This window comes from Variovorax sp. Soil_C_17 (assembly GCF_057657265.1).
In genome coordinates this window covers 111,509-154,695 of the sequence record NZ_JBDGIT010000009.1, presented here as the reverse complement: position 1 = coordinate 154,695, position 43,187 = coordinate 111,509, and the positions used below count along the sequence as shown (strand labels likewise).

The 43,187-nt window shown below is 65.4% G+C and carries 41 protein-coding genes and 3 pseudogenes (1 of these 44 cut by a window edge); 14 read left to right on the top strand and 30 right to left on the bottom strand.

The window, feature by feature from the left end:
- The 3 genes and pseudogenes from AC3A6Y_RS29280 to AC3A6Y_RS29270 form a co-directional block, all read right to left on the bottom strand.
- Positions 1-575 (bottom strand): annotated as a pseudogene (locus tag AC3A6Y_RS29280) (hypothetical protein); the annotation flags it as partial.
- Between the two features lie 86 nt (positions 576-661).
- Positions 662-1,291 carry a plasmid pRiA4b ORF-3 family protein gene (locus AC3A6Y_RS29275; RefSeq protein ID WP_487871721.1) on the bottom strand — a complete coding sequence of 210 codons (630 nt, stop codon included), beginning with the start codon at positions 1,289-1,291 and terminating at the stop codon, positions 662-664.
- 149 nt (positions 1,292-1,440) lie between these two features.
- On the bottom strand, positions 1,441-1,593 hold the full coding sequence (locus AC3A6Y_RS29270; RefSeq protein ID WP_487871735.1) for a hypothetical protein: 153 nt from the start codon (positions 1,591-1,593) through the stop codon (positions 1,441-1,443).
- On the opposite strand from AC3A6Y_RS29270, the pseudogene AC3A6Y_RS29265 reads away from it, so the two are divergent.
- Positions 1,541-2,139: pseudogene (locus tag AC3A6Y_RS29265) on the top strand (helix-turn-helix domain-containing protein); the annotation flags it as partial. The gene AC3A6Y_RS29270 and the pseudogene AC3A6Y_RS29265 sit on opposite strands and share 53 nt — an antisense overlap.
- An 88-nt stretch (positions 2,140-2,227) precedes the next feature.
- On the top strand, positions 2,228-2,428 hold the full coding sequence (locus tag AC3A6Y_RS29260) for a helix-turn-helix domain-containing protein (RefSeq protein WP_487871720.1): 201 nt from the start codon (positions 2,228-2,230) through the stop codon (positions 2,426-2,428).
- Between the two features lie 59 nt (positions 2,429-2,487).
- On the opposite strand, the gene AC3A6Y_RS29255 is transcribed toward AC3A6Y_RS29260, so the two are convergent.
- Both AC3A6Y_RS29255 and AC3A6Y_RS29250 read right to left on the bottom strand, forming a co-directional pair.
- Entirely contained in the window at positions 2,488-3,267 is a 780-nt protein-coding gene (locus tag AC3A6Y_RS29255) for an SDR family oxidoreductase (RefSeq protein ID WP_487871719.1), read from the bottom strand.
- Entirely contained in the window at positions 3,264-4,460 is a 1,197-nt protein-coding gene (locus tag AC3A6Y_RS29250; protein WP_487871718.1) for a PrpF domain-containing protein, read from the bottom strand. Before AC3A6Y_RS29250 ends, AC3A6Y_RS29255 begins: the two co-directional genes overlap by 4 nt.
- Before the next feature lie 186 nt (positions 4,461-4,646).
- Here AC3A6Y_RS29250 and AC3A6Y_RS29245 point away from each other — a divergent pair, with 186 nt between their 5' ends.
- From AC3A6Y_RS29245 to AC3A6Y_RS29220, 6 genes are all read left to right on the top strand, one after another.
- On the top strand, positions 4,647-5,003 hold the full coding sequence (locus AC3A6Y_RS29245) for a Zn-ribbon domain-containing OB-fold protein (RefSeq protein ID WP_487871717.1): 357 nt from the start codon (positions 4,647-4,649) through the stop codon (positions 5,001-5,003).
- A 6-nt stretch (positions 5,004-5,009) separates the two neighbouring features.
- A complete protein-coding gene (locus AC3A6Y_RS29240; RefSeq protein ID WP_487871716.1) occupies positions 5,010-6,146 on the top strand; it encodes a thiolase family protein in 1,137 nt (378 codons plus the stop codon).
- Positions 6,147-6,157: 11 nt separating this feature from the next.
- Positions 6,158-6,937 (top strand): SDR family NAD(P)-dependent oxidoreductase, encoded by a 780-nt coding sequence (locus AC3A6Y_RS29235; protein ID WP_487871715.1) that lies wholly within the window; start codon positions 6,158-6,160, stop codon positions 6,935-6,937.
- Between the two features lie 70 nt (positions 6,938-7,007).
- Positions 7,008-8,174, top strand: coding sequence for a CaiB/BaiF CoA transferase family protein (locus AC3A6Y_RS29230; RefSeq protein WP_487871714.1), 1,167 nt, complete (start codon positions 7,008-7,010; stop codon positions 8,172-8,174).
- Positions 8,175-8,181: 7 nt separating this feature from the next.
- Complete coding sequence (locus AC3A6Y_RS29225) at positions 8,182-8,958, top strand: enoyl-CoA hydratase/isomerase family protein (RefSeq protein ID WP_487871732.1); 777 nt, start codon at positions 8,182-8,184, stop codon at positions 8,956-8,958.
- Positions 8,959-9,023: 65 nt separating this feature from the next.
- Positions 9,024-9,422: a tripartite tricarboxylate transporter substrate-binding protein gene (locus AC3A6Y_RS29220; protein WP_487871731.1), complete on the top strand. Its 399-nt coding sequence runs from the start codon at positions 9,024-9,026 to the stop codon at positions 9,420-9,422.
- A 78-nt stretch (positions 9,423-9,500) separates the two neighbouring features.
- Here AC3A6Y_RS29220 and AC3A6Y_RS29215 read toward each other — a convergent pair whose 3' ends face one another.
- The 13 genes from AC3A6Y_RS29215 to AC3A6Y_RS29155 all read right to left on the bottom strand — a co-directional run bounded on the left by AC3A6Y_RS29215 (position 9,501) and on the right by AC3A6Y_RS29155 (position 21,227).
- Positions 9,501-10,373 carry a LysR substrate-binding domain-containing protein gene (locus tag AC3A6Y_RS29215; RefSeq protein WP_487871713.1) on the bottom strand — a complete coding sequence of 291 codons (873 nt, stop codon included), beginning with the start codon at positions 10,371-10,373 and terminating at the stop codon, positions 9,501-9,503.
- A 96-nt stretch (positions 10,374-10,469) separates the two neighbouring features.
- Positions 10,470-11,192, bottom strand: coding sequence for an ABC transporter ATP-binding protein (locus AC3A6Y_RS29210; RefSeq protein WP_487871712.1), 723 nt, complete (start codon positions 11,190-11,192; stop codon positions 10,470-10,472).
- Entirely contained in the window at positions 11,185-11,937 is a 753-nt protein-coding gene (locus AC3A6Y_RS29205; protein ID WP_487871711.1) for an ABC transporter ATP-binding protein, read from the bottom strand. The genes AC3A6Y_RS29210 and AC3A6Y_RS29205 overlap by 8 nt, the downstream gene beginning before the upstream one ends.
- Positions 11,934-12,890: a branched-chain amino acid ABC transporter permease gene (locus tag AC3A6Y_RS29200; RefSeq protein ID WP_487871710.1), complete on the bottom strand. Its 957-nt coding sequence runs from the start codon at positions 12,888-12,890 to the stop codon at positions 11,934-11,936. The genes AC3A6Y_RS29205 and AC3A6Y_RS29200 overlap by 4 nt, the downstream gene beginning before the upstream one ends.
- A 53-nt stretch (positions 12,891-12,943) precedes the next feature.
- Positions 12,944-13,813, bottom strand: a complete 870-nt coding sequence (locus tag AC3A6Y_RS29195) for a branched-chain amino acid ABC transporter permease (protein WP_487871709.1) — start codon at positions 13,811-13,813, stop codon at positions 12,944-12,946.
- A gap of 15 nt (positions 13,814-13,828) precedes the next feature.
- Positions 13,829-15,007, bottom strand: coding sequence for an ABC transporter substrate-binding protein (locus AC3A6Y_RS29190; protein ID WP_487871708.1), 1,179 nt, complete (start codon positions 15,005-15,007; stop codon positions 13,829-13,831).
- Between the two features lie 86 nt (positions 15,008-15,093).
- Positions 15,094-15,735, bottom strand: coding sequence for an isochorismatase family protein (locus AC3A6Y_RS29185; protein WP_487871707.1), 642 nt, complete (start codon positions 15,733-15,735; stop codon positions 15,094-15,096).
- Positions 15,732-16,775 (bottom strand): 2,5-dihydroxypyridine 5,6-dioxygenase NicX family protein, encoded by a 1,044-nt coding sequence (locus tag AC3A6Y_RS29180; protein WP_487871706.1) that lies wholly within the window; start codon positions 16,773-16,775, stop codon positions 15,732-15,734. Before AC3A6Y_RS29180 ends, AC3A6Y_RS29185 begins: the two co-directional genes overlap by 4 nt.
- Positions 16,776-16,798: 23 nt before the next feature.
- Positions 16,799-17,794, bottom strand: a complete 996-nt coding sequence (locus AC3A6Y_RS29175; RefSeq protein WP_487871705.1) for an amidohydrolase family protein — start codon at positions 17,792-17,794, stop codon at positions 16,799-16,801.
- Positions 17,795-17,810: 16 nt separating this feature from the next.
- Positions 17,811-18,326: an aromatic-ring-hydroxylating dioxygenase subunit beta gene (locus AC3A6Y_RS29170; RefSeq protein ID WP_487871704.1), complete on the bottom strand. Its 516-nt coding sequence runs from the start codon at positions 18,324-18,326 to the stop codon at positions 17,811-17,813.
- Positions 18,323-19,633 (bottom strand): aromatic ring-hydroxylating oxygenase subunit alpha, encoded by a 1,311-nt coding sequence (locus AC3A6Y_RS29165; protein WP_487871730.1) that lies wholly within the window; start codon positions 19,631-19,633, stop codon positions 18,323-18,325. Before AC3A6Y_RS29165 ends, AC3A6Y_RS29170 begins: the two co-directional genes overlap by 4 nt.
- A gap of 26 nt (positions 19,634-19,659) precedes the next feature.
- Positions 19,660-20,913: an NAD(P)/FAD-dependent oxidoreductase gene (locus tag AC3A6Y_RS29160; RefSeq protein ID WP_487871703.1), complete on the bottom strand. Its 1,254-nt coding sequence runs from the start codon at positions 20,911-20,913 to the stop codon at positions 19,660-19,662.
- Entirely contained in the window at positions 20,910-21,227 is a 318-nt protein-coding gene (locus AC3A6Y_RS29155; RefSeq protein ID WP_487871702.1) for a non-heme iron oxygenase ferredoxin subunit, read from the bottom strand. Before AC3A6Y_RS29155 ends, AC3A6Y_RS29160 begins: the two co-directional genes overlap by 4 nt.
- A 360-nt stretch (positions 21,228-21,587) precedes the next feature.
- On the opposite strand from AC3A6Y_RS29155, the gene AC3A6Y_RS29150 reads away from it, so the two are divergent.
- From AC3A6Y_RS29150 to AC3A6Y_RS29130, 5 genes are all read left to right on the top strand, one after another.
- Entirely contained in the window at positions 21,588-23,969 is a 2,382-nt protein-coding gene (locus AC3A6Y_RS29150) for a xanthine dehydrogenase family protein molybdopterin-binding subunit (protein ID WP_487871701.1), read from the top strand.
- Positions 23,966-24,820: an FAD binding domain-containing protein gene (locus AC3A6Y_RS29145; protein WP_487871700.1), complete on the top strand. Its 855-nt coding sequence runs from the start codon at positions 23,966-23,968 to the stop codon at positions 24,818-24,820. The genes AC3A6Y_RS29150 and AC3A6Y_RS29145 overlap by 4 nt, the downstream gene beginning before the upstream one ends.
- Positions 24,817-26,040: a xanthine dehydrogenase family Fe-S subunit gene (locus tag AC3A6Y_RS29140; protein WP_487871729.1), complete on the top strand. Its 1,224-nt coding sequence runs from the start codon at positions 24,817-24,819 to the stop codon at positions 26,038-26,040. The genes AC3A6Y_RS29145 and AC3A6Y_RS29140 overlap by 4 nt, the downstream gene beginning before the upstream one ends.
- Before the next feature lie 123 nt (positions 26,041-26,163).
- Positions 26,164-26,970: an alpha/beta fold hydrolase gene (locus AC3A6Y_RS29135; RefSeq protein WP_487871728.1), complete on the top strand. Its 807-nt coding sequence runs from the start codon at positions 26,164-26,166 to the stop codon at positions 26,968-26,970.
- An 83-nt stretch (positions 26,971-27,053) separates the two neighbouring features.
- Entirely contained in the window at positions 27,054-27,584 is a 531-nt protein-coding gene (locus AC3A6Y_RS29130; protein WP_487871727.1) for a MarR family winged helix-turn-helix transcriptional regulator, read from the top strand.
- Between the two features lie 563 nt (positions 27,585-28,147).
- Here the strand turns inward: AC3A6Y_RS29130 and AC3A6Y_RS29125 are convergent.
- The 9 genes and pseudogenes from AC3A6Y_RS29125 to AC3A6Y_RS29085 form a co-directional block, all read right to left on the bottom strand.
- Entirely contained in the window at positions 28,148-29,785 is a 1,638-nt protein-coding gene (locus tag AC3A6Y_RS29125) for a 3-(methylthio)propionyl-CoA ligase (protein WP_487871699.1), read from the bottom strand.
- A 56-nt stretch (positions 29,786-29,841) separates the two neighbouring features.
- On the bottom strand, positions 29,842-30,837 hold the full coding sequence (locus tag AC3A6Y_RS29120; protein ID WP_487871698.1) for a Bug family tripartite tricarboxylate transporter substrate binding protein: 996 nt from the start codon (positions 30,835-30,837) through the stop codon (positions 29,842-29,844).
- Positions 30,838-30,846: 9 nt separating this feature from the next.
- A complete protein-coding gene (locus AC3A6Y_RS29115; protein WP_487871697.1) occupies positions 30,847-31,581 on the bottom strand; it encodes a Sua5/YciO/YrdC/YwlC family protein in 735 nt (244 codons plus the stop codon).
- Between the two features lie 43 nt (positions 31,582-31,624).
- Entirely contained in the window at positions 31,625-31,969 is a 345-nt protein-coding gene (locus tag AC3A6Y_RS29110; protein WP_487871726.1) for a TauD/TfdA family dioxygenase, read from the bottom strand.
- 169 nt (positions 31,970-32,138) lie between these two features.
- Positions 32,139-32,672, bottom strand: a pseudogene (locus tag AC3A6Y_RS29105) (TauD/TfdA family dioxygenase); the annotation flags it as partial.
- A 100-nt stretch (positions 32,673-32,772) separates the two neighbouring features.
- Entirely contained in the window at positions 32,773-33,804 is a 1,032-nt protein-coding gene (locus tag AC3A6Y_RS29100; protein WP_487871696.1) for a tripartite tricarboxylate transporter substrate binding protein, read from the bottom strand.
- A 90-nt stretch (positions 33,805-33,894) separates the two neighbouring features.
- Positions 33,895-34,524, bottom strand: a complete 630-nt coding sequence (gene leuD, locus AC3A6Y_RS29095) for a 3-isopropylmalate dehydratase small subunit (protein ID WP_487871695.1) — start codon at positions 34,522-34,524, stop codon at positions 33,895-33,897.
- Positions 34,521-35,924, bottom strand: a complete 1,404-nt coding sequence (gene leuC, locus AC3A6Y_RS29090) for a 3-isopropylmalate dehydratase large subunit (RefSeq protein WP_487871725.1) — start codon at positions 35,922-35,924, stop codon at positions 34,521-34,523. Before leuC ends, leuD begins: the two co-directional genes overlap by 4 nt.
- On the bottom strand, positions 35,924-36,796 hold the full coding sequence (locus AC3A6Y_RS29085) for an isocitrate lyase/PEP mutase family protein (protein ID WP_487871694.1): 873 nt from the start codon (positions 36,794-36,796) through the stop codon (positions 35,924-35,926). Before AC3A6Y_RS29085 ends, leuC begins: the two co-directional genes overlap by 1 nt.
- A gap of 101 nt (positions 36,797-36,897) precedes the next feature.
- On the opposite strand from AC3A6Y_RS29085, the gene AC3A6Y_RS29080 reads away from it, so the two are divergent.
- Positions 36,898-37,716 (top strand): GntR family transcriptional regulator, encoded by an 819-nt coding sequence (locus AC3A6Y_RS29080; RefSeq protein ID WP_487871693.1) that lies wholly within the window; start codon positions 36,898-36,900, stop codon positions 37,714-37,716.
- 124 nt (positions 37,717-37,840) lie between these two features.
- Here the strand turns inward: AC3A6Y_RS29080 and lhpI are convergent, their stop codons facing one another.
- From lhpI to AC3A6Y_RS29065, 3 genes are all read right to left on the bottom strand, one after another.
- The gene (lhpI, locus tag AC3A6Y_RS29075; protein WP_487871692.1) at positions 37,841-38,788 is read right to left on the bottom strand and encodes a bifunctional Delta(1)-pyrroline-2-carboxylate/Delta(1)-piperideine-2-carboxylate reductase; all 948 of its coding nucleotides are present in this window, start codon (positions 38,786-38,788) and stop codon (positions 37,841-37,843) included.
- 24 nt (positions 38,789-38,812) lie between these two features.
- Entirely contained in the window at positions 38,813-42,277 is a 3,465-nt protein-coding gene (locus AC3A6Y_RS29070) for a molybdopterin-dependent oxidoreductase (RefSeq protein WP_487871691.1), read from the bottom strand.
- A 69-nt stretch (positions 42,278-42,346) separates the two neighbouring features.
- Positions 42,347-43,187, bottom strand: the 3' portion of a protein-coding gene (locus tag AC3A6Y_RS29065) for a short-chain fatty acid transporter (protein WP_487871690.1). The gene runs 638 nt beyond the window's last position; only the last 841 of its 1,479 coding nucleotides appear in the window; its start codon lies beyond the right edge, outside the window; it ends in the stop codon at positions 42,347-42,349.

Below are 43,187 nucleotides of genomic sequence, written 5' to 3'. Positions count from 1 at the left end.
CATCCGTTGGCACCGGGCAGGCGCTCGCGACCCCGAATGTAGCCTCCGTCCAGCCCGACCGTGATCGGGGCGGCAGGTTCCGGCGAGGCCTCGATCTCGCGCTGGGAGCCGCCGTCGTAAGCGAACTGCTCCGGACCGAGCTGCGCCTCGAGTCGCTCGGCGGTGGCTTGGACGTGCTGACGGATGGTCTCCTGATGCAATCCATGTTCTATCGGCAGCACCTCCTGCAACAGCGCCCGGACCGCCGCGAAGGAGACTTGCGCCGCCCATTTGGCCTCCAGGTACGCCAGTTCCGGCGACGTGTGCACCGTCAGCAGTTCGCTCAGCGGGCAAAACGTGGCCTCCCGGGACTGCTCGCATTTACCGCGGTGCCAACGAGGGCTGCGCAGGGCGACATCCCCCAAGGCGGTACGGAAGCGCAGCGGGTGGTAGCCCTTGATCGCTCGAGGCTGTTGGCAATGCGGACACGCCCTCCGGTCGGACAAATAGTGATCCAACTGCTCTTGGACAAGCGCTTGCTGGAGCTGGCCGAGGATGGACTTGGCGTCCCCGAGGGCAAGTCCGACGTCCTGCACGTGGTCACATCGGCATTCGATGGTGTGAAGTGGCACGGTGACTGGGCGCGATCTGGCTGCCTCGAACCGAATCTGAACACTTACTCTCATGGGGCCCACCTTTCCGGAGATGGCGTAGCCAAAGCGGCGAGCCTTCGATTGACGGCGCGCCGATCGAAGCGGTCGGGGTGATAGTGGCGCAGGATGGCCCATTCCTCGGCGTCCACCCCCTCGTCGAGAAGATCGTCCAGCTCGTGCCGGGATCTGCTCTCGCCGATCAAGGTGTACTCGAACCGAGTGGCCATGAACGCATGTGGCCCGCCGCAATCCTCTGGCGGTGCCGCGCGCCGGCCTGCGATGCACACCGGGTACACCCCTTTGGGATCCAGGGGCAACGTGTCCTCGATGCGCAGGTCGTGCACCCACAAATCGCCGAAGTCATATTCGTAGGTGAATCGCTCAAGACGCCGCAGCTTCAGTTGACCGATCAGGGCTTTGTGTGCGTCGGTGTCGAAGACCACCCCGCCCTCCTGATGCACCCCGTACTCGCGCCCTCGAATCTCGAAGCGGTGAAGGTGCATGTCCTGCCAGCCAAATGCGGCCTGCAGGATCTTATGAAGCCGGGCAACGCTCGTGTCGCCACGCACCAGCAGGCGCCGCCAGATCAGCGGGCTGATGCCGCGCAGAACGGCGCGCAGTTGGAGGACCTCCTGCCCAGAAGATGCCCCGGCTTCCATCCTCGAAGCTTACTTTGCTGCGCTGCACACCCCCAAGAAATGGATGGACTCCATGGCGTAAAGCTCCAATGGAAAAGGCAGGGAAAGGGCGCCACCGCACTGCGACAAACTGACATAGCCTGGCAGCGTCGGCACCGCCGGCCCTCACTTCAGTTCTGAGGCATGGCCATGGCGACAGCTGCAGCGACGATCACGATCACGATCACGATCACGATCACGATCACGATCACGATCACGATGACGATGACGATGACGATGACGATGACGATGACGATGACGATGCGCGAGGCCGACCGACTCAAGACGGTCCAAGCGGTGGTCGACCGGATGCTTCGGGTTGGCCAGGCCGCGCAGCGGCTTGGCATAAGCCGACGGCAGGTCGAGCGCCCTATGGACCGCTACGTGGACGAAGGGCCTTCCGGCCTGGTCTCACGCAGGCGCGGGCGTCCCAGCAATAGCCAACTGGCTCCTGGCGTTGCCGGTCATGCCATCGCGATCATTCGCGAGCGCTATGCCGACTTTGGTCCGACCCTGGCAGCCGAGAAGCTACAGGAATGCCATGGGGGTCGTCCTCAGCAAGGAGACTGTGCGGGCGTTGATGGTGTCTGCGGGCCTGTGGATACCACGCGCCCAAGATTCATCAGCCGCGCAACCGTCGCGCCTGCCTGGGCGAGCTGATCCAGATCGGGGGCAGCGATCACGCCTGGCTCGAAGATCGAGCATCGGCGTGCGGGTTGCTTGTGTTCATCGACGCCGCCACCAGCCAAACACTGGACGGCGAACAATATCGACTCCTCTTCACAGCAGGTCTGTCAGTTCGCCGGGCCACAACTGCGCACTGTGAAGAATTCGCAGGGGCTGCGAAAGGTCTCGCGTGCAATGATCCGAGACCCTTCTGATCGTCAGACCCAAAAGGATTGAACCCACCGGTTTGGCATGCGCGAGCGGACGCTGAAGCGGCTGTGCACATTGTTGACCGGCCTGAGCTTCGGACGATGGCGACGCCAGCTGCACATGATGGTGGCGCTTCGAGAGCGATCCGGTCGCGCAACCGTCCAGCAGGTCGCGTACCACCTGGGCTATTGGGCTATGAGTCGCCGCCCGCCTTCACCGCTATGTTCAGGAAGACTCCGGTAAAGCCTCCCGCGACCTGTTATCAACGACCGGCTACTGGCGTAAGGCTTCGCCTCACGCCCTCACCGGTAGGCACGGGCGTGGGTCACACCGCCATCAACCACCAGGGTGGCACCCATCACGTAGTCACCTGCGCGCGAGGCCAGGAATATGGCTGCGCCCGCCATGTCTTCTGGCATGCCGATGCGCCTGGCGGGAATGTGCCCGGACAACGCTTCCCCATGGTCGCGGGCATTGCGGTTCATCTCGGACGGAAACGCCCCAGGTGCGATGGCACTGACTGCGATGTTGTCCTGCGCCAGACGAAGCGCCATCCGCCGCGTCAGGTGAATCAAGCCCGCCTTGCTCGCGACATAGGAATAGTTCTCTTGTGGATTGAGTCCGATGCCGTCGGTGGACGAGATGTTGATGATCTTTCCCACGCGCTCCCGGGCCGCAGCGCGCAGCGGTTCGGAAAACGCCTTCGTGAGGAAGAAAGGCGTCTTCAAATTCAGATCAACCACTTTGTCCCAGCCGCTTTCCGGAAAGGTATCGAAGTCCTCTCCCCAGGCCGCGCCGGCGTTGTTGACCAGAATATCCAACGCGGGCTCATGCTTGCCATAGGCGTCGGCCAAGGCCTGGCAGCCGGCGACCGTGGACACGTCGTGCGGCAGCGATACGCAGTGACCAGTGTCTGCGAGTTCCTGAGCCGCCAGATCGCACGCCGCGGCTTTGCGCGCGCTGATGTAAACGCGTGCACCATGGGCCAGAAACCCTTCGGCGATCATGCGGCCAATTCCTCGTGAGCCGCCGGTGATGAGCGCCGTGCGGCCCCGCAGCGAGAAAAGATCCGAAGCGTTCATGGCAATGCCGCCGCCGTGGTCGGGCGCGCGGAGATGATGTCTCCTCCACCGGTCACGTCAAGGCGCGAGCGCCGCACATAGGCCGTTCCATCGAACAAGCGCCGAGCCGTGCGCGTGAAATGCACTTCGCGAACCGTCCAGTCGTTTCCGCTCGCGTGCTCGACACTCGCAAAGATCTTGAGCACCCCGCTCGGATGACCGATGCGGATGCGCGTCGGTCCAGCGTGCGTGCCTCGCGCTTCGGCGGGAATCGTCCCGGCAATCTGCGCCGCCACGGAAAGGCAGACCGATCCGCCACCGGGAAACGCCTTGTGCATCGCCCCGCCGTTGAGCACCATCCGCGCAACGAAGTCGATCTCCGACGACTGGACCATCCGGTCGCCGGCGATGGTCCGATAGGCCTGCGCTTCGCTGACCAGGATCTGATAGGGCGTCAGGGTCCCTGACGATGGGAGATTGCAGCGTTCGACAGCCCAGCGCCTCACCTCCTCGGCCATCTCGTAGATGTGGGGGCTGAGCTGACCGGGCAGTTCCGTGCCAGCGATGCCCAGATCCACCGCGCGGATGAACACGCACGCCGTGCCGACATCCACCACGGAGACCGGTATTTCACGGCCGAGCTTCGAAACGTGAACCCAGTCGCGCGTCTGCCCGGTGGGCAACAGCTTGCCGGTTGTGGAGCCGCTGGTGTCCGAGTAATCCAATGCGACCTCCGCGCCCGTGCCAGGCACTCCATCCACTTCGCTGTCGCCTTCCACGCGCGGCTCGCCATCTGCGCATTGAACGGCCATCCGGAGGATCTTCCCGGTGTTGGTGTTGTGCACCCGAACGGTGGTGACGGGCTCCTGCACGGGGATCAGCTTCTCCTGCAACGCATAAACCCCGGTGGCCGATGAAATGTTGCCACAGACAATCTCGAAGCTCACGGTGGGCTGGTCGATGCCGATCTGCACGAAGGTGTAGTCGATGTCCGCATCCGGGCGCGACGGTGGTCCGATGATGGCGCACTTGCTCGTCAGGATGTCGGCGCCGCCAAGCCCATCGATCTGACGCACATCGGGGCTGCCGAAGAGAGCCAGAAGAAATTGAAGGCGCGCTTGCGGATCCGTGGGCACGTCCTGCTGCGAGAGAAAAACGGCTTTGCTTGTGCCGCCGCGCATCAAAGTGACCGGTATGCGAATTTGTTCTTTCATCGGTTCAGTATGCATGTCCACCTGGGCGCTGTCCTTTGAGATTCACTGGCCTTTCTTTAGCTGGGCTGCGTGCCTCTGATGCTTTAGAACCGCTAAAGAATGCCCAGCAGAAATCCAATGACCGCGGGGGCTTGGATCTCCATACTTTGCGTCGCTGTGGCGAGCCCACACGAACAGGAGACACCTTTGAAGATCATCAAGCGAACGGAATCCCCATTCCGTGAAACCCCCGGTGGCATGGTGCTTGTCGCCACACGCGTGGCAGGGCAACCCCCCCAGTTCCCGCCGATCGAATTCGTTCACGGCGACAAGAAGGTCGAAGACATCGAGCTCGGACCCAACGGATCTCTCTACAGCTTCACGATCGTTCACCCGGGAAAGGAGAAGCAGCCCTATGGCCTGGCAATGGTTGACTTCGAGCCTGGCGTCCGTGCGTTCGGGCGGCTGCTGTTCGGTGCCCGGCCGCCTGCCATCGGGAGCCAGCTGCGGGTGGTGCCTTTCGCGTTGTCGGACGGCACGCCCGACTATGCCTTCCAGGCTTGATGCGTCATGAAGCAACCATTGATCACCGGGGTCGGTATCACGGACTTCGGCCGCTTTCCCGAACTGACCGAAGAGGCCATGGCTCAGGCCGCCATTCTCGATGCCCTGGCCGATGCCGGCACGCAGCTCTCCGAGGTGCAGGCGTTCTACTGCGGCAACGCGCTCGGGGCCATGCTGCCCGGACAGCGATCATTGCGTGAACTGCATGTCGGCGGAGGGGCGGTCTACAACGTGGACAACGCCTGCTCCAGCGGCGCCACTGCGCTGAATCTCGCGCTGCAGGCGCTCAAGGTGGGCCAGTACGACACCGTGCTGGTCTTCGGCATGGACCACCTGAGCGGCCTCGGCGGCGGGCCGCTGCAGCTCAGCGAGAAAGATTGGAACAACAGGCGCGGCATGATCATGCCTGCCCTGTATGCCATGCGTGCCAAGCGATACATGCACGACCATGGCATCAAGCTGGAGACGCTGGCAGACATCTCCGTCAAGAATCGAAAGCACGGGGTTCTGAATCCCATCGCCAAGTTTGCGAAGCTCGCGACCCGCGAGGAGGTCCTGGCGTCCCGCCCTGTGGCCGAGCCGCTCACGCTGCTTCAGTGCTGCCCCGCCGTGGTCGATGGGGCGGCGGCCTTGGTGCTCAGTACCAAGCCCTCCAACGGCGTTGCAAAGCCCGTTCGGGTCCTGGCGTCCGTGGTGCAGTCAGGCTTGTTCGAGACCTCGCCGGTCGACATGACCGAGGCGGAGATCACGGCGCGTGCCGCCAGGCTGGCGTATGAGCAGGCCGGCATCGGCCCGCAGGACCTGAGTCTGCTGGAAGTGCACGACGCGTTCACCATTTCCGAGCTGCTCTACTACGAGGCTCTCGGTCTTTGCAATCGTGGCGATGCGGCAAGCCTGCTGCGAAGCGGCGCGACCGCCCTGGGTGGGCGCGTGCCGGTCAACCCCAGCGGCGGACTGATCGCCAAGGGGCACCCGCCGGGTGCGACCGGCGTCGCGCAGGTCGTGGAGGTCTGCGAACAACTGCAAGGCCGTGCCGGCGCACGGCAGGTGCAGGGTGCGCGCATCGGCCTCACGCAGGTCACGGGTGGCGGTATCTGGGGCGTGGACCACGCCGCCTGCTCGATCAACATTCTTTCGCTCTGACGGCGGCGCGCATGAACCAGACAAACACACCCGCTCCCACCTCGCTGCAAGGCCTCGTCGCCGTCGTGACCGGTGGCGCCAAGGGCATCGGCTTTGGCATTGCCCGCGAGCTCGCCCAGGCGGGCTGCCGCATAGCGCTATGGGACTTCGACGACGCTGCGCTGCGGGAGGCCGATGGGGCCCTGTCGAGCGAAGGAGTCGACGTGAAGACCTTCAAGGTCGACGTCAGCTCCGTGGAACAGGTGGAGGCGACGGCAGCCCAGCTTCTGGCATCTCACGCGCGCATCGACATCCTGGTCAACAACGCGGGCATTGGCGGCGACAAGCTGGTCTCCAAGATGGATCTCGCGTTCTGGAGCCGCGTGATCGAGATCAACCTCCATTCCCAGTTCATCTGCTCCAAGGCGGTTTTGGCGCAAATGGCGGAGAACCGCTTCGGACGCATCATCAACATCGGGTCTCGCGCTTGGCTGGGCAATCGCGGCCAGGCGGCCTACTCCGCTTCCAAGGGTGCCGTGGTGAGCCTGACCCGCTCGTTGGCGCTCGAATACGCGCGCAAAGGCATCACCGTGAATGCCATCGCGCCCGGAATCGTGGAGACGCCGCTGTTCGAGACGCTGACCGAAGAGGTGCGCCAGAGCCTTCACAAGACCGTGCCGATGGAGCGAATTGGCCAGCCGCAGGACATTGGCCGCGCCGTCAGGTTTTTCGCGGAACCAGGCTCAAGCTACGTCACCGGCCAGCTTCTGTACGTCTGCGGCGGGCGCAGTCTCGGCAGCCCGTCGGTATAGCGGCTCGGCCTGACGCCATGAGCAATCCAACAAGTCTGAAGATCGCATGCTAGCCGATGCATTGAGCGGTTTGAAGGTGATCGACTTCACGCAGGTGATGGCGGGGCCGACCTGCACCCTGTGCATGGCCGATCTGGGTGCCGACGTCGTGAAGGTCGAGGCGCCTGCGGGCGATCTCTCGCGGGCCCTCTCGCCCTGGGTCCATGGCGAAGCCGTTGCATTCCTGGCGCTCAATCGCAACAAGCGCAGCATCGTGCTTGATCTCAAGCAGCCGGCGCACCGGCAGGCGGCGCTGGAACTGATCGCGCAGGCCGATGTTCTGGTGGAGAGCTTCCGCCCGGGCGTGATGGCGCGGTTCGGGCTGGATTACGCCACGGTGTCTGCGGGCAACCCTCGGCTCATCTACTGTTCGGTTTCGGCGTACGGGCAGCACGGCGCCAGCAAAGACCTGCCCGGGGTGGACGGTGTGCTGCAAGCCGTAAGCGGCCTGATGAGCGTGACCGGTGCGCGCGACGGAGAGCCGTGCAAGGTCCCGGTGCCGGTCGTCGACCTGATCACGGGGTCGCTGGCAACCATCTCGATTCTGGCCGCCGTCGCGGACCGGCAGCGCACCGGCCTGGGACAGCACGTCGAAGCCAGCATGTTCGCCAGTGCCATCGCACTGCAGCACGTGAGCTTTGCTTCCTACTTCGCCGATGGCCACGTGCCCGGGCCGCAAGGAAACGCCGCGCCGTATTCGACGCCGAACGAGGCCTTGCGCTGCGCCGATGGATGGATCATGGTCGCGGCCTATCACCCCGCACGGTGGCTGGCCCTGTGCGCCGCCATCGGTGCACCGGAGCTGGCGTCCGATCCGCGCTTTTCCGAAAACAGGAGCCGACTGCAGCACCGCGAGATGCTGCTGCGCTTGCTTGAAGCGCGCATGGTCGCCCATCCACGCGCCTTCTGGCTGGAGAAGTTCACAGCCGTGGACATCATCTGTGGCCCGATCAACAACTATGCCGAGGTGGCGCAGTCCGCCCCCTTCGCCGAAGCGGCGCTCGCAGAGAGCCTGCAGCACCCGGTCGCCGGGATGGTGACGCTGCCGCGCAGCGTGATCGGCGAGGTTGGCGAGCGGCCTCGGGCGCGGCGGGTCGCCCCCACGCTCGGGCAGCACACCCGCGAGGTGCTGGCCGAACTCGGCATGTCATCCGGCGCCATCGATTTGGTGATTGCCGCCAGCACTCCTCAGAGCTGAAAGAATCATGCCCATCGTCTTTACAGTCCAGGATGGCATCGCCATCGTCACCCTGAATCGGCCCGAAGCCATGAACTCCATCGACCCGGAGTCCAACGAGCAGTTGCTCGAAATCTGGGACGAGGTCTCGAACAACGACGACATCCGCGTGCTCGTCCTCACGGGTGCGGGCGAACGCGCTTTCTGCACAGGCGCAGACCTCAAGAAGACAATGCCGCCCGCCGACAGCGCAGCGCGGCAGGTCTTTTGCGGCGGCAGCAGGCATTTCAATCTCGGCACGCTGCAGACCGACAAGCCCGTCGTCGCCGCGATCAACGGCTATGCCCTCGGCGGCGGACTGGAGCTGGCCTTGCTGGCTGACATCCGCATCTGTTCGGAGAACGCCCAGTTCGGCCTGCCGGAGGTGCGGGTCGGCAGCATTCCGGGCGCGGGCGGCACGCAGCGCCTGATCCGCGCCGTAGGGCAGTCCGATGCGATGTGGATGCTGCTGACAGGCGAGCGCATCGATGCCAGCGAAGCACTGCGGATCGGGTTGGTCAGCAAGGTGGTTCCTTTCTCCGAGTTGCACGAAACAGCCATTCACCTCGCACGCGCGATGGCGGTCAATGCCCCGCTGGCAATGACTGCGGCCAAGCGCCTGGCAATGACCGGTCGGGAGCTGCCGCTGGCTGCCGGGCTGGCGCTTGAACGCCAAGCCTTCGGGTTGCTCAGGGACAGCGAGGATCGGCTGGAGGGGCGCCGTGCCTTCGCCGAGAAGCGCGCCCCGATCTTTCGCGGCCGTTGACATTCCTGCTGGAGCATCTCGTGAAAAAGCCACGTACCGCCTAGGCGTACGCCCTCTCGCTCGCACTGGCAGTTGCCGCGTCCGTCAGTGCATCGCCGGCCACAGGGCAGCAAGCCAGCCGTCCATTCGTCTTCAACAAGCTCAACTATGACCCGGAGCGGGACATCTTCCCGGTGTCGACCGTGGTCGAGTTTCCGATGGCGCTGGCTGTGCCCGCATCCTCGCCCATCAGAAGCTTCAATGAATACGCCCAATGGGTGCGTGCACGCCCCGAAAACGCCAACTTCGGCCATGCAGCATCGGGCGGTCCGACGCACTTCCTGGGGCTGCAGTTTGCGAGAAAGATTCGCATGCTCGGCTTCGTGAACACGGGGAGCTCGCCCGCTGAAGCGCGCGCCAAGTTCAGCGAGCTGCGCGGCTTCTGGAGGCCGGTGGTCAAAGCGTCGGGATTCAAGGCCGACTAGGGCGTCGGTGGGCTACTCGCCGTGACCTCGACCCGAATATCGTTGCACAAGAGAGGATGCGGCGACTTCGCGGCGCGCCTAGCGAACCGAACGGATCCAGTCTCGAAACAGCCGAACAGGGGCCAGGGTCGCTTTCAAGGGATCGCAGACGAGGTAGTAGCCGAGCTCTGTGCTGGCGATGTGGTCCACGGCGACGACCAGGCGTCCGGTGCGCAGATCATCCTCCACGTAAGCGCGCTGGGCCATTGCGACGCCCAGGCCATCCGCTGCAGCCTGGTAGCACAATGCAGCATTCGCCAACGTCATTCCCCGCGGGCACGGGGGATGCGCCAATCCGGCGGAACCGAACCATAGCGGCCAAGCTTGCGGCCGCAGCATGGAGTGCAGCAGGTTGGCTTGCAGCAGATCCTGAGGCGCGTTCAATCCGCGAGCGAGGCTGGGCGCGCAGACCGGGACAAGCTCGTCGTCGAAGAGGTGATCCAGTTCGACATCGGCCCATTCACCCATGCCGTGGCGAATCGCGCAATCGGCACACTCAAGCCTCACGTCGTCTGCCAATGCAATCGTGGCAATCTCCAGCGCAATGTCGGGATGACGCGCATGGAAGTCCTGAAGGCGGGGCACAAGCCAGCGGATGGCCAAGCTGGGGGTCAGTTTGAGACGAAGCCGCTTATCCCTCTGGCTGTCGGCAAGATCGCCCAGCGCGTCGTGCAGGCGATCGAAAGCATCCGAGACGCGGTGCGCGAGCCGTTCGCCCACCGCCGTGAGTTCGATCTCGCGCCCGGACTTCTTGAACAGCTGTACGCCAAGCCCAACTTCGAGCAGCTTGATCTGCTGGCTTACGGCACCAGGAGTTACGTGAAGCAACTGAGCGGCTCGCGAGACCCCCCTGGCCCGATACACCGCATCGAACACTCGCAGCGGGCTCAGGAGTGCGCGAAGGTTCTGCATGAAGTTCGAATCTGCGAAGAACTCAGCGCTTGCTGCAGGGGCAGGCCCCAATCACAGGCATCACATGCGGCCGCGGTTGCGAAGCACAGATCAGCCTCAGCATTTCTGAATCCCGATCGTCCGGTTCAGAAGTTCTTCTTCATCACGCAGCGCCGCGGCTGAGCCGCCGTACGCGACGATGCCTCGCTCCAGCACGATGACGTTCGTGGAAAACTCGAGAACGACGTCCACGTGCTGCTCTACGAGAACACAGCCGACACCTAGCTGGTTGCTCATTCGAACGATGGCATCCATCAGCTCCTCGCGCACCATCGGGGCCAGGCCCTCCAGCGGCTCGTCGAGCAGCAGGATGCGCGGCTGTCCGACGAGCGCCCGCGCCACGGACAGCATCTGCTGCTCGCCACCCGACAATTGCGTCCCGCCGTTGCGCCGCCGCTCCCTGAGCCTTGGAAAGAGTGCATAGATGGGTGGCAGTGCCATGCCGGCCGAGCGCCCCTGCAGGCCCGACAACAGGTTCTCCTCCACCGTGAGCGAGGGGAAGATATCGCGGCTCTGCGGCACATAGCCGAGGCCGGCCCGTGCGCGTGCATAGGTGCTGGCGTCGGTGATGTCGCTGCCGCCGAAGTGAATGCGTCCCTTCATCCGATCGGCCAGGCCCATCGCCGTCGCCAGCGTGGTTGTCTTGCCGGCGCCGTTGCGCCCGATCAGCCCCAGGCGCTCGCCTTCGCGCACGCAGAAACTGAGATGCTCGACGACCGGCACGCCGCCATAGCCCGTCGTGACGTCGTCGAACCGAAGTTCAATGGGGGGCTTAGGCATGACCGTCTCGTCCGAAATAGATCTGTTTGACTTGTTCGTTGGCGGCGACTTCCTGCGGCGAGCCCTCGACCATGACCGCGCCTGCAACCAGGACAACGATGTGCGAGGCGAACCGGAACACGAGGTCCATGTCGTGCTCGATGAGCAGGACGGACAGTTCCTTCGGCAGGCTCTCGATGGCGCCCATGATGCGGCCCCCTTCCCCTTGAGGCACACCCGCGCCAGGCTCGTCCAGCAGCAGCACCTGTGGTTTCATCGCGAGCGCCAGGGCGATCTCTGCAAGCCGCTGCTCGCCGAGCGCCAGTTGCCCCACCACCCGACTTGCGTAAGGGTGCAAGCCCAGCATGCCGAGCGTCTCGTGGACCTCGTCGTGAACGCGCGCGGAACGCATTGGCGAGGGCCACCACTGCATAGAGGCTCGCAGCCGTTGCAGCACCGCGACCTTGATGTTGTCCGCCACGGTCAGGTCCTTGAACAGGCGGCTGATCTGGAACGTGCGAACGATGCCGCTGCGCACGCGTGCGTACTGCGGCAGTTGGACGATCGACCGGCCATCCAGCTCAATGTCACCGGATTGCGGGCGCATCGCTCCGCTCAGCAGGTTGACCAACGTCGTCTTGCCGGCGCCGTTCGGCCCGATCAGTGCCGTGCGGGCGCCCTGCGGGAGGGACAGCGTGACGTTCTGCGTGACGGCCAGGCCGCCAAAGGAGTGGCAGAGGTTGTGGGTTTGCAGTCGCGGTGTCATCGAGCTCTCCCGCTGCCGCCGAGCCGCTTGACGTATGCCACGGCCCGGTCAAGAAGGCCGATAAGGCCTTCAGGCAGAACGATCAGCACGACGATCAGCATCGAGCCGATGACGAACAGCCAGTGATACGGGTTCATTGTCGATGCGATGTGGTGGATGGTCATGTACGCGACGGTGCCGAGCACGGCGCCTGCCAGGCGGCGCGTGCCGCCCAGAACGATCATGACCACGACACCCGCGGAGGTCGTGAAGTCGAGCATGAAGAGATTGGCCACTTTGCTGGTCTGTGCTGTCAACGCACCTGCCAGCCCCGCCACGATGCCGCCGACGGTGTAGACAGCCAGCAAGTGCAGGTACACACGCCCCCCCAGCGCTCGGACGCGGCCGGGGTCCTGCCGAATCGCCTTGGCCGTCAGGCCGAAGGGCGATTCCACCAGGTTGCGCACGAGGAAGTACACCAGCACCAGCGCGCCCAGCGCATAGAAATAGCCGGTGTGGCCCAGGAAGTTGAACTCCCAGATGCCGAACAGAGGGGCGATGCTGAAGCCGGCGAGTCCATCGTCGCCGCCGGTGAGCCATCTGGCCCAGTTGGCGAGCTCAAGCAGCAACTGGGCCACGGCGATGGTGAGCATGACCAGCGTGAGTTTGGTTGAGCGCAGCATCACGGCGCCGCTGAGCAGCGCGATCACGCCGCCGCCCAGTGCGCCGAGCAGCAGACCGATGATCGGATCGGCCGTCAGAAACAGCGCAGTCCAGCCCGCGACGTAAGCACCGGTGCCGTACAGCGCAGCCTGGCCCAGGGTTGCTATGCCCGCCTGGCCGAGCACGAGACTCAGCGACAGTGCAAAGATAGACATCGTCGCCATGTTGGTCAGCAGCCCGAGGTCCTGTGGGAACAGCACAAAGGCCAGCAATCCCGCGAGCGTCAGTACGATTTCGACACGCAACTGCATCCACGGGCGAACGCGAGATGGTGCAGCCGGCGCCATGGGCGCAGTTACCGCGCTCACGCCTGCCTCCCGAACAGCCCTTGAGGCCGGACCAGCAAGACAATGATCATCGTCAGGAAAAACGCAGCTGATGCGAGCTGCGGAACCATGTACTTCATCGAGGTCTCCACGATGCCAAGCAGCAGCGCTGCGAAGAATGAGCCGAACAGATTTCCGTTTCCACCCACGGCAACCACGGCCAGGAGGATCACCAGGTACTTGGAGGCGTAGGTTGGCTCCATTGGCAGCATCTCTGCACCGGCGATGCCGCCCAGCGCCGCGAGTGCCGCACCGATCGCAAAGGTGGCTGCATAGATCTTCGTCGTGTCGATGCCGATGGCCCGGGCGATAGGCGGGTTGTCCACTGCGGCGCGCACCCGAATGCCAAAGGATGACCGGTCCACGGTCAACCAGAGAACGGCGACGACCATGAGCCCGCACGCGACGACGATAATCCTGTGCCGGGGTATGGACCGGAAACCCAGGTCCGCGGAGCCGCTGAATGCCTCGGGCAGTGCGACGGACGTCACCGAGGATCCGAACATCAGGTTGACCGCGGCCGTCGCGACAAACATCAGTCCGATGGTCACCAGCATCTGGTCGAGATCGTCGCGCCGGTAAAAGTGGCGCAGCAGGATGCGCTCGAAGAGCACCGCCACCAGCGCCACCATGGCGATCGCCAGCACGAAGGCCATCCCTATGGGCACGCCCAGGCGCTGCGGAATGCTGGCCGCGAGATACCCGCCGAGCATTGCGAAGGCACCATGGGCCAGATTCACGACCCGCATCAGACCCATGGTCATCGACAGACCCACGGTGATCATGAAAAGGATCATGGCGTATGCGATCCCGTCAACCAGGATGCTGCCAAGAAGCGCAAATGACATGCTGCGGGCTCCGCGCTACTTGGACGCGCCCTGAACGCGTCCGTAGTCGGGCTGCATCTCGTAGGTCCGGAATTCCCGATTGACGAATCGCCCGGACGAGTCCTTCTCGACCACTCGCATGTAGACGTTCTGCACGAACTCACGGGAGACCGGGTCGATCCTCACCGGGCCACGCGGGCTTTCCCAGGAGAAGCCCTTGGCGGCCGCGAGGGCCTTGGCACCGTCGCGCTTTCCGCCCGTCGCCTTGACCATGTGGTAGATCACATGCAGACCGTCGAACGCGTTGGCGAGCTGAACGGTCGGGATGGCCTTCGGTGCCACCTCGCCCAGGGCCTTGAGGACGGCATTGTTCAAAGGCGAGCTGTGCGATGCCGAATAGAACATGCCGGTCTCGATCCCCATCAAATCGGGGCCGATCGCGCGCAGTTGATCTTCATCCGTCTCGCCCGTGCCCAGAAAGCGCACGCCTGCAGCCCTCAAACCCGCCTCGTTGTAGGCCTTGACCATGGCATAGGTGGCGGGACCGCCGGGGCCGAAGACGTAGAGGGCATCGGGCTTGAGCGTCTTCACTCGCTGCATCAGCGGGCCGAAATCCGTCGTCTTCAGCGGCGCCCGGATCGCTTCGAGCAGCTTGCCGCCGCCGCTGACGAATGCGGTGGTAAACGCCTTTTCGGCATCGAGGCCGGGGCCGAAGTCACTGACCAGCGTCACGACATTCCTGACGTTCTTCTCCAGCGCGTACTTGGCCACGGGCACAGCCATCTGCGGCAAGGTGTACGAGGTTCGAAGCAGGTAGTCTGACTTCTCGAGGAGCGACGACGTCGATGCGTTGAAGATCACGACGGGGACCTTCGCCTCTTGCGCCAGCGCTGCGACGGCCAATGTGTCGGGCGTGAAATAGAGGCCTGCGATGTACTGGGCGCCTTCCTTGATGACAAGCTCCTGCGCCAGTGCCTTGGCCTGCGCGGGGTTGATGTCCGGTAGATCGCGGTAGATCACTTCGATCGTGTGTCCGCCCGAGGTGGTGCCGTTGAGCTTCTGGTAGGCCTTGGTCGCACCCTCCCAGGTCTGGCCTACCGCAGAAAACGGCCCGGACATTGGCGCAATCACACCAACCTTGATGACGTCGGCGCGGCTTTGGAACGCGAGCGTCGCGAGTGAGACCGCGAGTGCGGCAACGAATTTTGTGGTCATCTGCTTCTCCAGTTAGTGGGGGTCGCTGGCACGGTATGCGCCGGAGCTTTGACGAAACGGCGGAACGGGTGGGTGAATGGATGGCTTCAGGCCGAGACGCCGGATTGCTGCCCGGCGGTCGCCTGCAGGGCGAGATCGCGGGGCATCAAGGTCGCGTACTTCTGGTTCATGTCGAACAGATTCGCTTCGTGCGCCTGCAGCGATCGGTCGCCCACACAGTCCGTGACCACGAGGGGACGGAAGCCGTGGCACATGGCATCGACCACGCTCGCCCGAACGCACCCGCTGGTCGTACATCCGGCAACCAGCAAGGTCTGCACGCCGCGCTGAGACAGCCAGCCCGCCAGCGAAGTGCCGAGGAAGGCCGAAGGATGGATCTTGCGCAGCACCAGTTCGCCGCTGTCGGGCTGAAGCTGCGGGACAATCTGGCTTTGCGGTGCGTCCTCGCGCAGGGCAAGGATGGGCGGCACCTTGAGCGCGAAGATATTGGCGTCGGCACCATCGTCCTGGTAGACGACGCGCGTGTGCGCAATCGGCCATTTGCGCATTCGTGCGGCAGCCAGAAGGCCGCGCGTGCATTCAATGGCCGGATCGATGTTGCCGCCGCCGAATGTGAGCGGATCAGCGAAACCATTGACGAAGTCGATGATCAGGAGGCCGTACGGCGCCTTGGGCGCGACCGCATTGCCAAAGCCCTGCTTCTGGTAGATGCCCGGATCGGTGTTCATTGAAAAGCCTCGTCAATGACCTTGCCATCGCGAACCACGACGATGTCGTCGAGCTTCACCGTGCAGTTGCGCAACGGAATGTCGAGATGGCAAGGCGTTGTGCGAGGGCCGCCGGCCTCGTTGTTCGGCCCGAGAGAAAACAGGAAATTGCCTTCGAACGCACGCGCATCCTGTCCGGACGTCGCTTCGCGGTCCACCAGCGACAGCGTGTGCCAATAGCAGCGTGGCTGCATGCCCCATCCGATGTGCGCGATGGCGTAGGCCTCGGGGTCTTTGTAGGCCTCCATGAACTCGCGCAGCAGGGCGGCGTCAATGTCGCCTTCGATGCTGCGCACGAAGCCTTCGCGCAGATTCAACGCGATCCTGTCAGAGACATAGTTCTTCTGCGGCAGCAGGATGTCGCCGCGATCGATCACGATGGTGCCATCGCTGCCGCCCTCGTTGGCGAAGGTAAAGAGGAAGCCGCTCGGCCAGTGGTCCCAGCGCCCGGGTTCTTCGCAGAAGCCGTACTCAGAGATGGTCGGGAATTCGCCGAGCTGAAAAGTCACGTCCGTGCCAGCCGGCGACGTCACATGCATCTTCCTGGCTGCCTTGAGCAGCTTCGAAGCGTCCAGGACCCGTTGGCGATCGGCCTCGGTCGGCACTGCCCGCACCAGTACCTCGGGCGGCTCCACCGCCAGGAGAATCTTCGTTCCGGACTCGAGGATCTCCATCTGTTCGGGCGAGAACAGCAGCAACATCAAGTCCAGGACGAGGTCGCTGTTCTTCATGGCCGCGAGGGCGACAGGGTTGTTGGTGAGAGGCGTTTCGCCCAGGTAGTTCATCAGGTCGCGGCTGGGCGCTTTCTCCGCGTTGATGGGCTGCAGTTCGATTCTGGTCACGACAGCGCCGGCGGCCTGGGCTGCAATCGTTGCGGTCTGCAGCGTCTGCGGATGCGTATGGGGGCCGCAGAGGATCGTCACCTTCTGCCCGCGCTCCACCTTGCTGAGCTTCAGAACCTCGTCCCAGGCCTTGACCATCTGATAATCGCTGACTGGCATTTTTCGTCCTTTGGTGTGAAACGCTAGATCTGCAGAAGCACAAGGTCCTGGGGGCTGCCCAGCTTGAAGAGCCGGCGGGCATTGCCGTGGCACACCTGTGCGCGGGTTTGCTTGTCCAGGGGCGCCTGCTCGATGAAGCTGCAGGCCTCGGCGGTAGACTCGTAGGGATAGTCCACCGAGAAGAGCACGGCGTGCGCGCCCAGTTCGCCGATTGCGCCCATCAGTGCCGGTGCCGAGCACACGCCGGACGTGGTGATCAGGATGTTGCTGCCGATGTATTCGCTGGGTTTACGTGCCAGCTTGATGCCCGAGGGGTACGCGGCGAAGCGGCTGTCGATGCGCCAGCGTTGGTACGGCAGGCCCTCGCCCATGTGGCCCAGCAGCAGGATCAGGCGCGGAAAGCGGTCGAATACGCCGCCGAACAGCAGGCGCAATGTATGCCCCGCTGTTTCGACGCCCCAGCCCCACGCGGCTCCCTGCAGGACTGGCATGCCTTCCAGCAGCGCCGGTGACTGGCTGAACGCGTTGGGGTGCAGGTAGATGGGCACGCCAAGCGCCTGCGCACGCTCCCAGAACACATCGAATTCGCTGCCTTCGTAATAGCGGCCCAAGGTGTGCCCGTTGACCAGGGCGCCCTTGAAGCCATGCTCGACGACGGCGCGCTCCAGTTCGGTCGCTGCCGCGACGGGATCTTGAAGCGCCACGTGGGCGAAGGCACCGAAGCGTTGCGGATGGCGCGCCACGCGTTCTGCAAGGAACTCGTTGTTCTCGCGCGCGCGGCGTACGGCGGCGGCGCGATCTAACTCGGCTTGTACGCCGGGCATCGTTTGAGACAGCACGGCGTACTCGATGTTTCCTGCATCCATTTCGGCCAGGCGCTGGTCGTCGAAGTCGCTCAGCTTGGCGTCAAGCCTCGCAACGAAGTCGGCCGGCAGTACGCGCGTGTATCTGGCCGAGTAATCGTCGAAACCAGGGGCGGAGAAGTGCTCTTCGAGCGCGATCTTGGGGGTTTGATTCACCGTGTTCTCCTTGGATTCAGACCGGGTACGCCAGGGCTGTGTCAAGAATTTCCGTGTCGTGCACCACTTCGCGGCTGGCAATGAGCAGCCGTTCTTCCTTGCGCACAAAACGGTCGTGGTAGATGCCCGCCAGATGCACGGTGGAAGGCCCCTCCACCAAGGTCTGCATCAGGATGAAGGGCGTTTGCGAGCTGATGGCGTCGGCCGTCTCGTGCAGTACGCGCGTCGGTCCGAGGACGTGCAGCATGTGGCGAGGCGCGAACATCTGCGAGTGCGCGACGGCGAGGGCACGATCGGTGATCATGTCCAGGCCCTCGCAGTAGACGAGCCCCACGGGCATGTCCAGCAGTGCGTTCTGGCGCGAGGTGATCCGGTACGTCGCTTCTTTACTGAAGAAGTCCGGCCAGCGCTCAACGTCGTTGGCGTCGAGGGCGGCGCAGTACTCGACATGAAAGGAATCGATCTCGGCGCGCAACTCGGCCGCGCGGCGGGGCGGCATCGTGGATCTGACGTAGGCGAGTCGCTGTTTCATGCTGCCTTCTCCGCAACACGGATGCCCATGACGCTCCTGTAGTACTGGTAGAGCGACCGGATGCACGACTCCGAGATCAGGTTGCGTGCTGTGCCCTGGTGGCCCGCATCGAGCTTGACGACGTTGTTGTCCGTGGACGAATTGCGGATGCCTTCCTGCACGAACTTCAGTGCCTCGTTGTCCTCGAGGCCGAGGAAGCCGGAAGGCCCCATCAAGTTGCCCTGGCGAAGGCGGTGCCGCGTCATCTCCGGCGTGTCATCCTCATAGCCGAACATGGTCCACTGCATCACCATGCTGTTCGGACCATTCGGGATGATCTGGCGCACACCCATCGTGTTCATCTGGCGCTGAACGATCAGGTTCGGCCACATGGTCATCATGTTGGCGGACCAGGGCGAGTTGAACTCACGCACATAGTCCAGGAATCGCTCGTCGCGCAGCCTCAGGCTGTCGCTGAACGATCGCATCTCCGCTTTGTCGTCGGCTGCAACGGTGGCATAGATCTGGTCTGGTTTCGATGACGCCATGAAGCCGTGCCGGCCATGTTCCTTGTCCGCGAAGACGATCGATTTGATGCCGGGGACCAGAAGGCCGAACACCACGAGGAACGAATGCAGCAGCGTCGCGTGGTACGGATCCTTGAGGTTCTCGTGATACATCTTCCAGTTGCACGGAAGCTCGTTGCGGCAATAGCCCAGAATCTTGAGCTTCTTGCCCGAGAAGGGAACGTCGAATTCCTCGACGATCTCCTTGGTCATGTACTCTTCCAGCGGCGGAGTCTTGTCGGAGTAAGTGGCGAACACCACGCCATTGCGCGTGGCCACGCGCAGTTGGCGAGTGCCGTGCTCGGCGTTCTTGAAGTCCGGCGGCATGCCGCCGACCTTGTCGATGCCGCGCTTGAACGGAACACCCTGCAGGTTGCCCTTGAGGTCGTACGACCACTGGTGATAGGGGCAGACAAACTCCTTGGTGTTGCCGTGGCTTGAGCGGCAGAATTCGGCGCCGCGATGCGCGCAGCGATTCTCGAAGACGGAGATCGTGTTGTCTTCTGCGCGAACGATCACCACGGCCGTGGCGCCGACGTAGCCGCGCTTGTAGTCGCCCGGGTTTGGAATTTCTGCTTCCAGGGCGACGAAGTTCCAGGTGTCTCCCCGGAAGATGCGCTCGATCTCCTGGTCATAGATGGCTTGGCTCGTGTAGACCCAATCAGGAATGTTGTTCAGGGCGTCCGCGGGCCAGACACACTGCTCCAAAGGCGGGTTCTTTCGGGCATTCGTGATGCCGATGACCGCCTGCGATTGATACATGGAAGCTCCTTGGCTCTGAGGGGTGGTTAAACGGTGGAGACGGCGCCGGCCAGCATCTGCTTGACCCAAGCGCGCAGATTGGTGGCGTCCAGCTGGAAGGCGTCGAGCTGCACGGGCCGCCCCTGTTCCAGAAGAGGGCGAATGGCACGCAGGTCGCCGCCCGCATTGATGGCCACGCCGTGCAGCGGAATGGCGCCTCGGTGCCCAATCCACAGCGCCTTGCCAGCGGCGGGGTCGCCTCGGCGCACGTATTCGAGTTGGGGGGCCGGCAGTCCAAGCAGTTGGATGCTGTGTTTTCCCTGGTCGGTCCAGAACCAGGGGACGGGCGGTGCAGGAGCGGGCACGCCGAGCATGGCCGCGGCAGCGGTGCGTGCCTGCTCGTTTGCGTTCTGCCAAGATTCCAGGCGTGTTGGCGTCGTCTGGCCCTGGCGTCGCTGACTGGTGCAATCGCCACATGCGAACACGTGCTCGTCGCTGGTTCGGCACAGCGCGTCGACCAGGACGCCGCCGCCCGCCGCAATCTCCAGACCTGCAGCGCGGGCCAGCGCGTCGTTAGGCAAAAGGCCGATGGCGACGACGACCTCATCCACCTCCAGATCGCCGGCATCGGTGACCAGGCGCATGCGCCCCCTGGGCAATGGGTGGACGCCTTTGAGAGAGGCCCCGAGCAGAGGCCGTGCACCTGCCTCACGCAGCCCGGATTCAAGCCACGCCGACGCCTCCGGCGGCAGAAAGCGATCGAGCAGGGACGTCGCGCGTTCGAGCACGGTCACTGCCGCGCCATTCGACAATGCGGAATGTGCAACTTCCAGGCCGAGGAAGCCGCCACCCAGAATTGCGACTTGCGGCTTGCCTTGGAGGGCGGCGCGCAACCTTCGCGCGTCATCAAGGGTGCGGACGTGATGCACGTGCGAATGGCCCTCAGGGGCGCATGCCAGCGTCTTTGCTTCCCCACCCGTGGCTAGAAGACACATGTCGTACGCGAGCACCCGGCCGTCGGCAAGGCGAACCTGCCGCTTCGAAAGGTCCAGTGAGATCGCATCGCTGCCGCTCAGCAGATTGATGTCGCCATCCACCCAGGCCTCCTCCGTGAGCACGTCGAGGCTGGGTTCTTCGGTCGCCACCAGAACGGCCTTGGACAAAGGCGGCCGCTCATACGGCTTGTGGCGCTCCCGCCCCAGCATGGTGATGCGACCGCTGTAGCCATGTTTGCGCAGCGCTTGTGCGGCGACAGCCGCCGCCTGACCCGCACCGACGATGACAACACCGGGCGAGGTCATTTGCCGACGGGCGACAACACATAGATGTCGTCGCCCTCTCGCTTCACGGGATGGGTGCACAGGTCCACGGTGACCGGCGCGCACATCGCCTTGCCCGTACGAATGTCGAAGCGCCCTTGGTGCAACGGGCATTCAACACAGCCGTCCTCGACATAGCCCTCTGAAAGGAGAGCAGTGGCGTGCGTGCACATGCCGTCTGTGGCGAAAAACTCGCCGTCGATACAGAACAGCGCGACGCCATGTCCAGCGACATTGACGGTCTTCGCTTCGTCGTTGCCCAGCTCTTGCGCCGAGGCGACTTTGATCCAGTTCATGGCTTCATCCTGCGGTTGCAGCGCTTCGAAATATAGTCAGTGAACTGTCATATTAAGGAGGTTGTCTTGTGATTTCAAGTACGGGTTTGTACTCTTTGATGCTGCACCAGATTGGATTCATATATCCTGGCCAAAGAGCCGCGATCGAGCGTTTTCCCTCGGACAATGCACCAACCCAGGGAAGACATATCGATAAGGCCGGCCTCCAGGCGAACAAGCTTTCATTGCACGTCCGGGGGCAATACAATTGTGATGGTGTACTGTCGTATCTTTCGGTTTGAGCTGCGAGATGGCATGCCGGAGGCGCCGCACACCAACTGCGGCCTGGCGTCAGGAAACCAGTCAACGAAAAGGAAACGCATGGACCAAGCAGACATTCCGGCCAGGTTGTTGAAGCCCGAGGGCATCGGTGCCCGGATTCCTCGCAAGGAGGACGCGCGTCATCTGGTGGGAAAGGGCAACTTCGTGGGCGACTTCGTGCTGCCGGGTCTCCAGGAGGTTGCGTTCCTGCGCAGCCCGCTCGCGCATGCCGTCGTCACCGGCGTCGACATTCCCGAGGCGCTTGCCGGGAAGGTGTTTCTGCGCGAGATGATGGCGGATGCCGCAGACATCGGCTCGCCGTCTTCGCTGCCCACCTACCAGTACTCGGCATTGCCGCCGTTGGCCTCGGGCAAGGTCCGTCACGTCGGGGAGGCGATCGCAATGGCCGTGGCTCCGACGCGTGCCATCGCGGAAGACCTGCTGGAGGAAGTGCAGGTCTCGTATGACGAATTGCCCGTCTATCACAGCGCCGCGTCCGCCCTCGCAGCCACGGGGGAGTTCATGCACCCCGAGTGGAAGGACAACGTATTCCTGACGCTTCGGGCCAATCGCGACTTCGATGAGCTTGCCGCGAAGGCCGAGGTGAAGGTCAGCCGCACGGTCGAGCTCTCGCGCCAGTGCATCGTGCCACTGGAGGGCAAGTCCGTCCTGGCCTATTGGGATTTCCAGACCGATCAGCTCGTCGTCGTCAGTGCGACCCAGGTTCCGCATCTGCTGCGCGTGGGAATCGCCCAGCACCTCTCGATGAATGAGGAGGCCGTGCGCGTCGTTTCGCCCGACGTCGGCGGTGCCTTCGGCTACAAGGGGCAGCTCTATCCTGAAGACCTCTGCGTTGCATGGCTGGCCAAGACGTATCGCACGCCGTTTCGCTATCTCGAGGATCGACGCGAGCACCTGATCGTCGGTGCCAATACGCGGCAGCATCACTATCGGCTCACCGCCTACGCTGACCGCACAGGGAAGCTCCTGGCGCTGGATGCCGTCATCACCATCGATGGCGGCGCCTATTCCTACTATCCCTTCTTCGTCGGCCTGGAACCTGGCCAGGCGATCGGCAACCTGCCGGGTCCTTACAGCTTTCGCGGCTATCGATGCGAGACCCTGTGTGTTGCCACCAACAAGCCCGGGTTCATGGCGTACCGCGGGGTCGCGCGCACCGGCGTGTGCTTCGCGATCGAACTCCTCATGGATGCCGTGGCACGTGAAGTGGGGCGCGAGCCCTGGCAAGTGCGCATGGAGAACCTGGTTCCGGCCGCTGCCATGCCCTATGTCAATGTGGCCAACAAGCACTTCGACAGCGGCGATTTTCCGGCAAGCTTGCGGCGCGCCGTGGAGATGATTGGACTGGAAGCCGTCCGCGAGCGCCAGGCGCGCGGAGAGCCGGACGGGCGCCTGATCGGGTTCGGCACGGCCACCTATACCGAGCAGTCTGCCCACGGCACCACGGTGTTCGCCAACTGGGGCTTGCCGGTCGTGCCCGGCTTTGACCAGGCGGTGGTCAGGATGACTGCGGATGGTGGACTCGAAGTGCGTGTCGGCGTGCACTCGCACGGCCAGGGCATGGAGACCAGCTTTGCGCAGATTGCCAATGACGTGCTCGGGATTCCGGTGGGAAGAATTCGGGTGGTGCATGGCGATACGGCGCTCACTCCGTTTTCCTCGGGCACCTACGCCTCTCGCGCCACGGTCATGTCGGGTGGCGCCATCTCGGTCGCGTGCAAGGAACTTCAGCCTCGCATCCAGTCGATTGCCGGCTACCTCATGGGGGTGGACGCGCAGACCGTCGCATTGATCGAAGGGCGTGCCGTCGCCGGCGACAAGTCGATTCCGCTGTCGGAGGTCGGAGGCGCGTGGTACCTCACGCCGCAGGACTTGCCTGCAGACGTGCATCTCGGCGGCCTGGAGGTGTCCCGTGCTTACAAGCCCAAGGTCGATACCGGCACCTTCACGTATGCGACGCACGCGGTGGTGGTCGCCGTCGACACCGAAACGGGCGAGGTCGAGATCCTCGACTACGTGGTCGTCGAAGACTGCGGCACCATGGTCAATCCGATGATCGTGGAGGGGCAGACCATCGGGGGCATTGCGCAGGGCATCGGCACTGCGATGTATGAGGAGAGCCCCTACGACGATCAGGGCCAGCCGCTGGCCTCCACCCTGGCGGACTACATCCTGCCGGGCGCCACGGAAGTGCCGCGCATTCGGATCGAGCACTTTGAGACACCTTCGCCGCACACCGAATTCGGTGCCAAGGGCGTGGGCGAAGGCGGTGCGATCGCGCCACCGGCCGTGATCTTCAATGCCGTGAACGACGCCTTGCGCCGCACGGGAGCAGCCGAGGTGCTGATGACACCGTTGACGCCGCGCCGCCTGCTCACGGCCCTCGAAAGCGCGAAGCGCGAACAGGAACACGCCCGATGAAAGCGCCAAAGTTCGCGTACATACGCGTCCTCGAAGTGGATCAGGCGATCGCCGCGCTGGTGGCAGGCAATGGCGGCGCCAAAGCCATGAGCGGAAGCCAGTCTCTCGGCCCCATGCTCAACCTGAGACTGGCGCGACCCGCACAGGTGGTCGACGTCGCACACATTCCCAGTCTGCGCACCGTCAGCCGCAAGGCCGACTGGATCGAGATCGGTGCTGCCGTGACCCATGCGGAGATCGAGGATGGCGCGCACCCTCCGCTGGCGGCACATCCCATGCGCCAGGTCGCAAGCGGCATCGCCTACCGCGCGATCCGCACCCGAGGCACCGTCGGAGGCAGCCTGGCGCATGCCGATCCTGCGGCCGACTGGGTGGTGGTGTTCGCGGCACTCGGCGCACGCATGGTGGCCAAGTCACCGCGAGGTGAGCGCACGATCGAGGCCGACGCGTTCATGCTGGGCGCCTACACGACCGTGCTCGAGTCCGATGAACTGATCATCTCCATCGCCGTGCCTTCGGAGACCCCTGCCACGCACTGGGGCTACCACAAGGTCTGCCGCAAGCCGGGCGAGTTTGCAGAGGCCAGCGCGGCGGTCTATTTCGATGCGTCGCGCAAGTGTTCGCGAATCGTCCTGGGGGCCGTCGATGGTCCGCCCATTCTTTTGCATGCGCTCGCGGCCGAGATCGCGCTCAAGGGTGCCGGCGCGGCGGGGCGCGAGCCACTGCGAGCGGCGGTACGCGCGGCACTCCCCGAGCGCGATGCGATCGACCACAAGCTCTTCACAGCCTGCGTGGAGCGCGCACTCGAGCAGTCCGGCATCTTTGCCGGTCCCAAACAAGCGGAGCAATAGACGTGGACGAGATTTCCATTCAAGTGAACGGCCGCGGTTTCAGGCGGCAGGCCGAGCCGAGGATGCATCTTGGCGACTTCCTGCGCGACGAACTCCGCCTGACGGGAACGCACCTCGGCTGCGAACACGGCGTCTGCGGCGCCTGCACGGTGCTTGTCGACGGGCAGCCCACGCGCTCGTGCATCACGTTCGCCGTGGCATGCGAAGGCCGCGAGGTCACCACCATCGAGGGCTACGACGACGATGCGGTGATGCAACGGTTGCGGCAAGCATTCACACGCCACCACGCGCTGCAATGCGGCTTCTGCACACCGGGCATGCTCACCACGGCGCGCGACATCGTGCTTCGCTTGCCCGATGCCAACGAAGCGCGCGTGCGTCTCGAGCTATCGGGGAACCTGTGCCGCTGCACGGGATACCAGGGCATCGTGGATGCCATCCTGGACGTGCTGCAGCAGCAGCGCGACAGCCCCGATGCGCAGTTCGAGAAGCTGCGGCAAAGATTGGGCGCACCGCGAACGATCGCGATGAAGCGTGTCACGGCAGCGATGCAGGGCGGAGCGCCCGTTCCACCGCCGAACAAGCCGGCTGCAGCCGATTCGGCCGCTGCTGCGGACATGGCAGAAGTCGATCCGGTGGCGATGGCCAGGGCCAAGGCCAAAGGCAACGCGATTGAAGTCCATTTCGATGTGCCTCATCCCATCGAACGCGTGTGGGAATTCATGGGCGACCTGCCTGCTGTGGCAGCCTGCCTGCCCGGCGCGACCATCGACTCGCACGAGGGGGAAAGAGTCAAGGGCACCATCGCCATCAAGTTCGGCCCGATGTCGGCGGCCTTCGCCGGTGCGGCGCGGCTGGAACGTGATGATGCCGCCAAGCGCGCCGTCCTTCGGGGGGCGGGCCAGGACAGCCTGAGCAAGTCGCGCACCCAAGGCGACATCACCTATCGGCTCGAAGCATTGCCGGCCGACAACACCCGGGTCCACGTCGACATGATCTACGCGCTGCAAGGCCCGCTCGCGCAATTTTCCCGCTCGGGGCTCGTGAAGGATTTCGTGCGCCGGATGGTGGCCGACTTCGGCAAGCAGATCTCGCGCAGGCTGGGCGGACAGGCAGCATCGGTCAATGAGCTGCAAACCACGGTCTCCATCGCCGCAATGATGCGGAGCGTGCTCTGGAACCGCGTCCGCGGTTGGTTCGGAAGGCCCCCGCGGGCCTGACACCGCCCGCGTCGGGTGCGGCAGGCACCTCGGGCGAAATGGACAAGAGTTTTTTGTGGATGCAAATTCCAACGCCAGCCCACAGCGAGAGAGACTGGGTGCGTGGAACATCTCGGAGTCGCAATGAGTTCCCTTCTTCATGGCTATCACGTTCGCGCCAACGGGGTGCGGCTGCACCTCCTGCGCTACGGTGGGCAGGGCCCACGCATGCTCCTGTTGCCTGGCATCACGAGCCCGGCGATCACGTGGGGGTTCGTCGCCGAGCGCCTGGCGCGCCACTTTGACGTTCATGTCCTGGACTTCCGAGGGCGCGGCTTGTCATCCAGCGCGCCCGGGGTGGACGCGAGCCTCGATGCCATGGCGTGCGACGTGCTCGATCTGATGGACGTTCAGGGATGGTCATCCGTGATGCTGCTGGGTCATTCCATGGGTGCCCGCGTGGCGATTCGCGCCACTGCGCGCGACGCCAGGCGCATCAACAGGCTGCTGCTGGTGGACCCCCCGGTGTCCGGCCCCGGCCGCCGCCCTTATCCCGTGCCGCTGCCCTGGTACGTGGATTCCATCCAGATGGCCATCAAGGGGGTCACGGCCGACGAGCTTCGCCCTTACGCGCCGACCTGGACGGATGAACAGCTGCAACTGCGGGCCGAGTGGCTCCATACGTGCAGCGAGGAGGCCGTCATACAGGCGCATGCCGGTTTTCACAGCGATGACATCCACGCCGATCTGGCCAAGTTGCGGACGCCCGGGCTTCTCATGACGGCGGGGCAAGGCGGCGTGGTGCTTGCGGAAGACCTGGCGGAAATCGAAACACTCGCGCCGAGCTTGGTGCAGCGCACGGTGTCTGGCGCCGGCCACATGATCCCGTGGGACGACGAGGTGAGCTTCTATCTCCTGCTGGGCGAGCATCTAAAGGTCGACCTGTTGTAGCGGGGCTGGAGGCGCGGTTGGCTTTTTGTTCACATAGAGGGGAGCCGATACACTCGCCGGCTGGCACTATCAGCGATCTCGAGATTATGACGAAGCGTTCTCCCGCTCAGAAGAAGACAGGCGGCGTAACAGAGGTGGCAAAGCCCCAGGGGCCCGAACCTTTCAATCCACTGCGCGAAGTTATGTGGCGTCGTCCGGGCTTCCTGATTCGTCGACTGACTCAGATTGGCCAAGCGATCTTTTTTGATCTGTGCAAGTCTGAAAGCATCACGCCGCTGCAGATCGGCATGTTGACGGCGCTTTCGATGAACCCCTGGCTTGATCAGAAGGCTATCGGTCGGGAGCTCTCTCTGGATCGAACGACGACAGCAGAAGTGCTCAAACGCCTGGTTGATAAGGGGCTAGTTGAAACTCGCGTCAATCCGGACGATCGTCGATCAAGACTTTCGGTGATCACTACAGATGGCCTGAACCTGATCAACGAATTGCAAGAAAGTATCCACAGATCACAGGAGCTATTGATCGAGCCGCTGTCTCCCGACGATCGTGCCGTCTTCATGAAACTGTTGGCTCAGCTCGTGGATGCCCACGAAAAGATGGAGAAGCAGGACTAGTCTGTCTGGTTTACCTCGAAGCGGCGTCTTGCCGGTTGGCGCCCCTTATTCCGCATTGTTTGTCGCGGTGCGGTGGCGTCCTCTTCTCCTTTGCCGGCTTGGCTTTTCAGGCGCTGCGAGCCCGCTTGACATAACAAGGCGAGCGCAATTTTCATTTGTGTAGGCCCCGAATAGAGATGTCGCATCGTTTGCCCCCGGTCTTCGGGATGCGACGTGCGGCGATGGGTCTGGCAACAGCGACGATCACTACGACGATGCACGAGGCAGACCGGCTCAAGACGAGCCGGCCATGGTGAACCGGATGGTGCGCGTCGTCGGATGTTAGACGGACCTGAGCCGACGCCAACTTTAGCGGCCCATTCAACCCTGCGCGGCGGACGAGGTCGGCCTGCCGATGACCGCTCTCCAGCGATCGTGGTGTCCGCTGTGAGGCCGCTCTGGGCTGAACCTGCCGTTCGAACTTCTACGAAGTTTCGCTATTCCTTCGCCGGAGCGAAGCGTCGTCGCTGAACATGTCCTCGACGAGCTCTATTTATCCCCCCGCCGCAAGCTCGTCCACCCTTTCAGCCCACTTCGCTGGACGGCAGCCTGTAGCCCTTGAGCTGCTCCCGAAGCCGTGTCTTGAGGATCTTGCCCGTCGCCCCCAGCGGCATCGACTCGACGAGCACCACGTCGTCCGGGATCTGCCACTTGGCTGTCTTGCCTTCGTAGAAGGCGAGCAGCTCCTCGCGCGTCACCTCGGCGCCGGGCTCCCTGGTGACGATCACGATCGGGCGCTCGTCCCACTTCGAGTGCGCAACGCCGATGCAGGCGGCGAGCGCCACAGCGGGGTGCGCCATGGCGATGTTCTCGATGCCGATAGAGCTGATCCACTCGCCGCCGGACTTGATCACGTCCTTGCTGCGGTCGGTGATCTGCAGATAGCCGTCGGCGTCGATGGTCGCCACGTCGCCGGTGGGGAACCAGCCGCCGATCAGCGGGTCGCCATCCTCGCTGTTGAAGTACTTCTCGACGATCCACGGCCCCTTCACCAGCAGATCCCCAGTCGTCTTACCGTCCCACGGCAGCTCCTTGCCGTCGCCGCCGACAATCTTCATGTTGACGCCGAACACCGCTCGCCCCTGCTTCTCGAGGACCGCCAGCTGCGCCTCGGCGTCCATCGACAGGTGCTTCTTCTTGAGCGCGCACAGGGTGCCGAGCGGGCTCATCTCAGTCATGCCCCAGCCGTGCAGCACGTCGACGCCGTACGCCTGAAAGCTGCGCAGCATGGCCGGCGGGCAGGTGGCACCGCCGATCACAGTGCGTTCGAGCGTGGAGAACTTCAGGTCGTTGGCCTGAAGATGGCCCAGCAGCATCTGCCACACGGTGGGAACGCCGGCCGCGAAGGTGACGGCTTCGCTTTCGATGACCTCGTAGATGGATTTGCCGTCCAGCGCCGGGCCGGGGAACACCAGCTTGCAGCCGGTGAGCGCTGCCGAATACGGGATGCCCCAGGCATTGACGTGGAACATCGGCACCACCGGCAGCACGGCATCCCGTGCCGACAGGCCCATCACGTCCGGCAGCGCCGAGCCGTAGGCGTGCAGCAGCGTGGAGCGATGGCTGTAGAGCGTCGCCTTCGGGTTGCCGGTGGTGCCGCTCGTGTAGCACATGCTGGAGGCACTGTCCTCGTCGAAGCTCGGCCAGGCGTAGTGCTCGGACTGGCCGCCGATCCAGGATTCGTAGCTCGCCAGGTCGGGGATGCCGCTGTCCGCGGGCAACCTGTCGGCATCGCACAGCGCGATCCATTGGCCGACCGAGGGGCAGCGCGCGTGCACGGCCTGCACCAGCGGCAGAAAGCTCAGGTCGAAAGCCAGCACCCGGTCTTCGGCGTGGTTGACGATCCAGGTGACCTGGTCGGGATGCAGCCGCGGGTTGATGGTATGCAGCACGCGGCCGGCACCCGACACGCCGTAGTACAGCTCCAGGTGCCGATAGCCGTTCCAGGCAATGGTCGCCACGCGGTCGGACATGGCTAGGCCTTGCGCATCCAGCGCGTTGGCGACCTGCCGAGCCCGGCGCCCGACCTCGGTCCAGGTGCTGCGATGGGTGTCGCCCTCGACGCGGCGCGAGACGATCTCGGCGTCGCCATGATGGAGTTCGGCGAAGGCGATCAGGTTGGAGATGAGCAGGGGCTGGTCCTGCATCAGGCCTTGGAGCATGGGTTTCCGTTCGTGAAGATTCGAGTGCGGGGAGGAGGAGGAGGGATGGTTGGCCGTCATCCGTCGATGACGATCTTTCTCTGTGCGACGAGCTGCTTCCACATCGCCAGTTCGTTGGCGATGGTCCGCGTTACGTCGGTCTGGCCGGCGACCACGGTCTGCCCGAGCTCCTGCATGCGCGTGACGACGGCAGGGGTTGCCAGCACCTCGGCCAGCGCCTTGCGCAGCGGGGCGGTCACGGCGGGCGGCAGGCCGGCCGGGCCCATGAGCGCGAACCAGCCCGGCGCGTCGAAGTTCGGCACATCGCTCTCCGCAACGGTCGGCACATCCGGCATCCCGGGCAGGCGCTGCAGCGAGCTGACAGCAATGGCCCGCAACCTTCCGCTCGCGATGAAGGACGCGGTGCCCGTGTAGGTCAGGAAGGCGAACTGCACGTCGCCTGCGATCAGCGCGGTGATGGCGGGCACGGCGCCTCGGTACGGCACGTGCACCGCAAAGGTCCCGGTGCGCAGCTTGAGCAGCTCGCCCGCGAGGTGGCTGACGCTGCCGGCGCCACCCGACCCATAGCTCAGCTTGCCGGGCTCCTTGCGCATGGCGTCGATCAGCTCGCGCGTGCTGCGAATGCCGCTGGCCGCCGGCACGACGAGCACCTGCGGCAACTGGGTCACCATCGCGATCGGTGTGAAGCCGGCCACCGGGTCGTAGCCCGGGCTGCGCAGCGACGGCACGATGGTCATCGGCGCGTTGTCGAGCAGGCCGAGCGTGTAGCCGTCGGGGGCGGACCGCGCGACCTCGGACGCCGCGATGGTCCCGCTCGCGCCGGGCTTGTAGTCGACCACCATGGGCTGGCCCAGCAGCTTTCCGAGCGGCACCGAAAGCTCGCGCGCCAGGATGTCGGAGGAGCCGCCGGGGGTGTAGCCGAGCAGCAGGCGTACCGGCTTGCTCGGCCAGGCCTGCGCCTGCGCGCGCCCGCCGAGCATCGCCAGCGCGACGGCGGCCGCGCCGCCGGCGAGCGCCGAGCGGCGCCGCGGATCGAAGATCGCTGCGTGCATGGCCGACCCCTAATCGACGTTCTTCAGTGCGAACTCGTTGAGGTGCCCGGAGGGCAGCGCCTCGACGCCCGGGTCCGCCGGCAGGTCGACATCGAACCAGCGTTTGAGAACGCCGGAGATCAGTTCGTAGCAGGCGCCCATGCGGATCACTTCCATGGTCTCGAAGTTGATCAGCGTCCCGGCGCGGCGATAGATGTGGTAGCGGCGCAGGCCGTAGTCGATGGTGATGTCGGCGATCTGCTTCAGCTCATCGGGAATCTCTTCGACGCTGAACCGGGTGCCGGTCCCCGAGATGTTGGCCGACGAGCCGAACAGCGGCACCACCTCTTCGCGGCTCAGGCGGCACAGCTCCGCGTGGAAGGCGCCCGCGTTGACCAGCGTGCTGATCGTGCCGGCAGCCGTGCTCGCCTTGATGGCGTTGTCGTCCAGCTTGCGGATCAACGGGTGGTCGTGCCGGAACGTGCCGATCACGCCCAGGGGCAGGTCGTGATCAACGACGAGCGCCTCCACCATCTGCTGCGCGCGGGGCGGCAGCGTGTGCAGCTCGCGCTGCGTCTCGAGGTCGGCTGCCATGGCATTGCGCTTGTGGCTGCCGCGGCGCTTGGTGTCGTAGATCTTCTTCAGCGGGTCCATGGAGGAGCCGCAACAGGCGTAGCCCGTGTCGTTGGGCACGATGGCGATGCCGCCGTTCTTGATCACGTCGATGGTGCGCCGGGCGTCGCCGGCAATGTCCAGTCTGCTCATGTCTGCTCCTTGGTGGGGTTCAGTGGGTTCAGCGTTCAGTGGGTCAATTCGAGAATCCGGGGCCGAGCCGCATGCCCATGGCCTGCGCCTGCTCGGTATCGAAGCGCCGGCAGGCGTCGTCGTAGTGCTGCCCGTAGGCGCCGCCCCGCACCACGCCGGGTTCGGTGGATTCGTAGAAGCCATCCCAGCCAGCCGGCAGCCGCGGCGAATCGGGCGTGGCCAGCCAGAGGCGGAACAGCAGCCGCTTCCTCTCGGGGTCGGGTTCGTCCTGGAACTGGGTGCGCGAATGCAGCGCCGTGAAGTTGCTGAGGATCTGCAGGTCGCCGGGCTCGAGCCGCATCGAGTACATGAAGGCGGGCCGGCGCACGATCTCGTCCAGCAGGTCCATCGCCTCGCGCTGCTTCGCGCTGCTTCGCGGTGATGCGCGGCGCGCCGGGCAGCTTCTCGCCCTGCTCCACGCGGTTGCGCACCCACATGCAGAACACCTCGCCGTCCATGTCGCCGTACACCGGCATCAGCCGAAAGGCGGCCAGGCCCTCGGCCTGCTCGCCCTGGCGGCTGAAGGGCAGCGGCTCACGCAGCACGTCGGCCAGGTCGGGGCGCTCGGCCAGCAGCTGGCGCCAGGCCGCGGTCGAGCTCGCGCACATGCTGTCGCCGCCGACGGGCGCCTGGTTGAAGCAGCTCAGCAGCACGGTGTCGGCACCGTCGACGTGGAAATCGAGTTCGGCATTCGACGAATAGCCGCGGCCGGTGGGGCTGCGGTAGACGGTGCCCGCGTCCTGCACCCGGTTGATGTAGCGCGTCATCCTGTCCTGCGGGCGCGCCACGCCGACATGGAGGCCGACCGCCCAGGTCAGCAGCTCGAACTCGTCCGGCGTGACGCCCTCGCGCGGAAAGCCCTTGAGCAGCGCGACGCCCAGGCCGTGCTGCGCCTCGTCGACGGCACGGCGGATCTTGGCCAGCGCGGCGGCCCCGAAGGGAAAGTCGCTGCGCCGGTACGCCAGCAGCGGCTGCCCGGCCCGGTGGCCGGCGCGCAGCACCCGCAGCAGGTCGGCACGCTCGGCATCGTCGAAGTACGTCTTCCAGCGCATGTCTCGCGCCAGGTCGGCGCTGTGCCAGGCGGCGGCGTCGCGGCCCATGGTGGGCGTGGTCGTCACGGTGCTCATCGGGCAATGCTCCTGTCGATACGATCTAATCGAGCGGGAAGCGCTTGGCCAAGGAATCGGCGCGGTCCCGCTCGCGCTGGACCATCGCCGCGAACTCGGCGGGCGTGTTGCCCAGCGGCTCTGCGCCGATGGCCCCGAAGGCCTTGCGCACTGCCTCGCTCTTCGCGGCCTCGCGCAACGCAGTCGCGATGCCCTGCTGGATCTCGGCCGGCGTTCCCTTCGGCACGAAGATGCCGTACCAGGTGGTCGCGTCGAAGCTGGCAAAGCCCTGCTCGATGGCCGTCGGCACCTCGGGCAGGATCGACGAGCGCTTGTTGCCCATGGTCATGATGACCTTGAGCGCGCCGGAGCGCACATGCGGCAGCACGGCCGTGCTTCCGGCGATGGCGAAGGAGACGTTGTTGGCCACCAGGTCGGTGATCAGCTGGCCGCCGCCCTTGTAGTTGACGATGATGAGATTGGGCAGCGCACTTTCTTCGCCCAGCATGCGCGCCTGCAGCCGCGCCATGTTCTCGGTGGTGCCGAGCGAGCACGGGGACGCGGCCGTCTTGCAGTGCCGCACCATCTCGGCCATGGTGGCCACAGGCAGCGCGGCATTGGCGGCCACGACACCCGGCAGCGTCGAGAAGGCCGACACCGGCACCAGTTGCGACACCGGATCGGTGCCCTTGAAGGCCGGCAGGTGCCGGATCAGCGCGATCGAGGGCAGCTGCACCAGCAGCGTGAGCCCGTTGGGCTTGGCGTCGATCACGCGGCGGGTGCCGATCAGCCCGTCGGCGCCGCCGAGGTTCTCGACCACCACGGGCTGGCCCCACAGCTGCGACAGCTCCCTGGCCACGACGCGCGCCTGCGCGTCGGTGCCGCCGCCGGCGGCGTAGGGCACCACCATCGTCACCGGGTGCTCAGGCTTCCAGCCGGCCGCGGCAGCGCCGAGCGGAAGGCCGGCTGCTGCTACCGCGGCCACTGCGGCCAGCGCGGCCATGCAGGGGCGCGCCCATCGGCCGGTGTGCCCGAGGACGCGCCACCAGGCTTGAAATACGCACTTCATCATCTTCATGTCTCCTTTGTTTTGTGACCGGCAAGGCACGGGGCAGCAGGCGGGCCGCAGCCGTCCCTTCGAAAGAGTTCATCTGCGATGCCGTTTCCTTCAACGAGAAACGGCCGCAGCCGGCCAGGCCCAGGGCCGCTGCCCGCGGTCGGCCTGCTGCCAAGCGTGGATGAGGAAATCGTCGCGCAGCGTCAGGCCGATGTCGTCCAGGCCATGGAGCAGGCCCTCGCGGCGCAGCGGGTCGATGGTGAATGCGGTCTGGACGCCTGAAGGAGCAATCAGCATGCGCCGTTCGAGGTCGACCGTGAGCGAGGCTCCATCGGCGCAGGCCGCGGCCAGTGCCTCGACCTCGGGCGCCGGCAGGCGGATCGGCAGCACGCCGTTCTGAAAGCAATTGCTGTAAAAGATGTCGCCGAAGCTGGGCGCGATGACGCAGCGCACGCCGATCCCCTGCAGCGCCCACACCGCACCTTCGCGCGAGGAGCCGCAGCCGAAGTTGTCGCCGGCCAGCAGGATCGGGGCGCCTCGGAAGGTGGGCCGGTTCAAGATGAAGTCGGGGTCGTTGCTGCCGTCGGCGCGGTAGCGCAGCGCCTCCATGGCGTAGGGGCCCAGTTGATCCTTGGGCAGCGAGGTCAGGCGATCGATGCGGACGATGACGTCGGTGTCGATGTTGGCGCGCGGCAGGTACGGCGCGGCGCCGATGACGACGGTGAATGGCGGATTGGTCATGCAATGCTCCCGACATCGGCAATGCACCCCGCAATCGCCGCCGCAGCCGCTATCGCCGGGCTCGCCAGGTGCGTGCGCGCCCCCGGCCCCTGCCGACCGACGAAGTTGCGGTTGGAAGTCGACACCGAGCGCTTCTGCGGCGGCACCTGCTCGCCATTGGCCGCCACGCACATGCTGCAACCGGGCTCGCGCCAGGCGAAGCCTGCGGCTTCGAACACCTCGCGCAGGCCCTCGGCCTCCGCGGCGCGCTTGACGTTCTCGGAACCCGGCACGACCCAGGCCGTGACGCCCGGCGCCACGTGCCTGCCGCGCGCCACCTCGGCGGCAGCGCGCAGGTCGGTGATGCGCGAATTGGCGCACGACCCGATGAACACCCAGTCGATTGGCGTGCCGGCAATGGGCTGCCCCGCGCTCAGGCCCATGTAGTCGAGGGCGGCGGCCAGCGTGTCGCGCTGCGCGGCATCGGCAGCGGCTTGCGGGTCGGGCACGCGGCCGTCGATGGCGATGGCGTGCTCCGGACTCGTGCCCCAGGTGATGGTGGGGCGGATGAGGGAGACGTCGATGGCTTCTTCCCGATCGAAGATCGCATCGGCATCGCTGGCGAGCTGCCGCCATTGCGCCACCGCCGCATCGAAGACCGCGCCCTGCGGCGCGAAGGGGCGGCCGCGCAGGTAGTCGAAGGTGCGCTGGTCGGGCGCCACCATGCCGCAGCGCGCCCCGAGCTCCACCGTCAGGTTGCACAGCGTGAGCCGGGCCTCGACCTCCATGGTCTCGATCGCGCTGCCCGCATACTCGATCGCACACCCGACGCCGGCGGCGGCACCGAGCTTGCCGATGATGTGCAGCGCAAGATCCTTGGCGGTGACGCCTGCGCGCAAGCTGCCGTCGCAGCGGATGCGCATGCGCCGGGGCTTCTGCTGGCGCAGCGTCTGCGTGGCCAGGGCGTGCGTGCTCTCCGATGAGCCGATACCGAAGGCCATCGCACCCAGCGCGCCGTTGGTGCAGGTGTGGCTGTCGCCGCAGACCACGGTGAGCCCCGGCAGCACGATGCCCAGCTCCGGGCCCATCACATGCACGATGCCTTGCCCGGGCTCGCCCAGATCGAACAGGCGCACGCCGGCAGCGCGGGTGCGGTCGCGCAGCGCAGTCCACAGCTTGCCGCCGGGCGCGTAGCTCAAGCCGTTGCGCCCGGGCTGGCTCGACATGGCGTGGTCGGGCGTGGCGAACACCAGTTCCGGGTCATGAACCGGCAGGCCGCGCGCCGTGACTTCGGCGAGCGCGGGCGGCCCGGAGAGGTCGTGCAGCAGGTGACGATCGATGTGCAGCAGCGCCCAGCCCTCTCCCAGGTCGCGGATGACATGGGCGTCCCAGATCTTGTCGAATAGCGTGCGCGCGGCCATCATTTGTCTTCCATCGCGGCGCCGGCATTGAAGCGCTGGCGCAGTGCATCCCACTCGTCGGCGCCTAAGCGGCGGAAGGTCTGGGCCACTGTCTGCGTGACCTCGGGCGCCTTGTGCGTGGCTTTGAGCTGGGCCAGCGCCGCATCGCCGGCCTGGATCGCAGCCGCCAGCATCAGGCCGGGCAGGATCGCCAGCTTGTAGCCCATGGCCTCGGCTTCGCGAAGGTCGAAGATCGGCGTGCGGCCGCCGGGGACCACGTTGAGCAGGCACGGCCCCTTCACCGCCTTGGGCACCGCCGCCACTTCTTCCAGCGACTGCGTGGCCTCGACGAAGACCAGGTCGGCGCCGGCATCGAGCGCCGCGTTGCCGCGCCAGATCGCCTCGTCCAGGCTCATCATGGCGCGCGCATCGGTGCGCGCGATTATCACGAACGAGTTGGTGCGGCGCGCATCGGCCGCGGCGCGGATCTTCGAGACGAACTCGGCGCGCGAGACCACTTCCTTGCCGTCCAGGTGGCCGCAGCGCTTGGGCGAGACCTGGTCCTCGATGTGGATCGCGGCGACGCCGCGCGACTCGTACTCGCGCACCGTGCGCGTCACGTTCAGCTCGTTGCCGTAGCCGGTGTCGGCGTCCGCGATCAGCGGCACGCCGATCGCGCGCGCCATCGTGGCCGCGTTGGCCACCATCTCGCCCATGTCGAGCAGGCCGAAGTCGGGGTAGCCGCGCGCGGCCGCGGTGCCGGCACCGGTCATGTAGACGGCCTTGAAGCCTGCCTGCTCGATCAGCCGGGCCCCGATACCGTCGTAGGCGCCGGGGGCGATGAGCATGCCGGGAGCGGCGAGCAGCTCGCGAAGGGAGGTGTGGGTGGTCATGGGCGGCGGTCTTTCAGCGCGGTTGATCTTGGTTGTCTCGTTGCTCAGTTGTTATAAGAATATCACAACATAACAACAAGTCAACAAGTTATGCTCCCGCCATGAACCTGTCGATTGGAACCACGCCGATGAACGGGGCCCGCGGCACCGCCCTGCACCGGCAGATCTACCTGGTGCTGCGGGACGAGATTTCGCGGGGCCTGTTCCCGGGCGGCGCGTTGCCGAACGAGGAAGCGCTTTGCGAGCGATTCGGCGTCTCGCGCATCACCGTGCGGCGCGCTTTAGGCGACTTGGCGGCCCAGGGGCTGGTCGAGCGCCGGCACGGCCGCGGCACCTTCGTGCGGGGCGAGCCCGGGCAGATGCGGCCCGTGCCCAGCCTCAGCGTGATCGACAGCCTGCGCCAGACGGCCATCGAGACGATCGTCCGCGTGCTCGAGGTCGAGCAGGCCGCGCCGCCGGCCGATGTGGCGAGGCTGCTGCAGATTCCCCCAGGCGAAAAGGCCGTTCACGCGCTGCGCATTCGATCCAACCGCAACGGCCAGCCGGCGATGCTGACTGACGCCTGGGTGCCCGCCGCCGTCGGCCGGCGCGTGACGGCCGCTGCGCTCAAGAAGAAAGCGCTCTACGAGATCCTCATGGTGCAAGGCGTCCAGTTCGGCCGCGTCGTGCAGGAGTTCAGCGCGACGGTGAGCGACCCGCAGCGAGCCGGCCTGATCCAGACCGAGGTCGGTGCGCCGCTACTGAAGCTGGTGCGGCTGATGCACGACATGCACGAGCGTCCAGTGCTGCACCTGACCGCCTACATGGCCGCGGACCGCGCGAGCGTCTTGATGGAGATCGCCGGCGCGACCGTGAACACGCTGACGGCAGGGCAGATCGTGCTGGATGCGCCGGTCGATGACGATCTTCTGTCCGGGTAGATGCGTTGCGACGGGGAAGGCAGTGACCCCACAAGGGGGTGATCGAATTTTTTTTGTGTATGTATGGACTCGACGCAGGGTCCATACATGCACGAAAAGTGCGACAACCCCGACAGGCGATGCTTCAGTGCGAAGTCACGCACTGGAACACGAGCACCGAAGCGGCGAGATCCTCAAGTGCAGTCCCGACTGACTTGAAAACGGTTCGCCCCGTGTCGGCGCAACGTCCGAAGACCGTCCCGCGGGCGAGGTCAGCCAGGGTTCCTGAAATCGAACCCGCCGTGACCACGCCTCGCGCCATCGGGCCGAGCAGATCACCGCTCTTCTGCACCGCCTCCTCCGTATCGATCAGTACCCGCGCGCCGACGAAGCAGGCGTCATCGGCCTCGCGCATCTGGGGCGTGAAGCTGCCGATCAGATCGAGGTGGCTGTGCGGATGCAGCCAGGCGCCTCGCACAATCGGCTGCGTCGCGAGGGTGGCGCAACTCACGACATCGGCACGACCAGCCGCCTGGTCCAGATCGGCCGCCGCCGCCGCCTCGGCGTCGATGCCCTGGGTCTGCAGGCGGTTGGCGAGCGACTCGGCTGCCGCCGGGTTGCAGTCCCATACCGTGACGCGCTCGATCGGCAGTACTGTCCGGTAGGCCTCGGCGAGGAGGCTGCCGACCCTGCCGGCGCCGACAATCAGCAAGGTACGCGCGTCTGGGCGCGCCATGTACGACGCAGCCAGTGCCGAAGCCGCTGCCGTACGGCGCGAGGTGATCTCGTTGCCGTCTATTTGTGCCAACGGCTCGCCGGTCTGGGCGTCGTACAGGACGTAGGTAGAAAACAACCCCGGCAGGCCGCGACTCAAATTGCCGGGAGCGATCGTGACGGTCTTGATGCCCAGAAAGCCGCCCGGCTGCCACGCCGGCATGATCAGCACGGTGCCGATGCTGCCGTCGCCAGCGGTCAGCGTGTGCGTGTGCCGCAGCGGCACCTCGCAGCCGGCGATGAACATGTCCTTGAGGGCCGGGATCAGCCGGTCGAAGGGCAATGCGCGGCGGGTGCTTTCGGCGTCGATGATCTTCATGGTCCTGTGCGTTGTCGTTGCTGGTCATGCATCGAGCACGATGTCTTCCAAGGGAATGGCCTGACATGCCAGGCAGACGGATGGGTCTTCGGGTTCGCTGCCGTGCAGGTGGCGCACCTTGCCCGACAGCAGCCGCACCGCGCAGCTTTCGCACTGGCCCACGCGGCAGCCGCTGGGCATCGTCAGCCCCATCGATTCGCCGAAGCTCAGCAAGCTGCCTTGCGATGCCGTCCAGACCGCCGGGTCACGGCCCGAACGTGCAAACGTGATGTGGAAGCGCCGGCTCTCGTCGACCAGGGGCACCACGGGTGAGCGGAATACCTCGCTGAAAATGTCGAAACGTGGCACGCCGCGCGCCACCAGCCCGGTCGTGACCGCAGCCATCATCGACGGTGGCCCACACAGGTAAAAGCGGGCGCGCTGCGCGATCAGTTGATCGTCCACCACGCCGGCGTCGATGAGGCGCTGCGACTGGAAGTCAACGCCCGCACGATCTGGCGGCAGTGGCGCGCTGTAGTGATTCACCACGCGCAGATGGGGCAGGCGCGCCTGGTGCATGGCGATGCGATCGCGGAAGGCATGGGTCGCACTGTTCTGGTTGGCGTAGTAGAGCCAGATGGCGGGACCGGGCGTGCCATCCGGCAGCGACTCGAGCAGGCTGACGAACGGCGTGATGCCGATGCCGCCTGCGACGAAGACCAGCGGCTGCGGCGAACTGCGCGGCAGCACGAAACTGCCGGACGGCGCGCGCAGTTCGATCGTGTCGCCAACCCTCAGCGCGCGGTGCAGATGGCTCGACACCAGGCCCTCGTGCAGCGCGCCGTCGGCTGACCGGCCGTGCTGGTGCCGAACCGCCACGCTGTAGCTGCGCCGGCCTGGCACTGCGGCCGCACCGGTGAGCGAATAGGCACGCGTGACACGCCGGTCATCGCCAGGGCAGAGCTGCATCTCCAGATGCTGCCCCGGCCTGTAGTCGGGCAGCGGGCTGCCATCGACGGGCTCGAAGTGGATGCCCAGCACCCCCTCGGCCTCCGGCCGCAGTTCGCTCACGCGAAAGGGCCGAAAACCCGGCCACCTGCGCTGCCGCTCTTCGCTCGCTGGATCGCGTTCGATGTCGCAGAGAAACGAGCGGTGCGGCACCGACCCGCTCACCGGGTCGCAGGCGTCCGCCGAGATCAGGGCGTTGAAGTTGCTGCTCGTCGTCCCCTCGGGACGCAGGCCCTCGCGGTCGAGTTCCGGGCAGTCCTGCCACCAGCCGAACTCCGCCACGATGACCTCGTTGGCCAGCATCGGCGTGATGCGGGCCACGAAACGTGCCTGGCCAATGCGCGTGCTGATCCGGACCCAGTCGCCGTCGATGATCTGTTTGGCCGCGGCGAGCGCTGGGCTCAGTTCGGCAACCGGGTCGGGCGCCCGCTTGCGAAGCGAAGGGAGGCTGCGGTGCTGGCTGTGGCAGTAGAAGCCGTTCTTGGCCGAGCTCAGCACATAGGGATAGCGGCCCTGCCGGGTCTTTCGCCCATCGAGCGGCGTATCGGCGGGCTCGACGAAGGCGGCGACGGCCGGGTGGCCATGGCGCAGCAGCACTTCGGAATAGAGCTCGACGCGGCGGGTCGGGGTTTCGTAGCCTTTCACACCGGTCGGCGTCTCGGCGGCGTACTTCTTCTCGCCGGCATCGATCGCGCAAGGAATGCCGGCGGGCCTGGCGCGCAGCTGCGCGACCGTCAGCCCGAGCGGCGCCAGAATGTGGTTCCATCCCGCCTCCAGGCTGCCGCCAAAGAAGTCCCCGCCCATCCCGAGTCGGCCCGCCAGGTCGAACAGGATGTCGTTGTCGGAGCGCGACTCGCCGCGCGGCGTCACCATGCGCTGCCGCAGTTGCACCAGTGCGGCAGCCCGGTCGTCGATCTCGAAGCCGATGCGCAGCCCCTCGCGTTCCCATGGCGTGTTGACCGGCAGGAGGATGTCGGCGTACCTCGCGGCCGGCGTCTCGAACAGATCGCAGTGCACGTGGAACTCAAGCTGTGCCAGTGCCTGGTGCGCGAGCGCGGTGTCGGCTTGGGACACAGGCAGATTGGTGCCGAAGGCCATCATCGCGCGTAACTTGTACGGCTCGCCGTCGAGGATGGCGCGGTAGGTGTCGCGTGCCGTCACCCAGCCCTGCGCCGGCGGGCCGATTGGTCGCTGCGCGAGCCCGAGCGCCTTGGCGCGCTGCGCGGCGGGCAGCAGTGCGAGCGAGTTGACAGCGTTGACGCCGGGCCCGAAGCGAACGCGGTTGCCGCCGATGCGGTCGAAGCTGCCGCACAACGCATACAGCGTGGCCACGGCTCGCTCGGCCTGGGTCGCGTTGGTGTGCTGGCCGATTCCGGTCCAGGCGTGGTAGGCGACACGGCGGCCCGTACCGAACAATTGGGCTGCGGCGCGCAGCGCTTCTTCGGCGACACCGGTGATGCGTTCGACGTCATGCGGCGTGTAGCCGGCACAGGCCTGGGCCAGCAGCTCGAAGGCTGGTGCGCACGACAGGGCTTCCCCGCCTGTCGATGCATCCGTCACGACGTCGACGGTGACGCCGCCGCGCAGGCGGAAATGCTCGGCACCCTGTGCCCGGGCGGAGATACCGGCGTCGTACGGAACCGCGCAACCTCGCGCCTCGTTCCAGACCACGTATCGGTCTCCGGACGCGGCCGGCCAGAGGTCGCGCTCGCGCAGGAAATGCCCGTTGTCGCTGCGCACCAGCAGTGGCGCGTTGGTCCATTCCCGCACGAAACTCTGATCGAAGCGGTCGTCTGCGATCAGCAGGTGGATCAGGCCTAGCGCCAGCGCCGCGTCGGTGCCGGGCCGTACCGGCAACCAGGCATCGGCTTGGCGCGAGAGCGCAGTGGGCCGCGGATCGACCACCACCATCTTCGCGCCCTTGGCCCGCCCGCGTCCGATGGCATGCGCCTGCGCCAGCCAGGTATTGGCGGGGTTGTGGCCCCAGAGGACGATGAGCTCGGCGTTCTCGTAGTCAGCCGCCGGCATGCCGCAGCCAAAGGTAAAGGCGTGCGCGAAGTCCTTGTGCCAGTTGCAAACCTCTGTGGCGTAGCAGATGTTGGGGCTGCCGAAGATGCGCACGAAGCGCTCGATCCAGTCGATGCTGTCCGTCAATGGCGTGCCGCTGGGCGTGGTGACGGCGAACACGACCGCCTCGGCGCCGCTCTCGACCCTGATGGCGCCCAGGCGTTGCGCCGTCTCGGCCAGCGCCTCGTCCCACCCGATGCGTACCCAGCCCGGGTCCGGGTCGGATTTGGGCCGCGTGCGCCGCATGGGGTAGCGCAGGCGGTGTGGGCTGTGGACCAGCTCGGGTGCCGCCCTGCCCTTCATGCACATCGCCTGCCCGGTGGGGTGCGACGGGTCGGGGCGGACAGCCACGAGCATGTCGTCGCGCACCTCGTTGACCGTGCCGCAGCGCGAGCGGCACAGCGTGCAGTAGCCCTGCTTCTCTTCTGTGGCCATGGGGGACCTTCGTCTCTTTGTCGTCTCTCGTGTCTCTTGCCGGGCTGCGCCGCACGCGGTCAGCGCCGCTCAGGGAATCACGGGTGCCACGTAAGTCAGTGTCTTGCCGAACAGCCAAAGCATGAACAGCACCAGCGGCGTGTGCACGATGAGCTGCAGGAAGGTGAAGCCGACGATGTCGCGCGCCTTCAGCGAGAGCACGCCGAGCAGCGGCAGCATCCAGAATGGATTGATCAGGTTGGGCAAGGCTTCGGCTGCGTTGTAGACCTGCACCGCCCAGCCCAGATGCACCTTCAGGTCGTTGGCCGCCTGCATGACGTAAGGCGCCTCGATGATCCACTTGCCGCCGCCCGACGGAATGAAGAAGCCCAGCAAGGCGGAGTAGGCGCCCATCACCACAGCGAAGGTATCCACATTCGAGACGCTGACGAACACCTGCGCGATGCGGTCCGACAGCGTGACGCCGCCGATGCCCTTGGCAGCGGTCAGCATGGCCGCGATGGCACCGTACAGCGGGAACTGGATGATCACCCCGGCCGTAGCCGGCACCGCCTTCGACACGGCGTCGAGAAAGCTTCTCGGACGCCAGTGCAGCAGCAGCCCGATCATGAGGAACAGCAGGTTGTAGGTGTTGAGCCCCGAGATGGCGATCCACGCGCTCTTGGCCATGAACTCCTGTGCTAGCCAGCCGAACCCGAGCGCGCACAGCAGCATCGTGAGCAGCGGGCTGCGTTCGAACCATTCGCCTGGACGGCGGGTACCCGGGTCAACCTTGACCGGCTCGGCCTCCGTGAGGTCCACGCCCAGGTCCTGCGCCGTGACCGAGCGGTCGGAGCCGGGCGCCGACCAGAGCGCGATCGCGATCGACACGACCATCAGCACCAGTGCCATCGCCGCCGATTGCCACAGG

Coding starts and splice junctions, on each gene's coding strand:
- AC3A6Y_RS29235 (WP_487871715.1), top strand. CDS start 6,158: ATGAACCAGACAAACACACCCGCTCCCACCTCGCTGCAAGGCCTCGTC.
- AC3A6Y_RS29115 (WP_487871697.1), bottom strand. CDS start 31,581: ATGAGCAGACTGGACATTGCCGGCGACGCCCGGCGCACCATCGACGTG.
- AC3A6Y_RS29225 (WP_487871732.1), top strand. CDS start 8,182: ATGCCCATCGTCTTTACAGTCCAGGATGGCATCGCCATCGTCACCCTG.
- AC3A6Y_RS29100 (WP_487871696.1), bottom strand. CDS start 33,804: ATGAAGATGATGAAGTGCGTATTTCAAGCCTGGTGGCGCGTCCTCGGG.
- AC3A6Y_RS29160 (WP_487871703.1), bottom strand. CDS start 20,913: ATGACCTCGCCCGGTGTTGTCATCGTCGGTGCGGGTCAGGCGGCGGCT.
- AC3A6Y_RS29145 (WP_487871700.1), top strand. CDS start 23,966: ATGAAAGCGCCAAAGTTCGCGTACATACGCGTCCTCGAAGTGGATCAG.
- AC3A6Y_RS29135 (WP_487871728.1), top strand. CDS start 26,164: ATGAGTTCCCTTCTTCATGGCTATCACGTTCGCGCCAACGGGGTGCGG.
- AC3A6Y_RS29190 (WP_487871708.1), bottom strand. CDS start 15,007: ATGACCACAAAATTCGTTGCCGCACTCGCGGTCTCACTCGCGACGCTC.
- AC3A6Y_RS29205 (WP_487871711.1), bottom strand. CDS start 11,937: ATGACACCGCGACTGCAAACCCACAACCTCTGCCACTCCTTTGGCGGC.
- AC3A6Y_RS29260 (WP_487871720.1), top strand. CDS start 2,228: ATGCGCGAGCGGACGCTGAAGCGGCTGTGCACATTGTTGACCGGCCTG.
- AC3A6Y_RS29210 (WP_487871712.1), bottom strand. CDS start 11,192: ATGCCTAAGCCCCCCATTGAACTTCGGTTCGACGACGTCACGACGGGC.
- AC3A6Y_RS29200 (WP_487871710.1), bottom strand. CDS start 12,890: ATGCAGTTGCGTGTCGAAATCGTACTGACGCTCGCGGGATTGCTGGCC.
- leuD (WP_487871695.1), bottom strand. CDS start 34,524: ATGACCAATCCGCCATTCACCGTCGTCATCGGCGCCGCGCCGTACCTG.
- AC3A6Y_RS29275 (WP_487871721.1), bottom strand. CDS start 1,291: ATGGAAGCCGGGGCATCTTCTGGGCAGGAGGTCCTCCAACTGCGCGCC.
- AC3A6Y_RS29110 (WP_487871726.1), bottom strand. CDS start 31,969: ATGGACCTGCTGGACGAGATCGTGCGCCGGCCCGCCTTCATGTACTCG.
- AC3A6Y_RS29250 (WP_487871718.1), bottom strand. CDS start 4,460: ATGAAAGAACAAATTCGCATACCGGTCACTTTGATGCGCGGCGGCACA.
- AC3A6Y_RS29195 (WP_487871709.1), bottom strand. CDS start 13,813: ATGTCATTTGCGCTTCTTGGCAGCATCCTGGTTGACGGGATCGCATAC.
- AC3A6Y_RS29170 (WP_487871704.1), bottom strand. CDS start 18,326: ATGAAACAGCGACTCGCCTACGTCAGATCCACGATGCCGCCCCGCCGC.
- AC3A6Y_RS29085 (WP_487871694.1), bottom strand. CDS start 36,796: ATGACCACCCACACCTCCCTTCGCGAGCTGCTCGCCGCTCCCGGCATG.
- AC3A6Y_RS29070 (WP_487871691.1), bottom strand. CDS start 42,277: ATGGCCACAGAAGAGAAGCAGGGCTACTGCACGCTGTGCCGCTCGCGC.
- AC3A6Y_RS29165 (WP_487871730.1), bottom strand. CDS start 19,633: ATGTATCAATCGCAGGCGGTCATCGGCATCACGAATGCCCGAAAGAAC.
- AC3A6Y_RS29215 (WP_487871713.1), bottom strand. CDS start 10,373: ATGCAGAACCTTCGCGCACTCCTGAGCCCGCTGCGAGTGTTCGATGCG.
- AC3A6Y_RS29240 (WP_487871716.1), top strand. CDS start 5,010: ATGAAGCAACCATTGATCACCGGGGTCGGTATCACGGACTTCGGCCGC.
- AC3A6Y_RS29185 (WP_487871707.1), bottom strand. CDS start 15,735: ATGAACACCGATCCGGGCATCTACCAGAAGCAGGGCTTTGGCAATGCG.
- leuC (WP_487871725.1), bottom strand. CDS start 35,924: ATGGCCGCGCGCACGCTATTCGACAAGATCTGGGACGCCCATGTCATC.
- AC3A6Y_RS29080 (WP_487871693.1), top strand. CDS start 36,898: ATGAACCTGTCGATTGGAACCACGCCGATGAACGGGGCCCGCGGCACC.
- lhpI (WP_487871692.1), bottom strand. CDS start 38,788: ATGAAGATCATCGACGCCGAAAGCACCCGCCGCGCATTGCCCTTCGAC.
- AC3A6Y_RS29255 (WP_487871719.1), bottom strand. CDS start 3,267: ATGAACGCTTCGGATCTTTTCTCGCTGCGGGGCCGCACGGCGCTCATC.
- AC3A6Y_RS29180 (WP_487871706.1), bottom strand. CDS start 16,775: ATGCCAGTCAGCGATTATCAGATGGTCAAGGCCTGGGACGAGGTTCTG.
- AC3A6Y_RS29150 (WP_487871701.1), top strand. CDS start 21,588: ATGGACCAAGCAGACATTCCGGCCAGGTTGTTGAAGCCCGAGGGCATC.
- AC3A6Y_RS29125 (WP_487871699.1), bottom strand. CDS start 29,785: ATGCTCCAAGGCCTGATGCAGGACCAGCCCCTGCTCATCTCCAACCTG.
- AC3A6Y_RS29120 (WP_487871698.1), bottom strand. CDS start 30,837: ATGCACGCAGCGATCTTCGATCCGCGGCGCCGCTCGGCGCTCGCCGGC.
- AC3A6Y_RS29155 (WP_487871702.1), bottom strand. CDS start 21,227: ATGAACTGGATCAAAGTCGCCTCGGCGCAAGAGCTGGGCAACGACGAA.